The organism is Paenibacillus turicensis (assembly GCF_017873435.1).
GTDB lineage: Bacteria > Bacillota > Bacilli > Paenibacillales > Paenibacillaceae > Fontibacillus > Fontibacillus turicensis.
Map to the genome: position 1 here is coordinate 1 of NZ_JAGGKG010000021.1, position 57,671 is coordinate 57,671.

The window sequence follows — 57,671 nt, forward strand, 5'->3', positions numbered from 1 at the left end:
AACTAAATAACCAGTCGCCAGTGAATTACCGGCGTCTGGCTGCTTAAACTTGTAAGGTGTTTTGATCCCTGTCTCACATAAAGGGGTCAGTCCCAAACTAATTTTAGCTTTCTCTATTGGAGTTATACGTAATCTCCATTCACCTTTATATTGTATGAAAATAAACGTATGTACTAGTTAGTGAAAATCTTTTTCTACTGATTTTGGCAATAGCTTAAATTTGCTTCTATGAAAGTCAATCAGTCCGTCCCGCTTCATCCATGCAAGCTCTCTGGATAAAGCACTTCGATCTACATCTAAATACTCGGCCATCGCTTCTCGATCAAAAGGAATAATAAAAGTTTCTTTTCCAGTTTCACCCATAGCTCTTGTTAAATAAGTTAGGACCTTATCACGAATAGTCGGCATAATCAGACAATCATTTCGGTCATGTAGCTCCAACGCTCGTTCTGCAATACTATCAAAAAGATTGCCAAGTAATTGCTCGTGTGACTTACATAAATTTGTACAAGGGCTCAATATGCTTTTGATAGGAATAAACAAAACTTCAAGTGGTTCTATTGCCTGTACTGACATTGGGCATCTTCGTCCACGGCTAGCCGCTGTTAAAACCGCGGTATACCCACCCGGATAATGGAGAGATACAATAATTTTCTTCCCCGTGATGCTCAATTTTGTACTTTGAGCGCTACCCTTCAATATAATGCCGACATCATCCACTAAATCGCCCTCACGGACAACCATCTCATCTTTTTCATATTCTTTCCATGTGGCTGACAGACATTCAAGCATTTGGGGAATATCATTTGGGGAAATCCCTGAAAATAAACGTGATTGACATAGGGAATTTAAGTCGCTCATGTAAGTTCTCCTCGTTGCACATGCAACATACATTTTCTTTTCACCATACTATATTAATTGTAATTAAACAAGAAGTTAGTCGCCTCTTCTAACATCAGAATGGAGGAAGAACAATGCAAGAGAAAGAAATTTCAATCAAAAGGAGAAATCGACTTTTAGCAACAAAGGTCATTAAAAATCTGCAAAGCAGAAAGTTTGAGGCCTATTACTGTGATAACGCCAAAGAAGCTGTTCAAAAGGCACTTTCCTTTATTCCAGAACATACTTCGGTATCTTGGGGTGGGTCAGTTACGCTTGAGGAAATCGGGCTTCTTAATAAAGTACGTCAGGGTAGCTATACAATCATTGATCGTGATCAGGCCCAAACAATAGAGGAACGTTATGAACTTATGCGCCAAGCTCTTTTATGCGACACCTATTTAACGAGCTTTAATGCCGTTAGCGAAGATGGCATATTGGTCAATATAGATAGTGTGGGCAATCGAACAGCGGCCATAACCTTTGGGCCAAGAAGTGTAGTTGCTATCGTTGGGATGAATAAGGTTTGCAAAACCGCTGAGGACGCAGTTATTAGAGCTAGAACATACGCTGCCCCCATTAATGTACACCGCTGTTCGTGTTCATCCAGCCCATTTTTACATTCGCCGCAAAAAACGCCCTGCCTAATCAATGGTGCTTGTGGAGATTGTAAAACTGATGATTGCACCTGTTCTTATATCGTCCAAACAAGAATGTGTAAAACGGCGGGGAGAATAAAGGTTATTCTTGTTAATGAATCCTTGGGATTTTGAAATAAATTTAATCTGGATCTTTTATAAAAGATGAGCATGCTCAATCTTAGCAACTGGGAAAACAATTTCAAACGGTTCCACTTTAAGAGTAAATATTGGCTTCACATGTGAGAGATCCGGAAACAAATTTTTGTTAATCTCTAGGTTCTCTAATTTAGCTAATCTTCCCTTCCCTTTACCTGAAAATTTAGTATAAAAATATTGATTATTGTGCAGCTGTACTAATGGAAATGGCATCAGACTTGTACTGATCGGAAAAGAAGGACCAAATGTACTTAAAGTTAAATCCGCGATATTTTCGTTTTCTTTAGATACAGTAACCCTTTCCTTTTTGGAGCTAAGCTGTTGAAATTCAAAATTAGCAAGCTCTTTCGGGATCGCCCAGTTTTCTATTCCATTCACTACGCTAGCCATTGTGGATACATAGATTTGACTGATCGTATTTAACTTTCGCCCTTGATGATGAAACTTTCCAGGTATAAAAAGCAATTCACCATAAGGTCCAGCATTTGAGGAAGTATAATCCACCAGCATCACACTTCCAAATCCTCCTGCAAATTGTTTCTGTAAAAAAGGAGGTATTCGTCCCTCATTTTCTACAAATTGACGTGTAAAGCGATAAATTAAAATATAACCTTTTCCTTGCAGACTCCAGGGGGCAGGTATGTTATTCATAAGATCAACTTCCTTTCTTGTCTAACCAGCCTTGGAATTTTTTTCGCTCAACTTCGTTATAGATTTTAAGTACAAAGGGCAGAAAACGATTTAATATTATAATTGCTGAAAATGTTTTAGAAGGATAAATGCATCTTTTTCTACGCTTAATTCCTTTTATAATTGAGGAAGCCACCGCTTCAGCTGACTGGGAAGGCCAAGGCACAGGACTATCTCCTGCCTCTTTAAAAAATGCGGTTCGTGTTGCAATTGGATAAACGACCTGAAAATATTGTTCTTTTTCAAGCTCGTATCGATAAGCGTGAGCAAAGGAATGTACCGCCGCTTTTGTAGCACTATATAAAGCATATCCTGGTAGTGGCAACACTGCCATAGCACTTGCAGTACCGATAAATTGAAATGGGCGTTGTCCATTTATTTGCTTTAGCTTCTGTGCTGTATAAAAAGTGTGATAGCTATTCGTCTCAAAAATAGTTGAAATATGCTGCCAATCCTTATCCTTGAACTGCTCATAATATGCAAAACCTGCATTTGCAAAAAAAATATCTATATTTCCTAGCTTCTTTATAGCACTCGTAAATAATGCATCTAAATCTTCAGGAACGGATACATCACATTGTTGTATAAAAAGTTTGTGATGAGTAATCGGCATTTTGTCATTTGGTTTAATTGCGGCGAGAATAACGCAATCTTCTTCTAGCAAACGTTTTACGGTTTCTAACCCAATTCCAGATGAAGCTCCTGTAACAACAACCTTTTTGTTTACAAGGTGTGTCCGTTTTAACATTATTTTTCTTCATCCATATTTTCGACATTAAGTAAAACACTAAGCTGTGAAACCGCCTCCAGTAATGATCGTAACGTTTGCTCTGGCATTTTATTAAATTGGGCTGACACAATGTCATAATTGTATTTCTCTATTAATTTAATTTGTGTAGCTCCCTCATCTGTAATGTAAAGTGTTACTGCTCTTTTGTCACTTTCATCTAGCATTTTATATAAAAACCCAGCCTTTTCAAGCCTAGATACCATTCGACTAGTAGAAAAAATAGCTTGGTTCATTTGCTTAGACAGAGAAGATATACGAATGCCAGGATGACGAATAAGTAAATGTAATAAATAAACTTCACTCCAGTTAATTCCAAACATAACCGTTTCTCGATGCTCAAACAAATAAATGCTACGCAAAAACTCAAATAATGCGGCGTCTACCTCTTTTTGATCAATCGTATACGACATGGAAATACCTCACCTTTATGCTATATTTAACAATATTTTAGCATTTTATTTGCAATGTGCAACTAAATTCAAGGTGGATTTTGTTTTATTTTTTTCTGAAAAGAAGTTGAAAAATCTCTTAAATGTATATTGGATCAGTATGTATTCACACTAGCTAGTATTTTTGATATTATTGTAAAAAAAGGTAGACTTAAATAAACGCAAGTGCGAACCCCAAGCTCACATGAAATCCCCGGGTCCTCCGCACCTCGCGTCCCACAAGGGTTTGTGGCTTTTCGGGCGTTTTTTTGCTATAATTAAAGCGCTTTAAAAGTTCCTTCGCACTTTTGCACCTGAAATCCCTTGTCCCATAAGGGCTGAAAATGGGCGCTGTCGCACTCTGTGTGAGTGCGTGGATTGAAATTTAAAAATAGGTTACGATAAATGGTCGGCAATCTAGTCGCACTCTGTGTGAGTGCGTGGATTGAAATAATTGAAACGGCTAAAGAGATTGGTTATGAAAACCGTCGCACTCTGTGTGAGTGCGTGGATTGAAATTAGTGATATTCGTAAAAGTTCTCTGTCTCTTTCGTGTCGCACTCTGTGTGAGTGCGTGGATTGAAATAGTAGTAAATCTGTTGCTTTCAAGCAATAAGGAGGTCGCACTCTGTGTGGGTGCGTGGATTGAAATCAGAAAGTTTCTAATGGGTAATTAAACACGTCTCATTTGCACTTAGTATAAGTATGTTTTCTACCTTCCAGCTTCGCCCCTTATTTTCCAACCTTACTTCCCTTTTTCAATCACAAATAAAACTACACCCCATTGTTCGATCCTATCCAACAATAAGGTGTAGTTTACTTATAGGGTAGCCTATCGATTTATCAAACATGGTTGTTAATAAATAATTCTTTACCAAAATAGAATAAAAAATGGTCTGTCCATTCATTTTGCCAATAAAGCTCTTGCTTAAAAACAGCTTCCTTGGTCATTCCGATATTGTCCATCAATTTTACAGAACTCATTGCATGCTCCAACAACTTTATGTGCTTTCGATTTTTCAAATGCAAATTTTAAAATTGATATTTTCGAAAGCAATACTCTTTCCCAAAAAATATCCAATCTAAAAAGATCCCCTTACTTTTCTAATCCAATAATTATCTACATTACGATTAAGTTAATAGTTTTTTCCTTGCTTAGGGTTCTCGATATTCCTGACATAATATACACTTCAGTCCATATCAGTCCAAACTATCTTCAGGTACAAGGGCTGATAATGCACTAGCTATGTCACTTTTAAAATAAACGGATTTCCCTTTGTTACATTCATAAATAAAATCCTTTAAGCTTTTGCTTGAAAAACTAGAATAGTCACCTACTATTGCAAGCTTCATCTTATAATTTGTGAACTTCTGTATTATTTCTCCAGCTAATCCTGTTTTGAGATCAAAGAAGCTTTCCTCTAAGCTTGCTTTATAAATAACTACACCGATACAATCAGCGTGGTAATTAGCCGAAGCCAATAGATCAAGCGCATCTTGAGTATTCGTAATTTTAGTGTCTGTATCAATAATAGCAATATTTTGATTTCTAATTGTTTTAATATTCATTTTTATCCCTGCTTTCTTGTGCAATACTTGCTGTTAATGTGGCAACTAAATTAACTATTGCCTGTGCAAACTGAATATTCCCCCATATCGTTATGCGCACCTTATTTTCAGCTTCTATGAAATGAGCGTGTAAATTACAAGAGTCTTGCTGCGTATGATCTGTGTATTTCGTATTTGCTAATGCCATAACAGCATTAATGATACGGGAGGCAATCTCATTGTCATCAACATCTATATCAATTACAGAAGATATTTTCGTTTTCAAAATAGATCGTTTGTTTTCACTTGTGCCTTCAGCTTTGAGCTGTGTTTTGCTGTTTTCAATAAAAATACTTAAATCATGTCCAGTTATTCGCCAACTCTTTCCGATTTTGCTTGCAAACAGCTTTCCTTCCCGAATATAACGTTGGATTGTCTTCGGATGAATCTTTAGCATTTCTGATATTTGTTCTACAGAATAATATCTATTTCCCATTCCTCATCATTCCCTATATAATCTTTTTAGGTTATTATAGGTTATAATAAGTAATAAGTAAAGTTATGAAAAAAGGCACTGCAAGCGCAGCACCTTCAATTTACCTTATCTCCAACTTTATCGTTTCACACATTTCGCTCAACACTTTGCGTAGTTTTCCCTGAACTGCTTCGTCGCATAAAATTACGATCTTATCTCCCGCCAAAAAGGTAGTATCGCCTCTTGGAACAAATTCTGCTTCGCCCCTAAGCAAAGAGACAAGTAAGCACGTTTTGGGCCAATCAATCTCAGACACTTTTAGCCCCTCTGCATGACTCCCATGAAACACAATTCCTTCAACTAGCACCTTTTCACCACTCAAGGAGGTTTGCTTTTTAAGCTTTAGCTTAACTAAAAGTCGATGAAGAAGCTGATCATATACAGGTGGCATATTTAGCATATCGGGAATGATATAAGCAATCAAGGAGACTAGTGATAAGGTAAGCAAATGAGAGAAGCCACCTGTCATCTCACTAATTAAGATCACGCCCGTTATCGGCGCACGCACAATCGCAGCAAAATACCCAGCCATACCAAGAATAATAAAATTGTCCAGCAGTCCATTTAATGAGCCTGTCATCAAACCCACTGTATGATAATAAATGCTGCCAATCACTGCACCGATCACCAACAGGGGAAGAAAAATACCACCTGGCGCACCAGATCCGAAGCTAATCATCGAGTATCCAAATTTAATAACTAGCAGCACAATCAACGCCCCCACTGCCATATGATTAGCAGTCAACGTTTCTACTAGAGAATGTCCGCCACCTAAAGCATAAGGATAAATGAATCCCAAAATCCCTGCCAGCAAAAATGGGACCAGCAACCTTCCAAGCTGAGAGGATATTTTGTCATATAAATCCTGAGTCTTGGAGATTGCTTTAAGATAAAGAACACCCATAACCCCAATAATAAGTCCAAAGATAATGACATGACCATATGTAGTTAAAGGCATCATATTATGAATCTGAAAATCAAAAACAGGCTGTAAACCAAATACATTTCGAGAGATGAAATCAGCCGTAATCGAAGATGCCATCGTTGACAAAAGCAGTTCGGGAGAGAAATGCTTGTGTACCTCTTCTAGCGAAAACAAAACCCCAGCAATCGGGGCGTTAAACGCAGCGGACAAACCCGCACTTGCTCCACAAGTAATTAATAGCTTCTCTTCCGTTCTCGTCCGTTGAGTTAAGCTCGCCACGCCTTTACCAGCCATTGCACCAAGCTGAATACTAGGGCCTTCTCTTCCCAAAGATAAACCACTGCCAATTGCGATTAGCCCCCCTGCCATCTTCGCAATAATCACTCTCCACCAGCAAGGGCGGATCTCCCCCATCATTTCCCCTTCCACTTGAGGAATCCCACTTCCAGATATGAATGGCTCCCATTTTAACAGCATCAACACAGCAAACGCCGCACCAATCAAAAAAACAAACCACACGGGAATCATCCACATGTGATTGCTACCATAACTTAGAATCAAACTCAACAATTTCTCTGCATACATCAGTAAATAACGAAAAAACACAACAATCGCACCCGAAACCGCACCCACCGCAATCCCTTGCAATATTAAAGCATACCTAAAATTCCGATATCGATGAATGGTTTGCTTTACTGTATGACCTTCTCCTTGCATAGCCCGCCTATCCTTTCTGTACTTTCCACTCATTTGCAAGCAACTAAAAATTATAGACCTTATCATTTTTCTATGCAAGAAAAAATGGCACAATCGTAAGTAAACCGTACATCCACATGGCCTTGGCATTGTATGCTCAAAAGCATGAAGTTTTAAATGCTTAAGTTTTTAGTTTCTCCTACTTATATATGTGCAATGACACGTAATCTCCGATAATCAGCAGTCCAATATGAGCCATTCCACAATTTCGCTCGTACCTCATCCGTCATATCTTTTAAAACCATATCCTGCTCTTTTTCTGAGAGCTTGCCCAGATCAGTATCAAAAAATTGCTTTGCCCAATGATACAAACCTTTCTCCTCGTCCTTTAAAGGGGTTGGGCGATCATAATCATATAATTTTTCGATCGTAAAGCCATGCTTTTCTAATAATGAACCAAATGTTTCTACAGTCGGAAAGTTAAATTTTGTGCTAATTGAAAGTCCCTTTTTCTCCAAAGCGTTTTTCATCCCGTTTTCGATCGTCTGAATATTTCCATAAGCTCCAAATTCACAAATAAGCTTTCCAGATGGCTTTAATGAATCTTTGATTTTCTTAATTAATAAGTCATGATCTAAAATCCAATGAAACACAGCATTTGAAAAAACTAAATCCCATTGCTGCAAATAAGGCATTTCTAACGCATTCATAACCTCAAAATCTAAGCTTGGATAGGCCTGCTTCGCCTTTTTAATCATTTCGGAGGAACCATCAATGCCTAAGACGTAATCCCCTAGTTGTGCTAGTTCCGCAGTTAGTATCCCTGTACCACAACCTAGATCTAAAATCTTTTGCGTTTTATCCTCTGGAATAAATTCCAAAAGGCCCTTCCCATACTCTGCTACAAAATCATGATTATGATCATAAAGCTTAGAATTCCACTTCATAATATCCCTCCATTTCCCTTCTTATCCCTTTGGATAAAAAACCATATTGTAAATAATACAAGGCTCTTCAAAAGGGTTGTTATAAGCATGATGAACATTAGCATGAAACCGAAGCGCTTGCTTTTCTTTCAAAATCAATTTTTGTGTGCTAACGACCATCTCTAAGCTTCCTTTCACTACAAATACATATTCCTCTACGCCATCAAGGTGTTTTTTAGATGTATGCTGACATTGCGGCTCTAATTCAATATAATAAATTTCCACATTACGCGTAGGGTCAAAAGAAAAAATAGGAAATGCTCTCATTCGCCCATCATTTTCAATAATCGGCTCTTGGGATGGTACATCAACAATATGATATTCTTCTTCTTTTTCCTCAAATAATGAGGATAGAGGTATCTTTAAACCCACTGCAATTTTCCATAACGTTGTAATCGTTGGAGATGACTGCCCCCTTTCAATTTGCCCCAGCATAGGTTTACTAACATCTGTAAGCTTAGAAACCTCATCTAGTGTAAGATTTCTCATCGTCCTAATTTCCTTTAATCGTTCGCCGATCGTTAACATTGGCGGTTGCATTTCCACACCTCCTTATATGTTATATTACTTTTTTATATAATATAACATACAAAAATACATAAAAAAAGACAAGACCACCACAAGTGATCTTGCCAATATAAGAGCTAATAAAAGGACAAACAATTGTTCCAAATCTAAGGAACGTGCTTACTAATTAAAGATAAAAGATTAGCTTGTTAAGCTTTTTACAACTCAGCTTCTTCAGCTTAGCGAGCGATAACGTGAATTGGGTGACCTTCAACCAATTCAGCAGTTTCCATAACAATTTCACCAAGTGTTGGGTGAGCATGTACGGTTAAGGCAACATCTTCAAGCGTAGCACCCATTTCAACTGCAAGGCCAAGCTCTGCAATTAAGTTGGAAGCTTCGATACCTACAATTTGCGCACCGATTACAACATCATTGTCTGCATTCGCAACAATTTTGATGAAGCCATCTGGTTGGTTCAAGGATGTTGCACGTCCGTTACCCGCAAATGGGAATTTACCGGATTTAACTTTGATGCCTTTTTCTTTTGCTTCTTTTTCAGTGTAACCTACGCTTGCACACTCTGGATCAGTGAAGCATACTGCAGGCATACCCTTGTAATCTACAACGGAAGGCAATCCAGAAATTGCTTCTGCTGCTACTTTACCTTCGTAAGAAGCTTTGTGTGCAAGAGCAAGACCTGGCACGATATCGCCAATTGCGAAGATTTGAGGGTTGCTTGTGCGACCTTGGTGGTCAACTTTAACCAAACCACGATCAGTTAATTCAACGTTAGCAAGCTCAAGACCAAGATCACCATCTGTGTTAGGACGACGACCTACAGTAACTAACAAGTAGTCTGCTGTTACTTCTTTAGCTTCACCATTTACAGTATATTTTACAGTTACGTTTTTATCAGTTTGCTCAGAGCTTTCAGCTTTAGCGTTAGTGATAATTTCGATTCCTGTTTTCTCCATGTTTTTCGCAACTAAACGAGTCATATCCTTGTCGAAACCAGGAAGAACTGCGTCTGCACCTTCAATGATGGTTACTTTTGTACCAAATTTAGAGTACATTTGACCAAGCTCAGCACCGATGTATCCACCACCGATAACAATCAAGCTAGAAGGAATTTCTTGCAAATCTAATGCTTCAGTGGAAGACAAGATACGTCCGCCAAATGGGAATGGTTTTAGCTCAATTGGACGAGAACCAGTTGCAAGGATACAATTTTTGAAGCGGTAACGTGGTGACTCATGATCGTTAAATGCACGAGCTTCAGTGTTGTTAATAAACATCACTTCACCATTAAAAACTTCAATCTTGTTGCCTTTAAGCAAGCCAGTAACACCTTGAGTCATTTTTTTAACGACACCGTTTTTGAACTCTTGAGTTTTACCAAAATCCACTTTTACATTTTCAGCTGTAATCCCGAAAGCTTCACCATGAGAAGCATTTTCGAATTGATGTGCTGCTGCGATCAAAGCTTTGGAAGGAATACATCCACGATTCAAACATACACCGCCAAGCTCAGATTTATCTACGATAACTACTTTTTGTCCAAGTTGTGCTGCACGAATAGCTGCTACATAACCACCAGGACCAGCACCTACGACCAATGTATCAATATCAAGAGAAGCGTCTCCTACTACCATTACATTACACCTCCATTACAAGCAACTCTGGATTAGCAAGGAGTTGTTTGATATAGTTCATAAAGTTTTGAGCAGTTGCACCATCAATTAGACGGTGGTCAAAGCTTAGGGACAATGCCATTACTGGAGCCACTACAACTTCACCATCACGAACAACTGGTTTTTCACTGATACGTCCAGTTCCAAGAATCGCTACCTCAGGGTAGTTAATGATTGGAGTAAAGAACATACCGCCAGCAGAACCGATGTTAGAGATTGAGATTGTGCTGCCTTTCATTTCGTTCGCGCTTAGTTTACCTTCACGGCCACGAAGTGCCAAGTCAGAAATGGACTCAGCGATCATCCAAATGCTCTTACGGTCAGCATCCTTGATTACAGGAACGATCAAGCCGTTATCTGTATCTGTTGCAATACCGATATCATAGTGTTTTTTGTATACAATTTCATTGTTTACTTCATCGATAGAAGCATTCAATGCTGGGAATTTACGAGAAGCTGCAACTAATGCCTTCACGATGAATGGCAAGTAAGTTACTTTAATACCTTTTTTCTCAGCAACTGGTTTCATACGAGTACGGAAAGCAACCAATTCAGTTACATCTACTTCGTCCATGATTGTAACGTGTGGTGCTGTGTATGCGGATTTAACCATTGCATTAGAAATTGCTTTACGGATTCCTTTGAATGGAACACGTTCTTCATCACTACCTGCAGGAATTGCAGTTGGTGCTGAAGTTTGTGGAGCTGTAGGAGCTGCTTCACTAGCTTGTGCCGCTGCTGCTGGAGCAGGAGCGCCGCCGCCATTTTTAAAGCTTTCCACATCTTCACGAGTTACTTTACCTGCTTTGCCAGTACCCGTTACTTGTGCAATATCAACACCTTGCTCACGAGCAAATTTACGCACGCTAGGAGTGGCTAACACTTCATGATTAGGTGCTGCTGGTGCATCAGCAGATGCTGCCGCAGGTGCACTTGCTGCTTCAGGAGCTTTTGCTTCTTCAGCTTGTGGCTCTTCAGCGTGATCTCCTCCACCTAACAATTGCTCAGGAATTTCACCTTCTGCATCAATCACTGCAACGACTTGACCTACACGGAAAATTGCACCGTCAGTACCAAGTACTTCTAGCACAGTACCATTTACAGGACAAGGTACTTCTACTACTGCTTTATCATTTTGTACTTCCATAATAATATCTTCGTCAGTTACTTTATCGCCTTGCTTGATATGCATTTTAATAATTTCGCCTTCATGCAAACCTTCACCAAGCTCAGGGAAACGATATTCAAATTTTGCCACTTGAAAGACCTCCTATTGTCTTATTTTTAGAATTCAAGAACTTGGTTCACTGCAGCAATTACACGTGCTGGTGAAGGAAGCCATTGATCTTCAATTTGAGCGAATGGATATACAGTATCAGGACCTGCAACACGAAGCACTGGAGCTTCAAGGTGAAGAATTGCTTTTTCGTTAATTTGAGCAATAACCTCTGCTGCGATACCTGCTGATTTTTGTGCTTCTTGAACCACAATGACGCGGTTTGTTTTCTTAACGGAATTAACGATTGTATCAATATCTAAAGGTACAAGTGTACGAAGGTCGATAACCTCTGCTTTGACACCTTTTGTTTTTTCTAATTCTTCTGCTGCTTTAACCGCAGTATGCACCATCATACCGTAGGCAAGGATAGTAACATCAGAACCTTCACGAACTACGTTTGCTTTACCAAGCTCAACCGTATATTCGCCTTCTGGAACTTCAGCACGGAATGCATGATATAAGTTCAAATGCTCCATGAAAAATACAGGGTCATTATCACGAATTGCAGAGATCAACAAGCCTTTTGCATCATAAGGGTTAGATGGGATAACCAATTTAATCCCTGGAGTTTGAGCGATAATACCTTCAAGTGAATCTGTATGAAGTTCGGCTGCTTTAACACCGCCACCAAATGGAGTACGGAATACAACTGGCGCGTTATAACGTCCACCAGAACGGAAACGCAAACGAGCTGCTTGCACTAAAATTTGGTCTAATGCTTCAAAAATAAACCCTACGAACTGGATTTCAGCAATTGGACGGAAACCTTGAATTCCTAAACCAAAAGCTAAACCACCGATTGCAGATTCAGCAAGTGGTGTATCAAATACACGCTCTTCACCAAAATCTTTTTGAAGACCCTCAGTTACACGGAATACACCGCCAACATGACCTACGTCTTCACCAAATATAACTACGTTTTGATCACGTTCCAACTCTACACGCATTGCATCGCGAATTGCTTCTTTCATATTCATTTGTGCCATTGCTTCATTTCCTCCTCTATTCTCAAGAACAATCAGATTGTTTAATTTTTATTGAAAATCTGCTTTTTGCTCTTCAAGATGTTTAGGTGTATGTTCAAACATGCTATCGATCAGTCCAGAAATTGTCATTTTTTCTGTTTGCTCTGCTTTTTTAATTTGCTCATTTACTTTTGCTTTTGCTTCTTCTTTTACGCGAGCCGTATCTTCTTCGCTCCAAAGTCCTTTTTTCTCCATGTATTTAACAAGACGGTTAATTGGGTCCTTTTCGCTCCATTCGCCTTCTTCTTCTTTAGTACGGTACTTAGAAGTATCATCAGAAAGGGAATGTGGACGATAACGATAAGTAACTGCTTCGATTAATGTAGCACCTTCACCATTACGACCGCGTTCAGCAGCTTCTTGTACAGCACTAATTACAGCAAATACGTCCATACCATCAATTTTAACGCCACGAATACCAGCAGCTACCGCTTTATGCGCAACTGACAATGCAGCTGTCTGTTTTGAGAATGGAGTTGTAATTGCATAACCATTATTTTGTACAAAGAAAATAACTGGTAATTTATAAACACCTGCGTAGTTAAGTGCTTCATAGAAGTCACCTTCTGAAGAACCACCATCACCTGTGTAAGTAATTGCAACATGTTTTTGTTTTTTCAACTTGTAGCCCATTGCAATTCCCATTGCGTGAAGCACTTGCGCACCGATAATGATCTGTGGCATAAGCACGTTAACACCTTCTGGAATTTCGCCACCATGTTGATGACCACGAGAATATAAGAAAGCTTGGTAAAGCGGAAGGCCATGCCATACTAATTGAGGCATATCGCGATATCCTGGGCAAATAAAATCTTCTTTATCTAAAGCGAACTCACTACCTACCATTGTTGCTTCTTGTCCAGAAACTGGTGCGTAAAAACCAAGACGTCCTTGACGACCTAAGTTAATTGCACGTTCGTCCCAAGTACGGGTAAAAATCATACGATAAATAAGTTCTTTTAATTGATCATCGGAAAGATTAGGTACTTTATCTTTGTTCACAATTTCGCCATCTGGCGAAAGTACGGTTAATGCTTCAACTTCCTCCGTATATACTTCATAAGGAATTTTGCTCATTATATTCACCTCGACAAAATATTTGATAATTCAATGTCTCTGTTATAGAATTATTATACAACTGTTTCACCGAATAAGTCAAAGGAAATAGCAATATTCCCCTAACATTTTTTATTTTGTATATGTAACAGCAACACTTAAATTATATAACAGTTTTATTGCAGTTACATGAATAGATACTGTATGATTGACATATACAGGCTTAATATCAACACTAAAAAGCGAATGGTTGTAAATTATAATATTTCTATAAGGGAGTTTTAACTATGACAGAGCAGCGTTATTTAAAACGAACAATTATAAAAGAAATCATTGACAGCGAAAATTTAGGCGAAAAACGAGCATTAAGAATCTATCTCCCCCCCGGCTATAATGAAATTCTCAGCTATCCCGTCATCTATTGTCAGGATGGCGAAGAATTTTTCAACTTTGGTCGTATTGCAACTATTGCAAATCACCTCATATTAGATGAAGACATTGAACCCTTTATTATTGTAGGTGTTGAAGTAGATACCAAAGTTCGCACCTCAGAATATGCTCCATTTGGAGAACGCTTTGAGGCATATACGTCTTGTTTTGTTGATGAAATTATACCCTTTGTAGAACGTAATTATCCTGTAAGACGAGAAGCTTCTGAGCGAATACTTGCTGGCGATTCATTAGGTGCAACAGTATCTTTGCATTTAGCAATGAAATATCCTCACACCTTTTCAAAAATTATTAGCTTGTCTGGTGCTTACTACGGTGCTTCTCTTGAGCTTTTAGCAGCAGAAAAGAACCTTTCTCACCTTTCTTTATTTATGATTGTAGGATTACAAGAAGACAATTACACGACAGATACAGGTACCTATAATTTTGTAGAGCTAAATCGACAAGCAAAATCATTATTAGAAGAACGTGGTGCAAAGGTTCATTATTACGAAAAAGACGGTAAGCACTTATGGGGATTTTGGCAACTAGAGCTTCCTGATGCAATAAAACATTTCCTTATGTAGTAATTAGGTCTAATTAACCGATGGTGAATTTTTTCAAAAAAATAGGCTGCTCCTTAATTGATTACTATTCTCTTTGATCACGCTTACATTTTCCGTCTTTTGCAGTCCTATTCTTTTATTCTTTTCACTTAAATCTATTGTATTATCCCAGAATCAAATTGTGCAACTAGAATTTCTGAATTATACTTGGGTAAGCTAATATAAACAAATAGCTTTTAGGTATCCCTACTGAAAGGAAGTAAAGCTATGTCAACTAAACGTGTTTTTATTTTTGCAGGTGGTAATATTGATGAGCATTTATTAGAAGAAATTTGTGAAGAGGATTTTATTATTGGTGCAGACCGTGGTGCCTTGTTTCTAGTAGAGCATAATATAGAGCCTAATCTAGCCATTGGAGATTTTGACTCAGTGACAGAGCAGGAATTGCAAAAAATTAAAGCACATAGCATAGAGATGATGGCATGTGACGCTATTAATAAGGATTTAACAGATACTGAATTAGCTTACGAGCTTGCGGTGGAAAAACAGCCAAAGGAAATCATTTTAGTTGGTGCAACTGGAACAAGACTTGATCAGACTTTCGCAAACATTCAAATGATGTCAAAAGGGTTACAGCATCAAATCAAAACCTATATTATAGATAAAAATAATTATATTACTTTAATCGGCTCCTCTTGTACAGTTGAGGCACGTGGATTCAGCTACGTCTCACTACTTCCACTAACGCCACAGGTAACTGGTATAACATTAGAGGGATTTATGTATCCTTTAAATCAAGCAACCTTAAAAATGGGACATTCTTTAGGTGTTAGCAACAAGCTTATCGGACAATCAGGTACAGTACATATAGATAGCGGATTACTACTCATTATTCAAAGTAAAGATTAAAATTAGTTACAACATTGTAACCAAGATCAAAATAGTTACTTTATTAAAAAACCTTATTCCAATAAGGTTTTTTTCTATTTCTCCTTTTAAAACCACCCCATATTATTAATTTTCTGTAAACTTTAATCGTTTTTTAATAAAAGGCCTCAAAACCAAGCCCTGTAAGTAATACAGCATTACTTCCAAAATATAGGTTGTCTCAAACCTGTTATACTTTTGTTCGAACCTATCAAACAAACTAGTATTTTGGAGGTAACAACATGAAAAAGCATAACATATTCCAAAAGGTATTAACGGTAGGCATTGTGTCAACCATCGGATTCAGCACGCTACTTGCAACTGGAGCATCTGCTGCCGAAGTTTCCCCAACACCAAGCAACATTAACGCTAATATCACTACTGACATTACTGCTGATATCACAGCATCATCTAAAGCTTCTCAAATCATTAGCTATGGTAAGAAATTCATGGGGACACCATATCAATTTGGTGCTTCAACATCAACAACTAGAGTATTTGATTGCTCTTCCTTTACAAAGTATATTTTCCAAAAATACGGGATTACATTACCACGTACATCTGTCGCACAATCCAAAGTAGGAAAAGCTGTTTCTAAAGCAAACCTTCAAGTGGGAGACCTATTATTTTTCTCAAGTGGTAGTAGAGCAAATGGCAAAAATGTTACTCATGTTGGTGTGTATGCGGGTAATGGTAAAGTTCTTCATACCTATGGATCACCTGGTGTAACATTGTCTGATCTTAACTCTGGAAATTGGAAAAAAACATATTTAAAAGCTCGTCGTGTATTATAGTATTTGAATTTTAAATTAAATGATAGAGAGGCGCCCATAAATGATTTTCATTTATTGTGGCGTCTTTTTATTGCAGCATATACCCTACCCCTCTTACGGTATGAATCAGTTTTCTTTTTCTGCCGCTATCTATTTTTTTTCTTAAATGCCGGATGTAAACATCAACGACGTTAGTATCAATTAAAAATTCGTGTCCCCAGATATCCTTTAAAATCACATCACGCTCACATACCGTATTTATCCTCTGTGCCATATATAATAACAACTCAAATTCCTTTGGGGTTAGTCTGATCATCTCTCCATTTCGATAAACACGATGACTATGGATCTGAACCAATAAATCTTCATACCTAATTTCATTTACATTTTTCTGGGATAGCTCAAACAACGTAATAAGATTATGCATTCGAGCAATCATTTCATCAATAGGGATCTCGTTTCCTACTACATCATTTGCACCATGCTCAAATAACAATACGTTTTCCTGACTGCCACCGTAGGCGTTAATGGCAATGAGTGGAAACATTCTGCTTGAGCGAACATATTTTACCCAATCTAATGTTTTGTCATCTACGACAGTTGCTCGGAAAATAACAAGCTTAGGATATAAGTGGTCTTGTAGCATGTAAATAAGCTCTTCGTAAGAATAGTAATTTAAGTCAAAACCTGCTTCCTTTAACCTTTGTCGCCATTCCCCTTGCTCCTGTTTTTCTTCCTCTACCCACCAAACAATCTGCTTTTCCATGGATAATCCCCCTGTAATCTGAACAATCGTATGTTTAGAATTCTCCATATATAGAAAAACCATTCTCCTTCCATTTATATTTATGGATGAAGAATGGTTTTATTAGATCATTGAGCCGACCAAGCCTCAACATCCCAAACCTTGGTTACCCAATCCTCATAAAAATCAGGTTCATGTGATACCAGTAATACAGTACCTTTGAATTCTTTTAGGGCACGCTTAAGCTCTTCTTTTGCATGCACATCTAAGTGATTTGTAGGCTCATCAAATAAAATCCAGTTTGTTTCCCTCATCATTAGCTTACACAATCTAACCTTAGCTTGTTCGCCACCACTTAACGCTCGTAACTGTCTAGTAATGTGTTCATTTTTGAGTCCACAACGTGCAAGATGGGCACGGACCTCATGTTGGTTTAAATGAGGAAATTCATTCCACACGCTATCAATTGGTGTACCATTACCCGCAGCTACCTCTTGTTCAAAATAGGCTGGCTCTAAAAAGTCACCTTGATATGTTTTGCCACTAAACGGACTTATCTTACCTAAAATTGTTTTCAGCAACGTTGATTTACCAACACCGTTACAACCAACAATAGCAATTTTTTCGCCACGTTCAATCGTAACACTCATCTTAGGCAATAAAGCATAATCATACCCAATCTCAAAATCAATACCTTCAAAAACCGTTTTACCACTAGCTCTCGCTTCTTTAAAACCAAATACCGGTTTTGCTGCTTCTTCTGGGCGATCGATACGTTCTAGACGATCCAACTGCTTCTCACGGCTTTTTGCTCGTCCTGATGTAGAATAACGCGCTTTATTTCGCGCGATAAAGTCCTCTTGCTTTTTAATAAATTCCTGTTGCTTTTCATAAGCATCAATATGCTGGTTTTTATTCATATCAGCCATTTCAAGGAATTTGTTATAATTTGCTGAATAACGAGTTAGCTTTGCAAACTCTAAATGATAAATTACATTAACAACTTGATTCATAAACTCCGTATCGTGAGAAATCAAAATAAATGCATACGGGTAGTTTTGCAAATAGTTAGTTAACCATTGAATATGCTCTACATCCAAATAGTTGGTAGGCTCATCTAATAGTAATACCGTTGGCTTCTCAAGCAACAGCTTGGCTAGCAATACTTTAGTACGTTGTCCCCCACTTAAGGAAGCTACATCACGTTCTAAACCAATCGCTGACAAGCCTAGCCCATTTGCCATTTCCTCTACCTTAACATCAATTAAATAAAAATCTCCGATGTCTAGCTGCTCCTGAATATCACCCATTTGGTTCAGCAGTTCCTCTAACTCCTCGGGTGATGCATCAGCCATTTTATTCGTAATTTCCATCATTTCCTTTTCAAGCTCTAACAAGGGCAAGAAAGCATCTTTAAGAACATCACGAACCGTTTTGCCTGGTGTTAACTTCGTATGCTGATCCAAATACCCATATCTAATTCTTGGTGTCCATTCTACTTTACCTTGATCCTTTAGCAACTGACCTGTGAGAATATTCATAAGAGTAGACTTACCTACCCCATTTGCCCCAACTAGTCCAACATGTTCGCCATCCAATAGACGAAAAGAAACATTTTTAAATAATGTACGATCCCCAAAATTGTGGGAGACATTTTCTACACTTAGTAAGCTCATATCCTTTACAAAAACCCTCTCTTAGTCGAAATAAGTCATTTACGTGTATTCAACAACCTATTTTAGCATAATATGAAGGGTTTTTTGAACCTCTCCAAAATAAATCTTTGACACGTGATTTCAAATTTCTAAGAAATAGCATTGTTTTTGACTTATTTATGCTTCTTTTCTTTCCGCTACACGTAAAACTCTTCTAGTTGCCCTTGTATTCCAACCCACTAGATACTCTATTATGGACACTAATGACCTTTTATAAGCACGAGTGATCGGTTGCATTTTTAAATGATGGGTATGTGCATTTTCAAGCTGAAGCGCTATATTTGCCTCATTCCACGGGACAATAATAGGCTCAGAATCCCAACAGATCGGAATATCCTTCATCAAGTTCATCATATATTCATGACTTAAATGGCTATCAACGGCTTGAATATAAACAGGTTTTACAGTTATTCCCTTTAGTTCAGGCCATTTTTTAAATAGCTGCTGGAACCATTGCTTACTTTGCTCAATATCATAACGATCAAACGTTGACATCCAAACAACGGCATCCGCCGAATACCAAGCATCGTAACAACCACAGTGGAAATCATTAATATCTATTAATAAATAATCATAAGCACCAGCTAAACCACCTAATTCAAATATCTCCTTATTAAGTTCATGCTCATCCTTAAAGCCTGCCGCTACATCAAAGCCATAAAATGGTGTTAATCTTAGCTTGGACTCAGTACTACCAATACAATAGCCGTATTTACCAGAAGCAGTAGCATCTACTAGCAATACCTTTTTATTAGCTGAGGATAATATTTTACTCAAATAGAGCAGAAATTCATGCTTATCACTTATACCTGCAAAAATATAACGTTTCAACTTAGTCGTCTCCTTTTGTCCTTTTCATTTTCCACCACAAAGCAATTGACGCAATTAACCTACGTTTAGGGATTAGCCATTGCTGAAGTAAATCTAAGATTACTGTCTTCATTTCCTCTCCAGGCTCAAATGGATCTAAATCTAAAGGTAGATGATGTATTAAACTTTTACTTTGTCGCCTCATCTCCTTGATTTCCTGTACTGGAGCAAAGGGGACAACACATATCCAATCTCGCTTCAGCATCACTGAATGTGTCTCCATAAATCTCATTATGTCAGCTCTACGCCACTCTGCCGCAGCCGCAACAATAAACGCGATATCTGCACGCATAAACTCTTCTTGCAAATATGGATTATTAGTTGTACCAAGATCACAAACGACATAATCATAATTTTGTGCCAATAGTCCAATATACTGTGCTCTAGTTGGTTGTTTAAAATAAAAGACACGATTGATCTGTATTTCTAAAGCATTGCTGAATTCAGGAAATTCAAATCCTTCTACAATTGAAAATATACGTTCAAACGCTGTTGAAGCCGGGTCAAGCTCGATAATAGCAACTCGATAACTCATTTTTGCAAGTGAATGTGCAATAGTAATCGCAGTGTGTGTAACACCAACTCCTTGTGAAACACCACTTACAGCAATAAGATTAGTTTTCCCTTCCTTTAATATTTCTTCTTTTTGCAACACTAGCTTCTGTAATACCCGAATAAACATATCTGCCGATGAATAACGATCCTCTGGGTTAGGCTGCATCAAAGATTGAACCACAGGCAATAACAGACTATAGCCTCGTTTGGAAAACAACTCCTCCGCTTCCTGTGTTAGTTCACTATATTTACAGCCTGTACCTAAAAATAGCAATACCGCACCTAAAGAGTATAGATCAGCTCTACCATCACTTTGAGTTCCTACAAATTGTTCTGGAGCGGCAAAACCAATTGTCCCTAGCTTCACCGTATCACTGACTTGATCTTGTTTATAGCTGCGAGCAATTCCAAAGTCTACAAAACGGACCTCCTCATCTTCGTCTATTAACAAATTAGATGGTTTAATGTCTCGGTGTATAATGGGGGGATCCTGACTATGCAAATAATGCAACCCTTCCCCTATTTTTAATCCAATATGACCTAATTGCTTTACAGATATAGGTTTATTTTTTTCTTTTATATACTGATCTAAATGTATGCCCTGAATGTAGTCCATCACTAAATAACAGTACTGTCTATCATTAGACCACAAAAAATCAACGATTCTTGGCAATCTAGGATGACTTAGTTTAATTAACAACGAAGCCTCCTCTTCAAGTGCCCTGCCTGTGTCATCACTTACACCACTTTCCTTAATCGCCCATTGTTTACCTAATAGCTTCATATCATCAGCTAAATACACTCTGCTCATTCCACCTACACCAATAACCTGCAAAATCTGATATCTACCTCCTACAACGTCTCCTGAAGTAAGCTGTGGCATAAACTTCAACGATTCACCCCCTATGTAAGACAACAAAAAAGGGAAAGCTCCACATCCAACTATCCATCTGGTTCATTACCAAATAAATAATTGCATGGGATGCTTTCCCAGCTAAGTTATTTTTGTGCTTTAATTTGAAATTAGTATATGTTAATATAATCCAACTGTCAACATGCTTTTCAAACACAGATTTAATTAACGATGTTAATATTTAATCATATATAAAGTAATTTCATCCCGATTGTGTGCTAGTTGTTTGGCACGCTGGACTTGGAGTCTTGCATCCTGAAACATGCTTATAATTTCACTTATAAGTGCCATTGGCTTTTTATGCAGTAGCTTAACCGTTACAATTGCTGTACCTCCAGGCTGAAGTGCATCCAATAGGTTAATGACTAGTTTTGCTGTCCCTTTTGGACTCCAACTCATATCACACACTAGCAAATCAAACTGTCCTTCGTTAAACTTTACACTATCTGCGTTCTTTTTCAGATAAGTTAGGTTTGGTGAAGCAAGTACAGAAGGTGCCATTTTAGCTGGATCAACCGCTGTAACCTTTAATCCACGTTCTAGTAAAAAAGAAGTCCAGCCCCCAGGAGCAGCACCAATATCAAGTGCATTGTGGAAGGAGGAGAATGGAATACCAAAGCTAACCTCAGCCTCTAACAGCTTAAATTTAGCTCGGGATACTTGCCCTTCTTCCTTTTGAAAACGAATCGCTCCACCATTCCAGTCAGACAACTGATGCCCTACTGCTTCAACACCAGCGTACACCCCATTTTGCGCAGCAAATATTGAAATGACATAATCTGCATCTTTGACTACAAATTGTGCACCCAAATCACCTAAACCATCCTGAATGATTGTTTTAAGCTCTGCAGGGCTATCCTGCCATACAGACTGTGTAGACTTACGAACCTGAACTACTATATTTGATTCTTTTAAAAAGCTATGCGAAGCAATAAATTGATTTAGCTCACTTAACCACGACCAAGCATCACCTGACACTTCATCATACTCATATTCCCAGCTTACAGCAAACATATGACGCAAAAAGATCGGCTCTTGTCGTTCCATAACGGCGTAGATCTCTTTAAGTTCATGCTGTAGGCTGACTAACATGACTTCCCCAGGAACAAGCATTTTTGATTTGACAGAACCAAATAAACGATGTAGTTCTTCCTGAGCATATGGAGCAAAGCCATGGTTAGATGTGCATATTAATTTTGAAAATGCTGGTTCATCTATGACTTCATTTTCTAGTTGATTCAAAATTTAACCCCCAACTTCTATTTTGCTTCTTTTGCTATATCGTCCAAACGAGAAAAAGGAATTGGACCGTCATGCAAGGTAACATGCTCTGGCTTATTTTGATATAACATCTCATACATCTTTCTTTTGCCATACATGCTGGACGTGTGCAGAAAAATTTCATTTGCATAAAGTCCCTCTCGTATCATGCCTGATACTACTTCACTTCCTGTTGGCTCTCCTGGTCCCATATCATAGTCTAAAGATAATATATCAACCTCAACCTCACGAAGTACCTGCAAGCATTCCTCTACCGATCTAACTAAAGTAAAGCCTTTAGGACATCGTCGTAAATCATCCATATACAAATGAATCAATTAAGATCTTCCCTTCCGCGGTATTAACAGTTTTGTCGCTCTCCCCAGCGTCTAACCTTTTCAATATCTTCTCTATATGTTCCATCTCTTCCAGTTCTACTCTCGATAATCATTGGCTTAGTTCGTACCTCAGGAATGGATAAAAAGTATTCAAAGCCTTTCTGACCAATAAACCCCTCTCCTGGTCTTGCATGTCGATCCTTACGGGACAGAGCAGGGTATTGCGAATCGTTAAAATGAATACACTTAACATCCGCCCAAAAATTATACTCTTGAGCCTTTTGGACAAAGTTATTATCCTGATCCCCAACCCACATTCCTGAAGCAAATGCATGACATGTATCCAGGCAAAACCCAACATATTCGGGTTTCTCACATAAACTACGAATTTTAGTTAATTCTTCAATGGTGATTCCCATGTCTCCATGATCACCTGCTTGATTTTCCAGCAAAAGCATAGACTTGCCCTGCCAGTGTGAAAGCACTTTATTTATACATTGTATAATATTTTGGTATCCTTGCAAGAGATTAATTCCCTTATAAATACCAAAATGAACAATTATTCCAATTGACCCACACGCCTCACTAATTTCCAAATCATTTTTTAATGAAGCAGTGGTACGATTAAACTGGTCATCCGAAGCATTTGTCTCTACCGCTAAATTACTTGGATATGGGGTATGAATAACAGAGAGAATGTCATTCTCTCTACAAATTTTTTTACATTTTGTGGCCTCAGCCTTGTCAAAATCTTTTACAGTAAGGCTTCGTGGATTTTTTGAAAAAAACTGATAGCAGTTCCCTCCCTGCTTCATCGCAGTTAATGCTGCACCTGCGAATCCAGTCCGAATACTGTGATGACCTCCTACATACAGAGGTACATTATTTTTCATGCTGGCAGCCAGGACTATAAAACATTTTTTTACCGTTAATTTCTCCCTTTACAATAGTATCTCCACAACGTGGACATACACTGCCCTCCTCATCGTAAACAACACACAAATCATTAGAGCCACCTGTTAAAGTATCGCCTTGCATAAGCGGAGACTCCATGTATCCTCCTGCTTGTGTTGCTGTAATCAACACTTTTCGCATTGCATGGTATAGCTCGCGTAAATCTTGCTCATTTAAATTTTGAATTTTTACACTTGGTCTAAGCTTTGCCTCATAAGCTATCTCATCAACATAGCAATTACCAATCCCGGCGATGACGTCTTGATTCGTTAACGTCGTTTTAATGCTTCCTTTTCGTGATGAAATTAGCTCAATAAATTTAGATTCTGTCATTTTTGAATGTAGTGGCTCGGGCCCTAAATGACCAAACTTTTCATCAATTTCCTTCGCCGTTAACAAATGCAAATAACCAAGTCGTAGCCCAATAAAGAATAACACTTTGTCACCAAAGGAAATTTCAATTTGTGTGGTCCGATCAAGGCGATCCTCGTCAGAACCTAAATATAGCAATCCACCTAACATAAGATGAAGCACTAAACGTCTACCGTTATCTAGGTGAAAAATTAAATGCTTTGCACGTCGTTCTACAAAAATGACATGTCTATCCTGAAGCTCCGCCTCAAATTGCTCTACACTTGTATTTATAGATTTTGGTCTATTTACAACTACTTTTGTTATCTTTTTATCTAAAATGTGCTGAGAAAGCTGTATTTTGTAATTTTCCATTTCTGGTAGTTCCGGCATGTTTATCTATCCTTTCACTCACTGTCTAATTAAATCAATCACTTCTATAAGATCATTGCATATCACATCTGCTTTTAAATTTGTCCTTTGTTCAAAGGATTCCAAATTTTTGGCATTTGTAACCCCTGTTAAAGTTAATATAGTGCCACATCCTACATTAGCACCCGCTGAAATATCTGTTAGCATATTGTCACCAATCACAGCAATTTGTTCATTTGGGAGCTGTAACTTATGAATTGCATATTCCATTAATATGCGAGAGGGTTTTCCTATTATTGTTGGTTTTTTCCCTGTAGCCGCTTCAATAGCTGCTCCAAGTGTACCCGCGCCAGGCGCAAAACCTTCCTTCGTAGGCAACATCAGGTCGGGATTTGTCAAAATAAACTCAGCTCCGTTGGCGATCCAGTTCATTGCTTTGCTTAATGTTTCATATGTAAAAGAACGATCAATGCCTTGAACAACTATATCTGGCTTTTCCCATTCTATCGATACATTAGCCTCATGCAAGGCGGTCAATAATCCATGCTCACCTATAGGCGCAACTGTAGCAGCGGGCTTCGTACGCTTAATATAATCCGCAGCGGCTACTGCAGAGGTACAAACCTGTTCCTGTAAGGCAGGGATACCCATTTCACGCAAATGTAATGCTACTTCCTCTGGTGTACGTGAGGAGTTATTTGTAACAAACAAATAAGGCTTACCACAATGATTAAGCTCATGAATCAATTGCTCCGCATGAGGTATAATACGACTCCCATGATATAAAGTTCCATCTAAATCAATTAAAAAGGCATTCCAGCTTGCCAAGACAATCCCCCCTTATGTAGCCTATAACAATACTATTTGATTTTGTCTATTTTGCGTCGAACACCATCGAAGCATGTACAAGAACAGTGTCATTTCCTGCGCTTTCCCGGAAAATAATTTGGGTAATAATTATAGCTCAAAATCAAGAAAATAGTGGTTGCCAAGATGTTGATGGTTGCTACGAAACAGAGGGTTCTTCCGATCGTTGTTAAAACCAGATTCCTTCTTTTATTATAATTTATCGTTGAAATCTGGTTTTAAATACGAACGTTGCACTTCTCCAGAATCCCTCTGTCCCTTCGCTAATTCAGGTGTTTGTCAACCACTATTTACAGCAACAATGAGCTATAATTATTAGATAGCTTCAGTAGTTAGGTGCGTTCTATTGGGTACAAGACATGTTCTTGTGCCAATTGAGAAGCAGGGAAGGTGTGCTGCGCCTCTGTTGCTAAAGCTTCTAATTGCTCTTCAGATTTGTATCTTGAGCTGAAATGCGTCATGTATAAAGTTTTAACGCCTGCCTCTTTTGCAGCTTCTGCCGCCTGAGTGGCAGTACTGTGATAATAAGTATGAGCAGTTGAAGCAAGCTCGTGTAAAAATGTAGCTTCATGCACTAATACATTTGCACCCTTCGCTAATATCGCTACACCAGCACAAGGTCTTGTATCCCCTAATACCGTTACAATACGTCCCTTTTTAGGTTCACCTAAAACATCACTTGGCATAACAATAGTTCCATCTATCGCAGTCACACATTCCCCACGTTTTAACTGACCATACTGGGGCCCAGGCTTAATCCCTAAGGAATCTAAATATGTCATATTTAACTTACCTGGTTGATCCTTTTCTACAAAACGATAACCATAACTAGCAATTCGATGATCAAGCAGGGCTGATTCAACATAAAAACGGTCATCCTCAAATATAGCCCCACCCTCATGCTCAATAATTTCAAGCTCATAGTTAATATGAGACTGACTAATCTCTAGTGCACTTTCAATAAAAGCTTTTAATCCGTGTGGGCCATATATTTGTAAAGGCGTATCTCCGCCCTGATAGGCACGACTTGAAATAAGTCCAGGTAAACCAAAAATGTGATCTCCATGCAAATGAGTTACAAATATTTTTTCAAGCTTACTCAGCTTTAATGGCGAACGTAAAATTTGATGCTGCGTCGCTTCCCCACAATCAATTAACCAAAATGAGCGTCTTTCTTCAAGCAAACGTAGCGCCACAGAAGTAACATTACGTTCAAGTGAAGGGACTCCTGCATTTGTACCTAAAAAATAAAGTTCCATGAACTATCATCCTTTTTAGTCAACATTCTGTAACAAATAATTTACCATTGATGATCTAGACTTCAAAACGTTCACGCTTTAGTTTATCAGAATGGAGACCAATATAAAAGCGCAGCAAAACAATCAAGCTCCTTTCAATCCATTTAAGGATCAAAAGGAGCTTTCTTTTGTTATTGCATCAGCTTAGACTTAAGCATTTTCTGCAATAATATCATGCAACTCTGATAAATGTTTAATTTCGTAATTTGGCACAATTTCATCATTACGGATATGTCCAGTACGGTTCACCCACACTGCATGCATTCCAACGCTAAGAGAACCTTTTACATCAGTCGTTAATTTGTCACCAACCATAAGCGCTTCTTCTGGTTTTACATCTAACAGCTCAAGTGCGTGATGGAAGATGGAGGAGTCTGGTTTTCCTTTTCCGAATGTACCCGAAATAATAATGTGATTAAAATAAGGTGTTAATTCAGGCACACCATCTATTTTTTCTTGTTGCAATGAAGGACAACCATTTGTTAAAAGCAATAATTTATATTTACCTTTTAATTCATCTAGAACTTTAAACGTTTCATTATCATATACGTAAGGGCGCTTGCGACGTTCAATACCAAATCGATCTGCAAGCTTACGAGCTAGCTCTCTATTATCCACACCACAAGCTTTAAGACCACGATGCCAAGACTCCTCACGATAAATTGGGGCTAACTGCTCCAATTGACGAAATTCAGGCTGCTCTCCTGCTGAGAAATTTCCCCATAAAGCTTCAAAAGGATTAATACCAATCATCTTTGTAAAAGCAAAGGGTTCATATGTAGCATATAGCGCTCTAGCTTCTTTACGAACTTCGGCTTCTAGCTGCGCTTCATCAACGTTTGCTTCCTGGTGTGCAACTTGACATGTTGCTTCAAAGGCTTCCGTTACACTTTTATCGTCCCATAATAAAGTATCATCTAAGTCAAAACATACAGCCTTAATTGTCACAACACATCTTCCTCCCCAAATTATCCTATACAAAACTATTCTTTTATAACTTTAACCTGATGAGTGTATCCAAATTTCTCTAAACTATCTCCCATTGCTGCAACATCAAAACGATTACGGATGCGGTTAAACGTCCATTTTGATCCTCTGCCCTTAGGAACAACAACAATCTGGTCTTTTCTAATGATAATTTTATCAATATTAGCGGCATCCACCATTAAGTCACGATTAAAACGTGAAGTATATAAGAAGTTTTTGTGAATACGAAGATATGGTTTTCTTAAAAAGATAACGAGCGACAAAAGCAAATACAAAACAATTGTAATCCAGAAAATTGCAGTGTCTGCCCCTGTTGCTTTTGTAGCTATCCCTAAGCCTCCATATAAAATCGCAATTAAACTTAAAGTGACGGGTAGCACAATTTTTCTTCCTTTAAAAACCTCACCATCACCACGCGACCCTATCATCGCGCCTCCACCGCCGCCCGAGCCACGATTTGTATTTACATTGATTCCTTTTTTCTTCAAACGAACTTGATTCCGTTCTACCTTCCTATCAAATGACCCCATTCATTTTCCTCCTACAAAACTTTGTATTATTTATCAACTACCTCAATGGATTCAAGCTGCTGTCTGAAATTTTTACGAATATTTTGTAAATAAATTTCACGTAATTTAGCTCTTTCCAATAGTTCCTCTTCATTTAATCCCGATTCTTTTTGCTTACGAGCAAGCTGATTAATTCGTTCTACCAAAGCATCAATATCCATAATTTCCTCCTGTAACTTATCTTTAGCACTTCACAACAATTTAAGACGCTCATCCTTTACTTTGACACGACTAAAAGAGCTTGTCAAGGCAACTTCACCTATACTGCCCAAGCTCATTAAACTTCATTATTTTTTATGCATTTCATAACATTAAATACATTTCTTAGATTTACTTATACTGTAAAACTATAAATTTCAATCCAATATTGGTATGGCAATAACCTCGCCTGCATGTATAACGCTATTTTTCATATTATTTGCCTTTTGAATGACCTGAATAAATGCTCTTGTATCCCATTTCTCTGGCTTGTATTGTGTCGCAAGCTGCCATAAGGTGTCACCCGCTTGTATAATCACCATTTCTTTTTCTATATTATTAGCTCTATCAGGTGACTCGAATGCCTTCACTGCTACAGTACAAATTAACATAAATAGGATTGTTATCCCCAAAACCCGCCACACTTTTTTAAATCCCTTGATTCCACTTATCTTTGTAGCATAGTTTGAAATTTTAGTTGACGAATTGTCCTGTGAAGCAGGTAGAGTATAAATGCTTTGATATGAACTATATTTTAACATGATCGCACCTCTTTTTTTCGAACGAATCGAACGAACGTTCTTGTTTTTCTATACTATATCACGAACACTTGTTTGCTTCAATATATTTTACGAACAAATATTCTTATTTTTTTACACACTTTTTCACGTATAGAATAACTAGTTTTGCTCTTCTCTGTACTCAAAAAACCAAAAAAGCCTATAACAACAGTATTTTTATATAGAACTTATGTTTGTGCGAACGAGGGTTCCATGTTATAATTTTACTAATACGTTAATTAGATGGGGTTGATTATTGTGTCAAAGGTTTCTAGCCGTCAACAGGCTATTCTTGAATTTATACGTAGTGAAGTTCGGTTAAAGGGTTATCCTCCCTCTGTTCGAGAAATTGGGGAAGCTGTAGGTTTGGCTTCTAGTTCAACTGTTCATGGTCATTTGGATCGCCTAGAGAAAAAAGGTTTTATTCGTCGGGACCCAACTAAACCAAGAGCGATTGAGCTACTTGCTCAAGAAGATGGGGATCATGATGTTAGTTTATTTGCACATACTGTGACGCGTGTACCAGTCATTGGTAAGGTTACTGCTGGTGTTCCTATTTTAGCTACTGAAAATATCGAAGATTATTTTCCTTTGCCTCAGCATTATAGTGGAGAAGGACAAGTTTTCATGTTGTCTGTAATGGGAAATAGTATGATTGAAGCTGGAATTCATAATGGGGATTACGTCATTGTTAGACAGCAGCATACTGCTGAAAATGGTGACATTGTTGTTGCGATGACAGAAGAAGATGAAGCTACAGTAAAAACATTTTATAAAGAACGTGATCATATTAGATTACAGCCAGAAAATCCTGATATGAGCCCAATTTTATTGAAAAATGTAAGTATTTTAGGTAAGGTTATTGGTTTGTTCCGCGACTTGCACTAATTTTAGTTAAGATTAGTTATTAGTAATATATTCATTTTGTCATATTTTCTTATCCTTTTGGTCATGATAGCTATAAGAATTATCTTTTACTTAGATATTCAATCCAATGCTAAGGATATGATCAAAATGGACGAAATCAAGGAGATATTACACAAAATTGAGGAGCTTCGCCAACAGCTGAATGCTTTTCAAGCAAAGCAATTAACCGATCCTGAGGTAATTAAAATTAGTACAGAGCTGGATCAAGTTTTAAATGAATATCAACGTATGCTCAATCAGAAAAAATTTAATTCTACTGATTAAGCTTTTAGTGATATAGTATTGATATACTTTACATCACTTCATTAAACTACATGTTTTTCAACAGGAGGTTTTACTATGGATATTGCTGCACTTTCTACACAGTTATCACAAGCTAATTTAAAACAGGACGTTGGTATTTCCTTGATGAAAATGGTGAAAGATCAGACATCCGTTCAAACTCAGGCTTTAACTAAGCTTATGGAAACTAGTGCGCAACCTCATCTTGGTGGAAATGTAGATATTAAGATTTAATACTATTAGCTATATAATGGCTAGTTATTTACATAAGGAGAAAAAAAGAAGGGATATCCCTTCTTTTTTTCTTTTTCAGAATTACTATAGGCGTCTCTGCTTTTAATTACTTAACTAAACATTGTGAATGGAATTACATTGTGGGATAATTTAGGGGAATGGAGGCGGACATAATGTTATATATATGGTTTAAAGATTTGAACCCACTATTACCCACCCTAGTAATAGGTCCATTAGGTTCAATTCTTGTTGGTTACTTATGTAAAAAGTTTAACAAAAATATTTATTTAGGCTTAATAATTCCTGTACTCCTTCCTCTCTTATTTACTGCACAAAGTTTTGCAAAGATGATATTTTATATTGATGATTGGATGCTTTATGCTTGCTTCTACATCATCATTGCTTTAATTACTTATCGATTAACTTCACGAAAAAAAATAAGTCATATCTAAATAAAGAAGGGCTAAGCTAGATAATCACAGCGCCCTTCATCTTCTTATTATTAACCTATCATTCGAATGACTACTCTCCATTAGCAACCTCTACTCTAAACTGGTACTTCTTGCGCGAAAATTCTTTTCCTGAAATTCTAACGATGTCTGAGGTAATTAACTGTACTGTGCCCCCAAAATCCTCAAAATTAACACGGTACTCCTCATCAATAGACACGACATAAACATGTGCTTCACATATCGCCGCCGCAAATAATTCCAAATTAGTTTTAACTACTTTGTATGTGTGATTCAATGACTTCCACCTCTTTACTTGAGCAATACTATATGTGATTGAACAGTGCTTAAATTTTACCTCAGTTCAATATGAGTTCAATTCATTATATATATTTCTAGACATTAAGTCAGTACCCTTCTTCATTTTTCTTTTTAGTTGGTTTTTCATATAGTCTAAATTAATATTATTAATATTTCGTCCAGTAATCTAAATTACTGTCCTGATATTGTTTGGGTTTAGTGTGATTAGAGGTCATGCCTCCACTATTTGTGCCCGCCACTTTATCCCGATCCTCAACTTCCAAAACCACAATCGTACTTAAATCAGGATTATCTGGCCAAAAAATGTATTGTTGCTCAACTAAATGTCGCAATCCAACAATAATTTGTGATTTATTTAATCCCATCTTATATTCTAGCTCTACCCACATGGGCATTCTATGCTTCTGGCGACTAAAATTAAACAATAAACGTAACAGCTTCCGATCCAAATCTTGAAGCACAATCATCACTCCAATTCAAAAATAAATACAAAACAGAACATACATTCTTATTCTAGACTTATCTTACTTCTTCTGCAATAAAAATATAAAAGTGAACCACTTGACAGTGAATAGGAACTAGATTTAATTTGGCACAATTTTAAGCTATTTAAGCTTCATTTACTTCATCATCTATAATTGCAAAAATGATCTGCTCCATCCTTACCCATTTCCACTCTCCAATCGCTATTGCGAGTTTAATCTCTTTTTTTACAGTTTGAATCGTAGCTACCATCCCCTCTAGCTCTACTTGTTCACACTTAACAGGATTAAATATATGAAGGGTCACCTTCCTCCGCTCACGAAAGGACCGAATTAATGCACGTTCAATTTGCTCTAGCGCTTGCTCATCTAGTATGGGGCAGACCTGCTGCTCGTGTCGCATGTAATCTTGAATAATAGCTTCCTTATGCTGTGGCAACATCATCCGACTAGATTCCCACAAGCCATTGCCTTCAAGCTTTTTACTCATTTATAATGCCCCCCAACCTTATCTGCACGATCAATCGCTTGTGCCGCAGGCATTAAACAGTTTGCTCGCAATATTGAAATTTCTCCAAAGCGATCCTTAATTTGATCCATCACCTGATCTACGGCACGCCAATGCTCTTTATCGCCAAACAATGTAAGTTGACCTATTTTGTCACAACTGAGTCCTGACAAGCTAACCGCAACGCCCCGTACAGGCTGGCGATCCCAGTGAAGATGAAACAATTTGCAAGCCGCTTCATACACCTCCTGTGTAACATTGCTTGGATCACAAAGCTTCATTTGTCGGTGAAAGCCAGTTCGCACATTAAAATCAGCCCCACTCACACTTAGTGCAACAGTCCCTCCTGCAACTCCCTTTTTCCTTGCTCTTCGGCAAACCTCTGTACATAAATCATGAATGACAATTTCAATATCTTTGGCATGAATATAATCTCTAGGCAACGTCATCGCATTGCCGATATCCTTTTGGATATGATGACTTAACCTGCTTACAGGTGAATCATCGATCCCATTTGCCACACGCCAAATGACCTCCCCATTTACACCCCAACGTCTACGCAATGTGCCTAATGAAGCTGAGGCGAGCTGCTCAATTGTTTCAATCCCCATATTTTGCAAATGTTTCTCCATACGGGAGCCAATCCCCCACATGCCTCTAATCGGCTTATTACCAATATGCTGGTGCATTTCCTCCTTATTTAAAATGAAAATACCGTCCGCTGTTTTTTTAGCAACGAGATCGCAAGCCAGCTTACTAACTACTTTGTTTTCACCGATTCCAAGCCGGGCAAATATTTGAGTATCCTGTAAAATATGTGCTTGAATTTTTTTAGCTAAGGCATACGCCTCCCCATCATAAAAATGGAGTGATCCCGTCACATCTGCAAATACCTCATCAATACTGTAAGGCTCAACCAAATCGGTATAGGACTCAATAATATGCTTAATTTCCATCGACTTCGCAATGTATTGCTCCATATGAGGGCGAACAATAACAAGGTCTGGGCATTTCTGTAGCGCTTGCCATAACGGCTCCGCGGTCGTTACCCCATAGGCTTTGGCTAAAGGACAAGCTGCCAAAATAATACCCGATCTACGTGCAGGATCCCCTGCTACAACAAGAGGTAAGTCTCGATATTGTGGGTATTTCGCCTTCTCCACACTGGCATAAAAGCTTTGCATATCAATCAGCATGATCGTACGTTTCTTTGTTGTCATATCTACCCTCCAGTTCAAATATACGAACATCTATTTGTATTATATGCGAACATTTGTTCTTTATTCAATGGAAGAATCGACCACTTAGTTTAGGCTTGAATATCTTGAACCTGTAGACCATGATCATCATTGACAACAAAAAAATCCAGCCACATTAGAAGCAACATGGCCGGATTCTTGCTAAATTCTACATTCTACAGTTTATATATTGTAAACTTACAACCCTATTCTTTTTCTATCCACTTATTCCTGAAGCTGATTATAGGAAATTAATCGATGAATATGCACGGCAAGATAAGTAAGCTCCTCATTTGGAATCATTACCTCGTTAAGCTGGTGGATATACCCTTTTACTTTAAACGCAATATCCATCGCTTCAGGATAAAGATTCGCAATTTGCTTAAATAAGATATCATCCTTTGCATCTAACAATTTATGAGCATAAAAGCGTTCCACAAAAAACTTCACATGCGTAATAAAACGTGTGTAATGAATGTTGTCGTGATCCAAATCAAGGTTCAGTGAATATCTCACCAAATTAACGATGCTCCCAATCATTTTGGCTACCTTCATCGCATCCTGTGACTCTTTTTTTTCGCTCTGAGCATTAATTAAATGGAAGGCGATATTGGCTGCCTCTTCTTTGGGCAAGTTAATCTCTAATTTTTCATTCATTAGCTTCAAGGCAAATTGTCCAATTGCAAATTCCTCAGCGTAATAATTTTTAATTTCCCAATACACTTTATTTGTAATATTAATTTGTTTATTGAAGCGTTCTACTGCAAAGCTAAGATGATCCATCAGTGTAAAATAGATCCCTGTATTTAGCTTCGTTTGAAGCTGCTCCTCTGCATAGACAACAATTTGCTGGGTTAGCTCTACATAGACGGGGGCAATGGCATTTAGCAAGCCAAGATATTGCTTAATTTGAATATGCTCGACTGGAACAAACATTTGATCCGCCTGATGCTCTAGCACAATATCTCCACTTTTTTGCCCATACCCAATGCCTTTGCCAAACAAAATATATTCCTTTTGATCCTGATCCTCCACAAGTACCACACTAGAATTGAGAACCTTTTTTATTTTGATCACCGCAATCACCTTCCTTTAAGAAAGAACTTGCACTAATCTAAATCTTGTCCATTGCTTTCAATTACTTTTTTATACCAATAAAAGGAATCCTTACGGCTACGTGCCAATGTTCCATTCCCCTCATCATCTTGATCAACGTAAATAAAACCATACCGTTTAGACATCTGTGAGGTTGAGGCACTAATGAGGTCGATACAGCCCCAGCTTGTGTAGCCAAACAAATCAACGCCCGCCTCTACCGCTTCCTTCATTTGCTGTAAATGTGCTCTAAAATAGTCAATCCGATAATGATCATGAATAGAACCATCCGGCTCCACCTGATCCACTGCGCCCATCCCATTTTCCACGATAATTAACGGCTTCTTATAGCGATCATATAATTCAATCAATGAAATTTTTAAGCCAACAGGGTCGATTTGCCAGCCCCATTCCGTAGAAGGCAAGTAAGGATTTTTAACCCCCATAATGGTGTTACCAGATGTGCGTTCTAACCCTTCCTTTGCCGATTCTGTCAACGACATATAGTAGCTAAATGAAACATAATCCACCGTGTGCTGTTTTAAGATTTCCCGATCATTAGGCTCCATATGAATGTGAATGTTTTTTTGCTCTAGCATACGTTCAATTAAGACGGGATACTCTCCAAATACCTGTACATCAGCGTAAAAATAGTTATGAAGATTTCTTTGCAGGGTGACTGCAACGTCTTCTGGGTTACAGGTGTTAGGATACGTAGTTAACTTGGTCAACATACAACCCACTTGGCTGCCTGGTATAATTTCATGGCAATCCTTCGTAACTAATGCTGAGGCTACAAATTGATGATGAAGTGCTTGATAGACAACCGCTTCCTCTTTGCCCTCTGGACAACGATCAGGCACAATCCCCGCCGTCGTAAACGGATGACGATGAATGCTATCAATCTCGTTAAAGGTAAGCCAATATTTCACTAGCTCCTTATAGCGTAAAAAGCATGCCTTGCTAAATTTCACGAAGCAATCAACAACTTTTCGTTCTACCCAGCCATTATATTTCGCACTTAATGCTAACGGCATTTCATAGTGAGATAAGGTAACAATCGGTTCAATATTAAGTCTCTTCATTTCAGTAAATAAGTCAAAATAAAACTGTAAGCCTTTCTCATTGGGCTCCGCTTCCTCCCCTGTTGGGAAAATGCGACTCCATGCAATCGATACACGTAATGCCTTAAAGCCCATTTCCGCAAATAACGCCAAATCCTCCTTGTAACGATGGTAGAAATCAATCCCTCTACGCTTAGGGTAGTTTTTATCACTTCTGTCCTGCATTGCAACTTCAATCGCTTTAGACGAGATTGCTTGATGACCTTCATAATCCTCTACATCTACATTTGGCTTGTACAAACCAACATCAGCGACAGAGAGTCCTTTTCCGTCTATATTCCATGCACCTTCCGCCTGATTGGCGGCAATAGCGCCACCCCACAAAAATGTTTCTGAAAATCCTTTACTCATTTTATTCTCCCCCTTTAGTCGTTATCGTCATCACAGTATCTGTATTGCCTACTTCACGTTTAGAGAGGTGTAGTGGCTCCACCTGTGCGTCATAATCATCTTTACTTGAAACAACCATAATAGTAACAGGATCATATCCCGCTTCTATAATTTTGTCTATTTCAAACTTTAACAGTAAATCACCTGCTTTGACCATATCTCCCGCTTTGACGACAGGTTCAAAATATTTCCCCTGAAGTCTAACCGTATCAATCCCAACATGAAACAGCAATTCGCAACCATTTTCCATTTTCATCGCAATCGCATGACTTCGGTTGTAGACCACCGCGATCTGTCCATCAACAGGTGCATACAATTCGCCTTTGGACGGAATAATCGCAACACCCTCACCCATTGCCTTACTTGAAAATACCTCATCATTTACATCAGCTATTAAAATTTGTTGACCGATGACTGGACTTTTAATTTCTTGTACTTCTTGTGATTTTTGTGTCTTTTGTTGCACGGTATTTGTAGCCATCTGTTGGTTTTGATTTTTATCCTTGCGATCCTTACCAAAAATAAGCAAGATAATAAATGGAGCAACGAAGGAAATAATGAGTCCAATAAAAGCATTAATAATATTTTGAGGCAAGCTTTCTGATACAAACATCGACATGCTTGCTAGGCCTGGCCCTACTAATACATACACTTCTACTCCAACAATTCCAATAAACGCTCCGCCAATTAAAGAGCCAATCATGACGCTGCCCAGCACTTTTTTATTTTGTAAGGTGACCCCGTACAAGGCTGGCTCTGTAATCCCAAACAAGGCAGAGATACCTGCGGATATGGCTGTGGAACGAAGTTCCTTATCCCTTGTACGAATCGCAACGGCAAAACAAGCGCCACTCTCTGCAATATTATGAGCTAAGGAAGCGGGTAAATATAATAATTCTTTTCCAGTTGTCGTTACAGATGTAATCGCATAAGGCAGTAATGCTTTGTGCATCCCAACTGAGACCATAAACGGTAACACAGCAGCTAAAAGTGCAGTCGCTACCCATCCCACCTTACTAAACAGCATTACAATCACAGATGAAAAGCCTTCGCCTAGCGTATAGCCAAGTGGTCCTAATAACAACAAAGAAATCGGCACTGTAATGACTAATGACATCATCGGTACAAAGAAAATCCGAATCGCTTTAGGTGAAATACGAGTAAACAACTTTTCTAACTGAGCATATAAAAGAATCGTTAGAATTGCCGGAAAAACCTGATAAGCATAAGAAATGTTTTTAATTGGGAAGCCAAACAACATTGCGCCCTCTGTTATCATGGCTGTTACCTTCGGCAACATTAATGCCCCTACCGCAGATAAGGCAACAAGCTGATTCACCTTTAACTTTTTAGCAGTTGTAACCGCTACCAACAATGGAATGTAGTATAGTGGCGCATCCCCAATTTGGAATAAAAGCTGATAGGTTTGTCCGCTCGGATCCATCCATTTCATTAATCCTAAAAGTAACAAAACCGATTTTAAAATCCCTCCACCCGCAATCGCTGGAATAAGCGGAGAAAAGATACTCGTAATAAAATCTAATAAAACACTTCCGATATTTTTTTTAGAGCTCGTTGAGCTGGATGTACTTGTTGAGGCCCCAGCCCCAGACAAATGCCCCATGCCCCCTAACAATTCAATAATTTCATCGTATACTTCTACGACATCGTTACCGATAACAACCTGACATTGACCTATCATTTTTACAGCAATTACACCTGGAACACGTTGTAAATGGTCTACATCCACTTTGCTATAATCATGCAGAGAAAATCTTAATCGCGTAGAACAATGCTCAAGCTGCGAGATATTGTCTTTTCCACCTACATGCTTCAACACTTCAGATGCAGTCAGCTTATAATCCATTTGTCATTCTCCTTTGCTGTATGCATATGCTGGAAAATGGGTACAAAAAAAGGACCTAAAACGACAAAATAAGCTTTTGTCCATTTTAGATCCTGCCTGCTTTACCAGTCACATGTCTAAGTTATTTAATTAAGGTTAGTATAGTTTATAATTATGAAAGCGTCAACATTTGTATAAAAATAAATTTGTGATTATTTAAAAGCGAGAAGATTAAACGTTACAGAACTATTGAGTAATGGGTATTTTCCTTTAAAATATGATATATTAAATTTGGCTCAATCATAGAGCCTTTATTTTAAATAAAAATTTTAAATCTAGCAAAAAGGAGTCTAACATGAACATACTAAAAGATTACATTGCGGCAACCAATACACACGATTTTGAAGAAGTAAGGAAAATACTCCACCCTAATGCGAAGTATTTTTTTACGAGTCAAACCTGTACAAATCACGAGGAGATTAAAGCCTTTTTTGAAAATGCATGGGAAACTGTAAAAGAGGAAAATTACGAAGCTAGAGATGTAGAATGGCTACACCAAGACAGCGAATCTGCTACCTGCACCTATACATATTTTTATGAGGGCTATATTAATGGGAATTATGCCAGTGGATATGGTAGAGCAACCAATGTATTTGTGAAGGAAGGAGACAACTGGCTACTGATTCATGAGCATTTAAGTCCAATACCTAAACAAAATTAGATGAAGTGCACTATTAAATTAAGAAAAATATAATGTTCTACAATGAAATTATACTAAATAAGTATTGCCAGCATTTAGCAGTCATCATATAATGAAAAAAATTGATGAGGCTTACTATGGATCGGTAGAATCGTTGAAGCAGTAAGCAAAAGAATGAGGCTCCCCTCTTCCCGTCAACTTATAGCGTCTACCCACTAGTGAAAGGAAGAGGTCATTTGTTCAAATTTTTTAAGAGAAGGTTAGTTGCACGTATTGTTGCCATTGTTACACTCGTTATATTAGTTCTTTCATCTGGAAGTCTACTTTTACAGCTAGCTAATATCAAGATGGCTACTCAGGAAACGATTTCGGGCTACAATGTTAAAATTGCACAAAATTATGTAAAGCATCTCGATTCTGCTACCTATGCTCAATTTGCACAAGATCCGAAAAAAAACGAGCAGTTTCTATCTATTAGAGAGGAACTAAACGCATTTCGTGAGCGCATCGGAGCCATGTATGTGTATTTTGTGAAAATCGATGCTACGGGTACACCACTTATGATGGTAGATGGAATTATGGATGAGCAAAAGGCCTCAGATATTAATGAATTAACTGATATTCCAGCAGAAGCAGTACAGCAGTTACAAAAAGGAGAGGCTGCTAGCTCTTCTATCATTCATAATGAGGAGTATGGTAGCTATATTTCATCCTACGCCCCTATTTTAGATCAAAATGGCTCTTTACTTGGCGTGGTAGGTATTGATACCTCTGTGGGTGTATTGGATATTATTCAAGCTGATATTTTAAAATCAAGTATCCCGCTATATGCCATACTTCTGTTACTTACATTCGTCGGTATTATTATTGTGACTTGGTTTATCATTAGAGGCCTACGTCCCTTATATCCACTTAAAGCAAGCGTCAATAAAATAGCAAATGGAGAACTAGCCGAAGCCAGCCAAATTCTTCAAGGCTATCGTTTGCGAAGCGAAGATGAAATTGGCAGTACATATCAAATCATGACCCATATGTCTAACAATCTTAATCAAATGGTAAGTGAAATGGTTGCGGGCGTTACTGCTACAACTACATTGCTCACTGCTACAACCGATAAATTTGAACAAGATGCCACAGAAATGAAGTCTATGAATAAAACGATAGATACCTCGGTAGAACAAATTAGACAAGGTGCACATACACAAAAGCAAAGTGCAAGTGACAGTGTTCATGCCATGGAAGAAATAGCAAAAGGCATTATTGAAATATCAGATTCCTCCGCTGATGTGTTAGATACAGCAGAAGGCGCCATATTTACAGCACAGTCTGGTAAAGAAAATATGTCAGGCATGAAAAATCAAATCGAACATATTTCGCTGGTTGCTAGCGAGGTGGTATCAAAGGTAAGCCTATTAAATGGCTACTCCAAAGAAATTGGGGGAGCTTTATATACATTACAAAATTTTGCCTCACAGACAAAGCTACTTGCCCTTAATGCCTCGATTGAAGCTGCAAGAGCAGGTGAACATGGCAAAGGATTTTCTGTTGTTGCAAACGAGGTTAGTAAACTAGCGGAGGCATCTAGTGAATCTGTACAGGTCATTTCAAAGTTACTTTTAGGCATCCAGCAGGAATCACAGCAAATTAGTGAGCAAATGGATATGACTGCACAGGAGATTAGTGAGGGTGTCAACCTATCTAGTAAGGCTGAGCAGGATTTTAAACAGGTGGTAGAAGCTTTCAAGATTGTTGCAGGGCGTATCGAGGAGGTTTCCTCCGCTGCACAACAAATCTCCGCAGGCACTGAAGAGGCCACTGCATCAGCTCAGACAATATCGCAAATTTCTTCACATGCAGCTGATCAATCGGAGCAAATTTATTGTCTAATTCAGAGTCAAACCAAAATGTTTAATGCAATTATAGATATATCTGCTCAATTTAAAGAACAAACAGCTGCGATGACGATCGCCGTTGAAAAGGTTAAAGTCTAATTTTTTTCAACCCTCTAGCCTAAGGCTAGGGGGTTTTTGCTTCGATAATTAATCCGCCTATAGTTTCAATTCATTCTTAGTGTTTTGGTCTGCACCAAAATTATGTTTTTCGCATCTATTTGCTGGGAATAGTACTAGTAACTAACTTATAAATTTTATTGACATATAAAACTGTTATACGATAAAATAACTATACCGTCTGGACGGTTTACTTAAATATTATGTGCAAAGGAGATTGTTAATGAGTTCAACTTATAAATGGATCATGCTATCTATTGTTTCAGTTGCATTATTACTTATTTCTTTAGATATGGCGATCCTGTACACAGCATTGCCAACATTGACCCATGATCTTGCTGCTACTGCTTCCGAAAAATTGTGGATTATTAATGTCTACCCACTTGTTATGTCGGGTCTCTTGTTAGGCATTGGCGCGTTAGGAGATCGAATTGGTCATAAACGTATTTTTATGAATGGTCTGCTGGTATTTGGTGCAGCTTCCCTTGCAGCAGCTCTTTCCTCCAGCCCGGAAATGTTAATAGTAGGTAGAATATTTTTAGCAGTTGGCGCTGCTATGATGATGCCTGCCACACTTTCAATTATTCGTATTAATTTCAAGGATGAAAAAGAGAGAAACTTTGCAATTGGAGTATGGGGTTCTGTTTTCTCTGGTGGTGCAGGTTTGGGCCCGATTGTCGGGGGCGCTTTGCTTGAACACTTTCATTGGGGTGCCGTTTTCTTAATAAATGTACCAATTGTAGTCATTGCCTTTTTCTTGTCGTTTAAATTTGTCCCTAAAGATGAAGGCCATTCAAACAAGAAGTGGGATTGGTTTGGATCTATTCAAATTATGATAGGTCTTATCGGCGTGATCTTCGCAATTAAAGAAGCTACAATGAGAAATGGGCATATTGGAGTCGCTATTTTATCGGTGGTTATTGGGACAACTGCAATGTTGTTATTTTACAGAAGACAAAAACGAATGGGCAGCCCGCTAATTGATTTTAAATTATTCAGAAACGAGCGTTTCTTAGGAGGGATGTTAGGGGCAATATTTCTAACATTTGCATTGGTTGGGACTCAACTGATTTTTACTCAGCGATATCAGTTAGTTTTAGGTTATTCTCCGCTCAAATCTGCACTGTTCATGCTTGCGATCCCTGTGTCATCCTTTATTTCTGGGCTTGCAATAGGCTACTTTCTACACAAGTTTTCAGTATTACGTACTCTGCTTATCACAATATCCCTTTCTGCCGTGGGCATGGTATGCTACTTAGCTTCACTAAATCAAGGCACTTTATTTGAAGTCTTCTCTTTGGCCTTGCTAGGTGCTGGTTTAGGAGCTTCAGGAGTTGTATCTTCTAATGCAATAATGAACAATGTGCCGGTAGATAAAGCAGGTATGGCGGCATCCACTGAAGAAGTATCGTATGAAATAGGTGGCGTATTAGGTGTAGGTATTCTTGGAAGTCTATTGGCATTCTTCTACACACGCGGCTTTGTTCCAGTGAATGGACTCTCTCCGACAATGGGAGTGGACAGTTTGGATGAAGCGCTAATAGCTGCTGAAAAGCTTCCGACTCAACAAGCAGCTTTACTAGTCGATCATGCTAAAGAGGCTTTTAATTATGCTTTTAATTCGGTGAGTATGATCTCGACGGGAGTGATAATTGTTGGAGGATTCAGTATCGCTTATTTAATGATTAAGGAGCATAAAAAAGAAAAAGTTGGACTAAAAAGCTAAATATCAGATAATAGATTTAGAGGTGATAGAATGCGGAGTACTTCCAGAAGAGAGTTAATACTGATTGCAACAGCAAAAGTTATTCGGGATTTAGGAACAAACAACTTAACTATTGAGCTTGTTGCAAAAGAGGCAGGGGTAAGCAAAGGAGGGGTATTACATCATTTCCCCAGTAAACAGGCGCTCATTCATGCTTTGGCTGAAGAGTCCACCGCACAGTTTTTAGAAGATCTCCGTCAAAGAGTATCAAATGAAACTCAAGATGCTGGAAAGTGGTCACGGGCATACCTCGGGACAACATTAAATCACGACAGAGACAATGTAGGAATGAATGAATCAATGATAGCAACGTTAACGATGAATCCTAAATTTAGGTCTATATATCAGAAAGAGTTTGAAGTCATACAAAAAAATATTGAAAACGATGGAATTAACCCGGTAAACGCAACAATTATTCGATTAGCTATGGATGGTTTATGGTTCTCCGAGATTATGGGGATTGGCAAGCTCGATGAGCATCTGCGCACTCAAGTATTTGATTACTTGATTAATATGACTAATAAGAATGAATAGACTAAAGATAGTTTAACGACGCGACACAGATCATGTGTCGTGTTTGCTATATAAGTTAGTTGTTAGAAAACATATTGAATACCTGAAGCTGTTTTGCAGAATAGCCTCAGGTTTTTTAGAACTTAATTTATGGCTTAAGCTTTCCTAAAAACTGCGTGACCTCCTCCATATACCCCTCTGCCGTTATGCTTCTTGGCGCAAATAAAAAGGTTAATGTCGTTTTCCACTCAGAGCCAGCAATCGAGGTTGGCAACATCGAATGCTCTGTGTTAGGAAATACTTTTACATGAAGCAACGATTCAGGGGAAATTTTTGCACGATATACCTGTTCCGTTTCTTTAATATCTACGTTCACATCATCCTCCCCAAGCAATAATAGCACTGGTGTTTTAAAATTAGCTAAATCTGCTGTAGCATCAGCATTAAAGTTTTTAACTACGAAGTTCCACCGTTCCTTAGACATCACATCATCCTTACGCGCAAGCTTCATATATTCTTCATATGAACCTTTTTTATCTAACAAACCTTTAATCTCATTTTCATACGTGACTTGCTTCTTAATTTCTTCTGAGCTAAAGCCGTCCTTTTTCATTTGACTGCGTGTATTATATTCTCCTTGTGTACGCCAATTAATTGCAGGTGAAACTAAAATGCTAAAAGCTAATTTTTCCTTGCCTGCAAGCTTAGGAATAACCCAACCCGCTTGGCTAGCGCCCCATACCCCCATTTTGGTATCATCGATCATAGGCTGTTTTTTTGCCCATGCCAATGCTTGCTGCGCTTCGACAACCCGATCATCAATACTTTGATCTAACCAATTTCCTTCTGAGCCGTTAATACCTCGTTTATTTAATGACAACGAAGCATAACCTTGCTTAGCTAGCGCTTCCCATAACGGTTTGTAGCCTTCACTATGCGCCGCATCAATAGCACCGTCGCCATGAATAAATAAAACCAAACCTAACTTCCCCGTATACTGTCTAGGCAAAGCAAGTGTACCTGTCAACTTGCCTTGTGGAGCATCAATTTCTATTGACTGTTCTACAATATTAAACGTACTTTGCTGTAAAATATAAAGGCCTGTCCCCGTAAATAATAACAATGTAATGAGAATTGAAATCCATAGTTTTTTTCTTTTAAGCATAAAGTTCTCCTTTGCGGGTCATGTAGTTCCATCTCTTTTCACCTAGCAATAATGCTGTGAGCAAGCTGTTATCACAGTTTTGTTGACTAAATTGATACCGTTCATATAGCTGAATCGCTTTATGATTATGGCTTGCAACATGTAGACTAAGATAAGTCATTCCAGCAGATTGCCGCATGAATTGGTGTGCCCATTGCAGGAGCTGTTTCCCGATCCCTTTACCTTGATGCTGAGGGTGAACCACTAAATCCTCAATGTAGCATTCCTCTAGTTTAGGGCTGTGCTGAAGCAGGTACAATCCTGTGATCAATTTAAATAATTTCCAATTGCCAATGCTATTACATTTATTCCACCAGCTAAAATCAATAGATTTATTACGTTCATCAAATCCATGAGATCCATTAGATTCATTAAATTTTATCAACTTCCATTTTATACACATAGTGCCTACCACCACTCCCTGCTGCCTAGCTACAATACGTAAGTTGTTAGGCTCCTGAGGTAAATAATGAAGTAATTTTGTAAAAGTAAAGCCTAATTCCTCTATAGAAAGGGAGGTTAAATTTTCAAATTTGTATCCAAAGCCATATGCCATTAATTGACCTACAGATGGATAAAGCTCAGGCTGAACTGGCTCTATAGTAATAAATAGGGTCACTATAATTCCTCCCATATTATATAAACAATTGACGATTAAAATCCAAGCCCCTAAGCTAGCTTAAACCTTATTGTTTTCCTTCAATTTGAGTAATAGTTCATAATGAATTTGCTGAGGTGTAAACAGCGACAAATATGATTTTTCAACGATAATAAGCGGTACATCCTCATCATAACCTTGATGTGTAACTAGAGCATAGAATTGAGAGATATGCTCATCTAGCTCCATCTCATTTGTGACTGACAACTGACGGGACAAGTAAGTACCCACTGGTAATACCAGATCACCACTTGCTATATTGTCACTTTCTTGATTGTAATTTGCTTGATTACTAGGTGTATAAATCCCGACACTCCCCGACTGATCGTATACATAATGAATATCTGCTTCAAACAAATTAGGTACTTTTCCTTGCTGCTGAGTAAGTAGCTTGGCATTTAACGTAGCTGGCTCCTGCATCCGAAACCATAACGATAAGGCCATCTCTTCACGATGAACAATGGAATACAAAGTCTCATTCTCAGCTTCATTCTTCTTATCATCAAGCGACTCTTGTTCTTGTAAAAGTCTTGTAATAAAGGACTTTGTATCTATTAGCTGTGCTATTGCGGCTTCTGTATCACTTAAAGCTTGGCTAAATAGCGATCTCATTTGAACCGAAGATAAGCCCCTGAAGCATTCCTTAATGACCTGAACCGATAACCCCATCTTCCGTAACAGCAAAATGTGTGCAAGCTGATAAATTTCATCGATCCCATACATACGATATTGATTGTCAGCAATATAAGCAGGCATCAAAATTCCCTTTTCCTCAAAATAACGAATTTGATGTACAGACACTTGCATCAGCTTTGCTAGCTCACTAATTGTAATTTCATCCTTCATGTATGCTCACACTCCTTTTGCTCTTTTATCCTTCTGTCTCGGCTACACTTAAGTTATCCCAAGTATAAACCTTAGGTCTGAGCTAAGGTCAAGCGCTTAATCCAAAAAAAATCAGCTTCTAAACAAAAAACAACAGCCTGTTTTAAACAAACCTGACTGCTGTACCTTACTTCATTCAATTTATTTCATTCATCTATTTCATTAGTTTATCCACCCAACCAAAGGTGAGCTTAATGACCTGCGTTGGCCCTGGTAGATTAGGTTGAAAAACAAGGGTAATGGCTAAGATCATCGTCCCAAGCGTGATGGAATACATGATAATTTTAGCCCTTTTTTGTTGACAGTTATTGCTTTCTCCCACCATAATAATACCCGATATCAATAAAATCCCGATGATCCACCACCCTTTCATAGGCGCCTCCATTTCTCATATCTGTCTTATATAAGTCTTATATAAGTCTGAATTAATTAGTCTTCCCTTCGCCTTGTGGTTCCGTTGACTTACCTGTATGGGTAATGACAACCTTGTTTACTACAGTAATGTCCATCTCCGTATATATTTTTTCCCAGTTATTTTTTTGCGCTTGCCATTGCTTCGGATAATATCTACGAAATTGAACTGATGTTTTAAATAAATCAGCTTTAAACTCGTTTTGTGAGAATACAATTGCCTGTTCTGCGTATTCCTTTAACCGATCACTCCAAGCTTGTCTAACCTCTGATATCGCTTTTTGATCCGCCAAATCAACATTTGTTGTATTCAATACAACATCTCCTTTTGCATTAACCAGCATTTTTACACTCCACTTTTGATTTTTGATGTGCGGTTGAATACTTACCGTTGCTTTATCTAAGCGAATGGCGATAACGCCTTTACTGCTTTTAATGCTAATCGGGATAATAAAGTTATTAAGTTCATTTGAAAGTAATAATACGCCTCCACTAAGCGGTTCCTCCACAGTACGTACATACTTTCCTTCCTTAAACAAACTAATCCCTTTAAAAAAAGGCGTAGTTGCCAGGTTTTCTTGCCCAATTTCTAGAGGTGAAATTAACAAACGAGATAACAGCGCCGTTTTGCTAGGTCCATCTATTGAACGTACTAGCTCTAATAACGTCACTTTTGCACCAAGTCCTAAGTTTGCCATTTCACGTAATGATTCTGCTGAGCTTCTTTCCAAAGGATCAAGCAAAGCCAATATTTCCTCCGCACGTGCCTTACTTGAAAAAACATAAGCATGCTCACGAAATTCAGGATAGCGAAGAAAAAAATCAATATATTCACGCAAGCCTTGTTTGCTCGCCTCCTCATTAAAAACAATCACTTCGCAATGTCCCCAAAACATCTCCCTAGATACTTTTCTTTGTAGCCGGTTTAAAGCCTCTGCAATTGTGGAGCCTTCCGCTTTATGAATCATCGTAAGCCCACTCGGGCTACCTCCTGTGCTACCTACACTTTCAGTCCCTCCGCCTTTACGGGGAACAAAGATTTGCGCCGTTAACTGTACCTTTTCATTTTTATAATCAAGCCCTGTAGCAAGAACAATCGCTAAATCATTAATTTCTTTCCGCCCCCAACAGCCTGTCAATAATAAACTAAATGACAACAAAATAAAGAAGAGAAGATGACCAAGCTTTTGCTTACATTTCATGATGGTTCACTTCCCTTATTCCGTCCTTGAAATAGCCGTTTTAAAAGGGCTACGGCATACAGCATAGCGGGTATAAACAGCAAAAAGGCTAACGTATATATATTTGCAGCTGCGCCTAACAAGCTAGCTGCACTGGATTGATCTGAAACGACCCAATAGGCAAAAACCAGACATAAAAAGGACAATGGAAAAACAACTGGCTTATAATCCTCCATACCTAACCACTCCGCTACTGAAGTCGCAAAAATGTAAAGAAACACAGATATTTTTACGAATATACCAAAAATCCAAATCGCAATGACAACCGCCTCAATATGCTGTAGGAAATCAGCGATCGTAATATAGCGTGTCGCGATCATAAATGGATAAGCAAAGCTATCTGTCAAATCTCCCATCAAAAACAAACAAAATAAATTACTAGCAATCATAGCGATGGTTGTAACTAGCAGTGAGATCAGCATGGAGCGTGTAAGTCCTTGCTTCTGATTTACATTTGGAATTAAAAACGCAATAATGATGTATTCACTAAACCAAGCTGCTGGTGCAATCGCCCCTTTCATGCTAGGTAAAATTCCACGCTCCATAAATGGAAGTATTTCGGCGGGATCCAGCTCCCCAATTAAGAGCAAACAAATACCGCAAAATAATATTACAACTAACGTTACAAAAACTTGACTTGTCCGGCCAACGACTTCAATTCCAAATCTTACATTTATCGCACACACAATAACCATTGTTCCCATAACAACATATAGCGGTGTAGCAGGTAATGCTGTACTAGTAATAAATTCACCATACTGACGAATGACAAGCCCCGTTAAATGTGGAAAAAACCATAAGAAGAGAAAGCTCACTATTTTTCCAATCCACTTGCCACATATGTAAGGACTGGCCTGAATAAGGGTTTTTCCAGGATAGAGACGATGAAGACCGATAGACAAACCAATGGTTGCTAAGCCAAATATTGAGCCAATAATCGGTGAAATCCACATATCATGCCCGGCATAACGCATCGTGATACTCGGAACTGATAATATTGCAGTAGCAATTATAGTTGGAAAAACTAGAAAAGCTAATTGATTGGCTGAAATTTTACCTTGGTCTGTAAGCATATCGTTTAACTCCCTTTTTTCCAAGACGTGGACCGCCACCACACATCCCTTAACCTAGATTTTGAGGTTGGGGCAATTGGCGATAAATAAGGGGTACCAAATGAGCGTAAGCTGCTTAAATGGATCACAAGCAATATAATCCCTAACATAATACCGGGTAAACCTAATGTGCCTGCTAATATCATCATCGGAAACCTCATAATCCGCGTAGCTATACTTGCTGTATACCGTGGAATCATAAATGAAGCAATCCCCGTCATTGCAACAATAATAATCATTGGAGCCGATACAATCCCAGCCGAGGTCGCAGCTTGTCCAATAATAAGTGCACCTACGATACTTACGGCTGAACCGATCTGCTTCGGTAATCTAATCCCCGCTTCACGAAGCGCCTCAAATGAAATCTCCATAATCAGCGCTTCGATTAATGCAGGAAAAGGAATCTCCTCACGCGCTCTTGCAATACTCAGCATCAATACAGTAGGAATCATCTCTTGATGATAAGTGGTAATGGCAACATAAAATGAGGGTAGCAGCAAAGCGATGATATAAAAGAAATATCTCAACCAGCGAATAAAAATTGTAATATAAATATTTTGATAATAATCCTCTGGCGATTGCAGCATCGCAGACAATGTAACTGGTGCCACCAAGCAAAACGGCGTTCCATCTACAAAAATAGCAAAACGTCCCTCAAGCAGGTTGGATACAACCACGTCTGGACGTTCAGTTGCAATCATTTGAGGAAATGGTGAATAGGGCTGGTCGCTAATGGGTTCTTCAATGCATTGGCTCTCTAACACATCAGTTAGCTTTATTTTATTAAGACGGGCTTCCACCTCTTTGACCAAGTCGTCCGTAATTATCCCTTCCATATAGACAAGTGTTACTTTTGTACTTGTATATTTTCCCATTACTTGTGATTTTATTTTTAGTGAAGGGTTTTTAATACGCAAACGGATTAACGATAAATTCATACTTTGAGATTCTGTAAATCCGTCACGCGCTCCACGAACTGTAGATTCTGCAACAGGCTCCTCTGGCGTGCGTGAATGATCCTGAACAAAAGGATATACCGTCCCACCCGCTTTTCCAGCAACAAGAACTAAGGTTTCCCCTTCTAAAATTGCTTCCACTGCTTCCCCCACAGTGCTTACCACTTGAGCTGAGGAAACAGGAATATCCTGTTTCAAATCCTGTTGTGTTTCCTTTGCTCTGTACGGTTCAATATGATGTGTCATTGTGGTATCTTGTTCGGTATATCGCAACTCAATCTCTTCATCTTGACATTGTAGTGGTGCTAATACTTGACGCTCCAATCGCTCCACATTACAAAGACCTGCACAATATACGCACAAAGCGGCAGTACCATTATGAGTCTCAAAGGAATGAAATATAATATCAGAACAGTGCAAAAAAACAGCACGTAATTGCTGTTCATCCAGTCCAATATCCCCGGTCAATTCAACCTGTTCTTTTTGCTTTGCACCCTTTGCTTGTGTACTCATTTTATGCATCCTTTTTATAATTAAAATAAGATCATTTTTTACGCTCATAGCGTGTGCAGTAAAAGGAAAAATTATTCTTTCATTCCATCCCTCGGATACAATAAAAAAGAACCCCATCTATTTATATAAAAATAAAAGGAGTTCTTAAATACTAATTGAGGTTTTAGCTTTTGCAATGCAACATATTGCCTATTTTACTTTAAACTTAGAGGTTTGCTCCTGAAGCCCTTCACCTAAATGCGCAAGACTAATCGAAGACGAGGCAACTTCCTCCATCGAGGCAAGCTGCTCTTCAGAGGATGCGGCTACAGTTTGCGCGTGGCCCGCGGTTTCCTTAGCAATATGTGCTAATTGATCCACCGTTGAATTAATTTGCTCCGCACCTGCCATCAATTGTTGAGACGATGATGAAATTTCATGACTTTGCACTGTAATATTAGCCAAACCTTCAATTATTAATTGAAAAATATGCTCTGCTTCCGCCGCTCTCGCCGCACCTTCACCAATTTGCTCACTACTATCAGTCATTGCCTTCGATGCTGCTTCATTGCCTTTTTGAATATCATCAATTAATGCAATAATGCCATTTGTAGCTTCCTTAGATCGTTCTGCCAATTTTTTAACTTCATCTGCTACAACTGCAAAACCTTTACCATGCTCGCCAGCACGAGCCGCTTCAATCGAAGCATTTAAAGCTAACAAATTCGTTTGTGTACTAATTTCTGATATTAGGTGACTGATTTTCCCAACCTCTTGGGAATGCTCATTTAACTTTTGAATAAGTCCTAAAGTAAGAATAGACTCTTCTTCCATTTTCTTCAGCAATGCAGCAGTTTCTATCATTTGTTGCCCACCCTGCTGTGCTTGTTCACTCAGATCTCCTGTTGTTTGCGAAGCAGCTAATGAACTATCTACAATCCGCTGAACCCCGCTAGCCATTTCTTCCATCGCACGCGCTGCTTCTTCTGTTGATTGCATTTGGGTCTCTGAGCCGGAGGCTACCTCTTGGATTGCCAATACCACATTTTGCGTGACCTTGCTACACTCCTCAGAACTTGTGCTCAGCTCTTCCGAGGAGGCTGCCATCTGAAGCGAGCTTTCGTTGATATTATCCAACAAATCTCTCATATTTAACGTCATCTCATTGAGATGATGTGCCATTTGTGCGAATTCATCTTCACCAGGTATAGAAAGATGTGCTGTAAAGTCGCCATCTGACAAGCTTTTAGCTAAAGTGCTAACTTTGCCAAGGTTCTTAGAAATTCTAGAGCTATATCCTAAAACAACTGCAATTGAAACGACAATACCAATAACACTAATAATCGCAATCCACATTAATAATGTATATAACGGACTAAACAATTGTCCTTCAGGAACAGTAATCGTTAAAACCCAACCTACCCCAGCCCCAACCTTTTCATGATAGACGCGATAGGTTTCACCATCCTCTGTATATTTAACCATCCCTCTTGTATTACTAAGTATTTCTTTTGCTGAAGCTGCTAATTCAGAATTGCTTTCCTTTTCCAGTTGCACCTTTTGTAATTTATTTTCATCAGGTCCTGCTAGATACAATCCTGTTTCATCATATAAAGTAACCCAACCTCCAGAGCCAACCTTAGTCTCTTGTACATAACTTTGAATGGTGCTTAAATTTAAGTCCCCAGTTACAACACCTAGTAAAGATTTATTCTTATCAAAAAAAGGTACAGTGACAGTAGCTACACTTAAATTAAGCGTCTGATCGAAATAGGGTGGTGTCATACTTTTTTCTTTGGTACCGTTTGTATACCAAGGCTGCTGTACATAATTATAAGAAGGGTCACTATATTTCTCAGTAGTCTCAATTTTATCCCCTTCATGATAAGCGTATGTAGAAAAGAATTGGGTATCTGACTTATAACGATTAGGCTCAAAATAAATCCCCATTCCAAGTGTATCTTTATTAGAGCTTAAAGCATTTTTTAAAATCGTCTGGTATTGCTCCAATGTATAGGTATCGGCTTGACTTTGTACTGTATTTGCAACCACCTCTGGTAGCTTACTATGTGCTTGGATGCTAGACGTAATTTGTGCAGATACTTCACCTAGCTGTACATCCATTTTCTCTTCGATGATACTTGTAATAATTCCTTTTGCATACTGATAAGACACGCTGGATATTGCAATTAAAGTAACTAAAAATGCTGGTAGCAACACCAATAAGGTTTTTGCTTTTACAGTTTTAAAACTGTTTCTTCCCCACTTAAACTTAAGCTGTTTCACAATTATTCCTCCTAGTATGGTAGTATCTAGACAGTGGAAAAGTAATCAAATGTTTAAGTTATATCTTGTTCTGTTTATGTAATGGATATAGTTTAAAACTGATTCCCGTCCCCACAGTACTATCCTATCACGACAAAACTGTCCTTAAAAGACCTTTTTTCGACAGCAAGTAGTTGTTATATGTACCTCCACCCGCTTACAGCCATTGTCTACACTTTTCATATAGGAGTTATGGAGGTTATTAAATGAATGAAAAAAACACGGTTCACATGATTGGTGAACGAATCCGTTACTATCGTACTATGCGAAATTTAACTCAGGAAGAAATCGCTGAGCGTATAGGCAGCACCGGGTCATACATAGGGCGAATTGAACGCGGAGAAAAAAATGTTAAAATTGAAACTTTGGAGAAAATTGCAGACGCTCTCAAAATTAACGTTCTGCTCTTATTCCAGCAAGATACGCTAGAGCCACTTCACGACTATCCATGGATTATAAAAAGTGTTTCACTTTTATTGGAGCAGCCGGAGCGTAATCAACACAAAGCATACCGAATTTTAAAGGAGATCTTTCAGAACGATTAACAAACCTTAATACAATTAAGATAAAAATGTCGCTTTTTTACAATCTCCCTTCAAATACTAGGCATATAATAAAAGTTAAATTGTGGTATTTGAAGCAACTAAAATTACGAATGGATGTGGAATCTTATTATGATCGAACCCTATTTAAGTTTTAATGGAGATTGTGAAGAAGCATTTTTATGGTATGAAGCTATTTTTAACGGGGAAATTCAATATATGTCGAAGTTCATGCTCCAACACGGAGACATACCCGAGCATTCCATTACACCTACAAGTAGCGAGTATCAAACGAAGGTGATGCACGCTCAGCTAAAGTTAACTGATAATGGTACTATTAGTGGGGCTGACGTTACATATCCAATTGAAACGGGAAACAGAGTGTCAATCCATGTTTATTTGCCAAATGAACAATTTGCACAAAAAGTAATTTCTGCTCTTTCAGAGGATGGTATCATATTAAGCGAGTTGTCTACAAATCCCCCTCCAGATGAAGACGGAAAAAGTGGTAGTGTTATAGATAAATACGGATTTACTTGGATCATAACAACGATGAAATCAACGGTGTAATTCAATCCAAATTCTAAGCTGTGTGCAATTAATTCAGCATGCTTCCAAACAAAACACCTCTCTACGCATTTAGGGTCAGTCCCACTGAACCTTCGACGTAAAGAGGTGTTCTTTAATATAATGACTAGTGATAATTTTAGTACAACGTCATGTATTGATCTCTTTCCCAAGGGTGAACTTGAGTTCTAAAGATATTTCTACTATAAATAATGTAATTACTGACGATTATGTCTGTGTTATTTCATAAAGATAATTGTTTTCTGTAGTTGTCAGTATTATCATATATTAAAACGTTGGGCATTTGTTGGGTGATTGGTTGGGCAATCATCTGCAGATGCCTTTTATTTATAAATGGATAGAGCTACGTTGAAAGATTCCTCAAAAGCTTGATGATAAATTTCTGAAATTAATTCTTCTTGATGTTGGTTGAATAATTCTTCTAACTCTAAAAGTATAATAGAAATATCATTATCTACAGTCTTCATCTTTATAAGTTCTAACTTACTAATAAAAACATTATAAACATCTACTTTTTTTTCTTCATAATCAGCGATTACTTCCTCGGTACGATTTTTAATCCAAGGCTCCAAATAATTAATAATCACACTATCCTCTCCAGTCGTTAGCGATGTAGTATAATAGAAGAAAAATATTGAAAGGAGCGTCCCCCTTGCCATTTACCGAGGGGAGATGCTTATTGCGTGTTAGACTCAAAGAGCGTGATATAACCCAATCAGAGCTAGCAAGGAGAACGGGATACTCTCGTCAAGTGATCTCACACTATGCGAATAACAGACTACAGATGTCCCCAGCCGTCATGAAAACTATATCTTATGTATTGGGTTGTACCATGGAAGACCTGTACCAGTGGGAATGGGAGTCTCTCAAGAAGCGATAAGCTTCTCCCATCGGATTGTATACAAAATAGATACAACATAGATGATTGATTAAAGTTTCGTACAACCCACCCCAAAATGTTTAAAAATTTAAAGTTTTTAATTAGTTAAAACCCTTCCAACACCTCCCTCTTTTGATTATTTTCAACCAACTATTAACTATATTAAATAACATTATTAACCCCTTGTAAACAACGGCTTGTCCGACAACTCGTCTACAAAATTCGACATTTGATTAATGGGAATTTTATCCTCAAAGAAAGTAAATATTATCGTTGCAAATAGTTAATTTTTCACAAACTTCTTCGTATCTATCTCGAGATATTTGTATCTCGATTGCACTGTCTTCAAAGATAACTTTTTTGTATAATTTACTAACAGCAATCACGTTTGCAGCATTAATTGCTACACCCTTAGATGCAGTTATAAAGCAAAATCCCGTATTGTTAAGAACATACTCCCAATACGCCACAGTGCCAGTTACATAACAGACACCACACGCTAAATGTATTGCAACCCTTCTTTTGTTTTTGGCAAATGAGATATACAAAACATCCTCAATGGATATCAATGTTAGCCCCCTTGATCCAGTGATATCTTTTGATACAGCTAAAAACATGTTGACAACCCCTTATGTTGATCTAAGTTGTAAGTGTCCAATTAAATTATTGTATCAATATGGGGTAAGGAGCATCAACGCGTAAATATATCCAATTATCTCATTGCAAAATCAAGTTTATCTACTTATAAGGTAACACTAATTATGTGCGTACAATCAGACATTAAGAGGACAATAGGAGGACAAGCAGAGGACAAATAAAACCTCTTGCATATTATACCTTGTATTGCGTAAAATAGGAACATACATTCGCATTATGGAGGTATTAAAATGTACGCATCAATGGAAGATAAACATAATGTAAAACTATATTTATTATTGCCTTTGGTATTGTCTGCTTTTGATCGTGATATCAGGCTTGCTGAGCAGGCTTTTAAGACGTCTGAGCCTTATGTAAAGCTAATTAGTCAAGCTATGGATAAAGTACATCAGGAGCTTAAAGAGGTGCGCCAGTACATGCGTACCAACGGAATCAAGGTATACGAGGAATTAAAGACGGATAAAGCCATACAAGCTAAATATATGTGCAAGGGTTATCACAGTGAAATGCACTTGCTTTGGAGTACAGCGACCGCAAGCTGCAGAATATTGATGGAGAAATACTTGGGGTTAGATGTTAGCAAATACAAAAATCCCGCCGTACCAATGGAGCTACAGCAGTTTTATATATAGCCGACACCTTCTTAATTTTATAGGCATCGGCTCGCAAAAATAATACTTGAATCTAAAATCATTTCTGGTTATATTATAAAAGTTGCACTAAAGTATTGAAATTACTTTTTTTTATAGTTATAATTAAAGCATAAATGAGCTTGATCGTTACCGAAGGCTTACGTTCCACGTGGGCTACTTAGTAGGTGAGATGGGGCTCATTTGTTTTTTGGTCTATATTGATTATTTTCTTTGGAATGCTTTGGTTCAAATTTCCAATGCCTATACGGATGATCCCATCTATCAGATTGGTTTTTGCATCCAGTAGAGGCGCCTATGTTAAAATTGGGGTATATCTCTCTAATTCTCTTATTAATTACCTTGTATAGTGTTTCTTTAGCTCTAGTTCTTTTACCTCTAATTCTCTCGCCTTCTGGAATGATTTTATCCTTCCCGTTAAGCTTGAATTCTATTGACCCCAAAACAACATCTAAACACTGTAAAATAACATGCTCATGTGATGTAGCTTCTCCGATGTCATCCATACTTTTGAAATGTAAGTTTGAATCAACAAAGATTTCTTGATATTGTAGTCCATAAATAAACTTCTTGAATTCATCATTTTTTTCTTTTTTATCAGGAAGCTGATCCATTAATATATATAATGATGCAGGCTTCATTCCAGGGTTAGAATATTGAAATCCAAATATATGTTTAAAGAATTGATAATATAGTAAAAAATACTCATTATCTTTATGTTTTTCGTTTAAACCTGTTGCTTGATACATATTGTGAGTAAACATAATTCTTATCTTTATTTTATCCGCGGCTATATAATCAAAAAATAGGTTTATCATTTGAATATACTTATCTAAATAATTCCCAGTTACTTTTTGCCACTTTATTTCACCTGATAGATTTAATTCTTCTTTTTTTGAATTTAGACTAGTATTTATTTCTGCAAAATCAGTTCCTCTTACCAACGCACCTCCATAAAAGTTTCCAAAGTATTTCCCCTTTTTTTCTGACTCATCTGTATATATAATATACTGCATTGAATTATCCCCCATTTTTTTCTTTGCTAGGTAATTATATCATATCCATTCGAGGGTTTTTTATAGTTAATATCTGATTATTATTACAGGTATATATTCTCTTATTTTTGTTTAACAACAATTGATATTATTTGAATAATATCTATAAATACTTAAGAATATTAAATAAAAAAATCCCCAACCACAAGGTAAGGGATATATAGACCACATTAGCTATTATGCTTCTGTGGTTTTTTATTGCTCAATATTTATGGTTGCGTAACGCAACCTTTTATGTTATAGTTATATCAACAGCAAGAGATACGGAAAATAAAATTTAAAGGGGATATGGCAATGGCAACTTATAACGAATTAAACGAAACAAATTCAACAATCATCACATGGGAAGACAAAGAACTACGCACTACACAAGACCCTTATGTTAATGATAATGGAGATATGTACACCGCTCCTGCTCTTGATGCACAAGGAAATGAATATATCATTGCATGGTCTGTAATCGACTACGAAACAACTGACGAATCAACTTCATGTGATTGGGATAATCCAGCAGGCGTTACTCGTTTAAAGTAACACCGCCCCTTGAATATGTTGGTGCTACATGGCTTGCAGAGTGGCTTGGTACAACACGTCAAAACGTTACTAAGTCAGCTTTAGCAAGTCTCAAACCCACCTATAGAGGTAGTTGGGAGTATGTACCCGATGGGATGTTCGAGGGGCGTCCGATTTGGCTGAAAAGCAGATTTGAAGTTGATCAAGATGCCTAAGCGTTTTGATTTAACTGGTCAGATATTTGGAGAACTTACAGCTATAAGATTAGCTGATGATCTCCATGGTTTTAAATCACTTCCATGGGAATGTAAATGTACATGTGGTAAAACCACCTACGTTCTCACTGGTAGCCTTAGAGCGGGAATGTATAAAAGCTGTGGTTGCAAGAGGATTGCCAAAAGAGACAAAGGAGTAAAAAAACACATAGTATCCGATCAAATAGACGGTACTCGTAAGTCTGCACTTATTGCCAAGGCTCACAAAGATAGCAAGAGTGGCGTAAAAGGCGTGATGTGGATGGAGTCACGCAAAAAGTGG

Annotated in this window: 63 protein-coding genes and 1 CRISPR repeat array (1 of these 64 running past the window's edge); of the genes, 17 read left to right on the forward strand and 46 right to left on the reverse strand. The window is 38.0% G+C overall.

Features of this window, described 5'->3' with window-relative positions:
- Positions 1-177: 177 nt before the first annotated feature.
- Entirely contained in the window at positions 178-861 is a 684-nt protein-coding gene (locus tag J2Z32_RS18000) for a Crp/Fnr family transcriptional regulator (protein WP_210090584.1), read from the reverse strand.
- 113 nt (positions 862-974) lie between these two features.
- On the opposite strand from J2Z32_RS18000, the gene J2Z32_RS18005 reads away from it, so the two are divergent.
- A complete protein-coding gene (locus tag J2Z32_RS18005) occupies positions 975-1,652 on the forward strand; it encodes a lactate utilization protein (RefSeq protein ID WP_210090585.1) in 678 nt (225 codons plus the stop codon).
- A 21-nt stretch (positions 1,653-1,673) separates the two neighbouring features.
- Here J2Z32_RS18005 and J2Z32_RS18010 read toward each other — a convergent pair whose 3' ends face one another.
- The 13 genes from J2Z32_RS18010 to pdhA form a co-directional block, all read right to left on the reverse strand.
- Complete coding sequence (locus J2Z32_RS18010) at positions 1,674-2,327, reverse strand: acetoacetate decarboxylase family protein (RefSeq protein WP_210090586.1); 654 nt, start codon at positions 2,325-2,327, stop codon at positions 1,674-1,676.
- A gap of 4 nt (positions 2,328-2,331) precedes the next feature.
- Positions 2,332-3,114 carry an SDR family NAD(P)-dependent oxidoreductase gene (locus J2Z32_RS18015; RefSeq protein ID WP_210090587.1) on the reverse strand — a complete coding sequence of 261 codons (783 nt, stop codon included), beginning with the start codon at positions 3,112-3,114 and terminating at the stop codon, positions 2,332-2,334.
- Positions 3,114-3,566: a MarR family winged helix-turn-helix transcriptional regulator gene (locus J2Z32_RS18020; protein ID WP_210090588.1), complete on the reverse strand. Its 453-nt coding sequence runs from the start codon at positions 3,564-3,566 to the stop codon at positions 3,114-3,116. Before J2Z32_RS18020 ends, J2Z32_RS18015 begins: the two co-directional genes overlap by 1 nt.
- Positions 3,567-3,937: 371 nt before the next feature.
- Positions 3,938-4,236: a CRISPR direct-repeat array (repeat unit 32 nt; unit sequence GTCGCACTCTGTGTGAGTGCGTGGATTGAAAT).
- Between the two features lie 191 nt (positions 4,237-4,427).
- Complete coding sequence (locus J2Z32_RS18025; RefSeq protein WP_210090589.1) at positions 4,428-4,568, reverse strand: hypothetical protein; 141 nt, start codon at positions 4,566-4,568, stop codon at positions 4,428-4,430.
- Between the two features lie 216 nt (positions 4,569-4,784).
- Positions 4,785-5,153, reverse strand: coding sequence for a DUF4180 domain-containing protein (locus tag J2Z32_RS18030; protein ID WP_210090590.1), 369 nt, complete (start codon positions 5,151-5,153; stop codon positions 4,785-4,787).
- Entirely contained in the window at positions 5,143-5,628 is a 486-nt protein-coding gene (locus J2Z32_RS18035; protein WP_210090591.1) for a helix-turn-helix domain-containing protein, read from the reverse strand. Before J2Z32_RS18035 ends, J2Z32_RS18030 begins: the two co-directional genes overlap by 11 nt.
- 100 nt (positions 5,629-5,728) lie before the next feature.
- Entirely contained in the window at positions 5,729-7,309 is a 1,581-nt protein-coding gene (locus J2Z32_RS18040) for a ClC family H(+)/Cl(-) exchange transporter (RefSeq protein ID WP_210090592.1), read from the reverse strand.
- A 182-nt stretch (positions 7,310-7,491) separates the two neighbouring features.
- The gene (locus J2Z32_RS18045) at positions 7,492-8,235 is read right to left on the reverse strand and encodes a class I SAM-dependent methyltransferase (RefSeq protein WP_210090593.1); all 744 of its coding nucleotides are present in this window, start codon (positions 8,233-8,235) and stop codon (positions 7,492-7,494) included.
- A 21-nt stretch (positions 8,236-8,256) separates the two neighbouring features.
- Positions 8,257-8,814 carry a helix-turn-helix domain-containing protein gene (locus J2Z32_RS18050; protein ID WP_210090594.1) on the reverse strand — a complete coding sequence of 186 codons (558 nt, stop codon included), beginning with the start codon at positions 8,812-8,814 and terminating at the stop codon, positions 8,257-8,259.
- Between the two features lie 206 nt (positions 8,815-9,020).
- The gene (gene lpdA, locus J2Z32_RS18055) at positions 9,021-10,436 is read right to left on the reverse strand and encodes a dihydrolipoyl dehydrogenase (RefSeq protein WP_210090595.1); all 1,416 of its coding nucleotides are present in this window, start codon (positions 10,434-10,436) and stop codon (positions 9,021-9,023) included.
- 4 nt (positions 10,437-10,440) lie between these two features.
- On the reverse strand, positions 10,441-11,733 hold the full coding sequence (locus tag J2Z32_RS18060; RefSeq protein ID WP_210090596.1) for a dihydrolipoamide acetyltransferase family protein: 1,293 nt from the start codon (positions 11,731-11,733) through the stop codon (positions 10,441-10,443).
- A gap of 26 nt (positions 11,734-11,759) precedes the next feature.
- A complete protein-coding gene (locus tag J2Z32_RS18065) occupies positions 11,760-12,740 on the reverse strand; it encodes an alpha-ketoacid dehydrogenase subunit beta (RefSeq protein WP_210090597.1) in 981 nt (326 codons plus the stop codon).
- Positions 12,741-12,788: 48 nt separating this feature from the next.
- Complete coding sequence (gene pdhA / locus J2Z32_RS18070; RefSeq protein ID WP_210090598.1) at positions 12,789-13,856, reverse strand: pyruvate dehydrogenase (acetyl-transferring) E1 component subunit alpha; 1,068 nt, start codon at positions 13,854-13,856, stop codon at positions 12,789-12,791.
- A gap of 266 nt (positions 13,857-14,122) precedes the next feature.
- Between pdhA and J2Z32_RS18075 the strand changes: the two genes are divergently transcribed.
- The 3 genes from J2Z32_RS18075 (at position 14,123) to J2Z32_RS18085 (ending at position 16,551) form a co-directional block, all read left to right on the forward strand.
- Positions 14,123-14,851 (forward strand): alpha/beta hydrolase, encoded by a 729-nt coding sequence (locus J2Z32_RS18075; protein WP_210090599.1) that lies wholly within the window; start codon positions 14,123-14,125, stop codon positions 14,849-14,851.
- A 246-nt stretch (positions 14,852-15,097) separates the two neighbouring features.
- Positions 15,098-15,739, forward strand: coding sequence for a thiamine diphosphokinase (locus J2Z32_RS18080; protein WP_210090600.1), 642 nt, complete (start codon positions 15,098-15,100; stop codon positions 15,737-15,739).
- 260 nt (positions 15,740-15,999) lie between these two features.
- Positions 16,000-16,551 (forward strand): C40 family peptidase, encoded by a 552-nt coding sequence (locus J2Z32_RS18085; protein WP_210090601.1) that lies wholly within the window; start codon positions 16,000-16,002, stop codon positions 16,549-16,551.
- 67 nt (positions 16,552-16,618) lie between these two features.
- Here the strand turns inward: J2Z32_RS18085 and J2Z32_RS18090 are convergent, their stop codons facing one another.
- The 14 genes from J2Z32_RS18090 to yneA form a co-directional block, all read right to left on the reverse strand.
- A complete protein-coding gene (locus J2Z32_RS18090) occupies positions 16,619-17,296 on the reverse strand; it encodes a response regulator transcription factor (RefSeq protein WP_210090602.1) in 678 nt (225 codons plus the stop codon).
- A gap of 107 nt (positions 17,297-17,403) precedes the next feature.
- Complete coding sequence (locus J2Z32_RS18095) at positions 17,404-18,951, reverse strand: ABC-F family ATP-binding cassette domain-containing protein (protein ID WP_210090603.1); 1,548 nt, start codon at positions 18,949-18,951, stop codon at positions 17,404-17,406.
- Positions 18,952-19,107: 156 nt separating this feature from the next.
- Complete coding sequence (locus tag J2Z32_RS18100) at positions 19,108-19,821, reverse strand: hypothetical protein (protein WP_210090604.1); 714 nt, start codon at positions 19,819-19,821, stop codon at positions 19,108-19,110.
- A gap of 1 nt (position 19,822) precedes the next feature.
- The gene (locus J2Z32_RS18105; protein ID WP_245251598.1) at positions 19,823-21,298 is read right to left on the reverse strand and encodes a serine/threonine protein kinase; all 1,476 of its coding nucleotides are present in this window, start codon (positions 21,296-21,298) and stop codon (positions 19,823-19,825) included.
- Positions 21,299-21,502: 204 nt separating this feature from the next.
- A complete protein-coding gene (locus tag J2Z32_RS18110; protein WP_245251590.1) occupies positions 21,503-22,570 on the reverse strand; it encodes an SAM-dependent methyltransferase in 1,068 nt (355 codons plus the stop codon).
- Positions 22,571-22,587: 17 nt separating this feature from the next.
- Complete coding sequence (locus J2Z32_RS18115; protein ID WP_245251591.1) at positions 22,588-22,911, reverse strand: cyclic-phosphate processing receiver domain-containing protein; 324 nt, start codon at positions 22,909-22,911, stop codon at positions 22,588-22,590.
- A gap of 38 nt (positions 22,912-22,949) precedes the next feature.
- The gene (locus tag J2Z32_RS18120) at positions 22,950-23,819 is read right to left on the reverse strand and encodes a deoxyribonuclease IV (protein WP_210090607.1); all 870 of its coding nucleotides are present in this window, start codon (positions 23,817-23,819) and stop codon (positions 22,950-22,952) included.
- Positions 23,809-24,624 carry an Fpg/Nei family DNA glycosylase gene (locus J2Z32_RS18125; RefSeq protein WP_210090608.1) on the reverse strand — a complete coding sequence of 272 codons (816 nt, stop codon included), beginning with the start codon at positions 24,622-24,624 and terminating at the stop codon, positions 23,809-23,811. Before J2Z32_RS18125 ends, J2Z32_RS18120 begins: the two co-directional genes overlap by 11 nt.
- An 18-nt stretch (positions 24,625-24,642) precedes the next feature.
- Positions 24,643-25,431 carry a TIGR01457 family HAD-type hydrolase gene (locus J2Z32_RS18130; protein ID WP_210090609.1) on the reverse strand — a complete coding sequence of 263 codons (789 nt, stop codon included), beginning with the start codon at positions 25,429-25,431 and terminating at the stop codon, positions 24,643-24,645.
- A 371-nt stretch (positions 25,432-25,802) separates the two neighbouring features.
- Entirely contained in the window at positions 25,803-26,729 is a 927-nt protein-coding gene (gene rnz / locus J2Z32_RS18135; RefSeq protein ID WP_210090610.1) for a ribonuclease Z, read from the reverse strand.
- Between the two features lie 189 nt (positions 26,730-26,918).
- Positions 26,919-27,716 (reverse strand): HAD family hydrolase, encoded by a 798-nt coding sequence (locus J2Z32_RS18140; RefSeq protein WP_210090611.1) that lies wholly within the window; start codon positions 27,714-27,716, stop codon positions 26,919-26,921.
- A 35-nt stretch (positions 27,717-27,751) separates the two neighbouring features.
- Positions 27,752-28,285: a hypothetical protein gene (locus J2Z32_RS18145; RefSeq protein ID WP_210090612.1), complete on the reverse strand. Its 534-nt coding sequence runs from the start codon at positions 28,283-28,285 to the stop codon at positions 27,752-27,754.
- Positions 28,286-28,311: 26 nt separating this feature from the next.
- Complete coding sequence (locus J2Z32_RS18150) at positions 28,312-28,485, reverse strand: DUF896 domain-containing protein (protein ID WP_210090613.1); 174 nt, start codon at positions 28,483-28,485, stop codon at positions 28,312-28,314.
- Between the two features lie 195 nt (positions 28,486-28,680).
- Positions 28,681-29,064, reverse strand: coding sequence for a cell division suppressor protein YneA (gene yneA, locus J2Z32_RS18155; protein ID WP_210090614.1), 384 nt, complete (start codon positions 29,062-29,064; stop codon positions 28,681-28,683).
- A 276-nt stretch (positions 29,065-29,340) separates the two neighbouring features.
- On the opposite strand from yneA, the gene lexA reads away from it, so the two are divergent.
- The 3 genes from lexA (at position 29,341) to J2Z32_RS18170 (ending at position 30,525) form a co-directional block, all read left to right on the forward strand.
- Positions 29,341-29,970 (forward strand): transcriptional repressor LexA, encoded by a 630-nt coding sequence (lexA, locus tag J2Z32_RS18160; RefSeq protein WP_210090615.1) that lies wholly within the window; start codon positions 29,341-29,343, stop codon positions 29,968-29,970.
- A 126-nt stretch (positions 29,971-30,096) separates the two neighbouring features.
- Entirely contained in the window at positions 30,097-30,273 is a 177-nt protein-coding gene (locus J2Z32_RS18165) for an aspartyl-phosphate phosphatase Spo0E family protein (RefSeq protein ID WP_210090616.1), read from the forward strand.
- 75 nt (positions 30,274-30,348) lie between these two features.
- Entirely contained in the window at positions 30,349-30,525 is a 177-nt protein-coding gene (locus J2Z32_RS18170; RefSeq protein WP_210090617.1) for a YjfB family protein, read from the forward strand.
- A gap of 522 nt (positions 30,526-31,047) precedes the next feature.
- Here J2Z32_RS18170 and J2Z32_RS18175 read toward each other — a convergent pair.
- The 7 genes from J2Z32_RS18175 to J2Z32_RS18205 all read right to left on the reverse strand — a co-directional run bounded on the left by J2Z32_RS18175 (position 31,048) and on the right by J2Z32_RS18205 (position 37,999).
- Complete coding sequence (locus J2Z32_RS18175; RefSeq protein ID WP_210090618.1) at positions 31,048-31,272, reverse strand: hypothetical protein; 225 nt, start codon at positions 31,270-31,272, stop codon at positions 31,048-31,050.
- Positions 31,273-31,441: 169 nt separating this feature from the next.
- A complete protein-coding gene (locus J2Z32_RS18180) occupies positions 31,442-31,756 on the reverse strand; it encodes a hypothetical protein (protein WP_210090619.1) in 315 nt (104 codons plus the stop codon).
- 148 nt (positions 31,757-31,904) lie between these two features.
- Positions 31,905-32,267: a YolD-like family protein gene (locus J2Z32_RS18185; protein ID WP_210090620.1), complete on the reverse strand. Its 363-nt coding sequence runs from the start codon at positions 32,265-32,267 to the stop codon at positions 31,905-31,907.
- On the reverse strand, positions 32,264-33,505 hold the full coding sequence (locus J2Z32_RS18190; protein WP_210090621.1) for a DNA polymerase IV: 1,242 nt from the start codon (positions 33,503-33,505) through the stop codon (positions 32,264-32,266). Before J2Z32_RS18190 ends, J2Z32_RS18185 begins: the two co-directional genes overlap by 4 nt.
- 243 nt (positions 33,506-33,748) lie before the next feature.
- Positions 33,749-34,600, reverse strand: coding sequence for a PRD domain-containing protein (locus tag J2Z32_RS18195; protein ID WP_210090622.1), 852 nt, complete (start codon positions 34,598-34,600; stop codon positions 33,749-33,751).
- Positions 34,601-34,632: 32 nt separating this feature from the next.
- Entirely contained in the window at positions 34,633-36,093 is a 1,461-nt protein-coding gene (locus J2Z32_RS18200; protein ID WP_210090623.1) for a glycoside hydrolase family 1 protein, read from the reverse strand.
- A 1-nt stretch (position 36,094) separates the two neighbouring features.
- A complete protein-coding gene (locus J2Z32_RS18205; protein WP_210090624.1) occupies positions 36,095-37,999 on the reverse strand; it encodes a beta-glucoside-specific PTS transporter subunit IIABC in 1,905 nt (634 codons plus the stop codon).
- 334 nt (positions 38,000-38,333) lie between these two features.
- Here J2Z32_RS18205 and J2Z32_RS18210 point away from each other — a divergent pair, with 334 nt between their 5' ends.
- The 4 genes from J2Z32_RS18210 to J2Z32_RS18225 all read left to right on the forward strand — a co-directional run bounded on the left by J2Z32_RS18210 (position 38,334) and on the right by J2Z32_RS18225 (position 42,986).
- On the forward strand, positions 38,334-38,699 hold the full coding sequence (locus J2Z32_RS18210; protein ID WP_210090625.1) for a YybH family protein: 366 nt from the start codon (positions 38,334-38,336) through the stop codon (positions 38,697-38,699).
- Positions 38,700-38,914: 215 nt separating this feature from the next.
- On the forward strand, positions 38,915-40,669 hold the full coding sequence (locus tag J2Z32_RS18215) for a methyl-accepting chemotaxis protein (RefSeq protein ID WP_210090626.1): 1,755 nt from the start codon (positions 38,915-38,917) through the stop codon (positions 40,667-40,669).
- 241 nt (positions 40,670-40,910) lie between these two features.
- Positions 40,911-42,413, forward strand: a complete 1,503-nt coding sequence (locus tag J2Z32_RS18220; RefSeq protein WP_210090627.1) for an MFS transporter — start codon at positions 40,911-40,913, stop codon at positions 42,411-42,413.
- Between the two features lie 30 nt (positions 42,414-42,443).
- Positions 42,444-42,986, forward strand: coding sequence for a TetR/AcrR family transcriptional regulator (locus J2Z32_RS18225; protein WP_210090628.1), 543 nt, complete (start codon positions 42,444-42,446; stop codon positions 42,984-42,986).
- Between the two features lie 127 nt (positions 42,987-43,113).
- Here J2Z32_RS18225 and J2Z32_RS18230 read toward each other — a convergent pair whose 3' ends face one another.
- The 8 genes from J2Z32_RS18230 to J2Z32_RS18265 all read right to left on the reverse strand — a co-directional run bounded on the left by J2Z32_RS18230 (position 43,114) and on the right by J2Z32_RS18265 (position 52,210).
- Positions 43,114-44,130: an alpha/beta hydrolase family protein gene (locus tag J2Z32_RS18230; protein WP_210090629.1), complete on the reverse strand. Its 1,017-nt coding sequence runs from the start codon at positions 44,128-44,130 to the stop codon at positions 43,114-43,116.
- Positions 44,123-44,788, reverse strand: coding sequence for a GNAT family N-acetyltransferase (locus tag J2Z32_RS18235; protein ID WP_210090630.1), 666 nt, complete (start codon positions 44,786-44,788; stop codon positions 44,123-44,125). The genes J2Z32_RS18230 and J2Z32_RS18235 overlap by 8 nt, the downstream gene beginning before the upstream one ends.
- Positions 44,789-44,848: 60 nt before the next feature.
- Positions 44,849-45,673 (reverse strand): helix-turn-helix domain-containing protein, encoded by an 825-nt coding sequence (locus J2Z32_RS18240; RefSeq protein WP_210090631.1) that lies wholly within the window; start codon positions 45,671-45,673, stop codon positions 44,849-44,851.
- Positions 45,674-45,866: 193 nt separating this feature from the next.
- Positions 45,867-46,085 carry a hypothetical protein gene (locus J2Z32_RS18245; protein WP_210090632.1) on the reverse strand — a complete coding sequence of 73 codons (219 nt, stop codon included), beginning with the start codon at positions 46,083-46,085 and terminating at the stop codon, positions 45,867-45,869.
- A 52-nt stretch (positions 46,086-46,137) separates the two neighbouring features.
- The gene (locus J2Z32_RS18250) at positions 46,138-47,325 is read right to left on the reverse strand and encodes a Ger(x)C family spore germination protein (protein ID WP_210090633.1); all 1,188 of its coding nucleotides are present in this window, start codon (positions 47,323-47,325) and stop codon (positions 46,138-46,140) included.
- Positions 47,322-48,437, reverse strand: coding sequence for a GerAB/ArcD/ProY family transporter (locus tag J2Z32_RS18255; RefSeq protein WP_210090634.1), 1,116 nt, complete (start codon positions 48,435-48,437; stop codon positions 47,322-47,324). Before J2Z32_RS18255 ends, J2Z32_RS18250 begins: the two co-directional genes overlap by 4 nt.
- A gap of 5 nt (positions 48,438-48,442) precedes the next feature.
- Entirely contained in the window at positions 48,443-49,945 is a 1,503-nt protein-coding gene (locus J2Z32_RS18260) for a spore germination protein (RefSeq protein ID WP_210090635.1), read from the reverse strand.
- Between the two features lie 189 nt (positions 49,946-50,134).
- Positions 50,135-52,210 (reverse strand): methyl-accepting chemotaxis protein, encoded by a 2,076-nt coding sequence (locus J2Z32_RS18265; protein WP_342453978.1) that lies wholly within the window; start codon positions 52,208-52,210, stop codon positions 50,135-50,137.
- Between the two features lie 245 nt (positions 52,211-52,455).
- Here J2Z32_RS18265 and J2Z32_RS18270 point away from each other — a divergent pair, with 245 nt between their 5' ends.
- Positions 52,456-52,794: a helix-turn-helix domain-containing protein gene (locus J2Z32_RS18270; RefSeq protein WP_210090636.1), complete on the forward strand. Its 339-nt coding sequence runs from the start codon at positions 52,456-52,458 to the stop codon at positions 52,792-52,794.
- Between the two features lie 129 nt (positions 52,795-52,923).
- Positions 52,924-53,361, forward strand: a complete 438-nt coding sequence (locus J2Z32_RS18275; RefSeq protein WP_210090637.1) for a VOC family protein — start codon at positions 52,924-52,926, stop codon at positions 53,359-53,361.
- Positions 53,362-53,702: 341 nt separating this feature from the next.
- On the opposite strand, the gene J2Z32_RS18280 is transcribed toward J2Z32_RS18275, so the two are convergent.
- The gene (locus tag J2Z32_RS18280; protein WP_210090638.1) at positions 53,703-53,966 is read right to left on the reverse strand and encodes a hypothetical protein; all 264 of its coding nucleotides are present in this window, start codon (positions 53,964-53,966) and stop codon (positions 53,703-53,705) included.
- Positions 53,967-54,058: 92 nt separating this feature from the next.
- Here J2Z32_RS18280 and J2Z32_RS18285 point away from each other — a divergent pair, with 92 nt between their 5' ends.
- The gene (locus J2Z32_RS18285) at positions 54,059-54,259 is read left to right on the forward strand and encodes a helix-turn-helix transcriptional regulator (RefSeq protein WP_245251601.1); all 201 of its coding nucleotides are present in this window, start codon (positions 54,059-54,061) and stop codon (positions 54,257-54,259) included.
- A gap of 251 nt (positions 54,260-54,510) precedes the next feature.
- Here the strand turns inward: J2Z32_RS18285 and J2Z32_RS18290 are convergent, their stop codons facing one another.
- Positions 54,511-54,876 (reverse strand): LytTR family transcriptional regulator DNA-binding domain-containing protein, encoded by a 366-nt coding sequence (locus J2Z32_RS18290; protein ID WP_210090640.1) that lies wholly within the window; start codon positions 54,874-54,876, stop codon positions 54,511-54,513.
- A gap of 270 nt (positions 54,877-55,146) precedes the next feature.
- Here J2Z32_RS18290 and J2Z32_RS18295 point away from each other — a divergent pair, with 270 nt between their 5' ends.
- On the forward strand, positions 55,147-55,548 hold the full coding sequence (locus J2Z32_RS18295) for a YhjD family protein (RefSeq protein ID WP_210090641.1): 402 nt from the start codon (positions 55,147-55,149) through the stop codon (positions 55,546-55,548).
- Positions 55,549-55,745: 197 nt separating this feature from the next.
- Here J2Z32_RS18295 and J2Z32_RS18300 read toward each other — a convergent pair whose 3' ends face one another.
- Entirely contained in the window at positions 55,746-56,582 is an 837-nt protein-coding gene (locus J2Z32_RS18300; protein WP_210090642.1) for a DUF3800 domain-containing protein, read from the reverse strand.
- A gap of 333 nt (positions 56,583-56,915) precedes the next feature.
- Here J2Z32_RS18300 and J2Z32_RS18305 point away from each other — a divergent pair, with 333 nt between their 5' ends.
- A complete protein-coding gene (locus J2Z32_RS18305) occupies positions 56,916-57,155 on the forward strand; it encodes a hypothetical protein (RefSeq protein ID WP_210090643.1) in 240 nt (79 codons plus the stop codon).
- A 186-nt stretch (positions 57,156-57,341) separates the two neighbouring features.
- Positions 57,342-57,671: the 5' portion of an HNH endonuclease gene (locus tag J2Z32_RS18310; protein WP_210090644.1), read on the forward strand. 120 nt of this gene lie beyond the right edge of the window; 330 of the gene's 450 nt are visible here — the first part of the coding sequence; the start codon lies at positions 57,342-57,344; its stop codon lies off the right edge, out of view.

Coding starts and splice junctions, on each gene's coding strand:
- J2Z32_RS18145 (WP_210090612.1), bottom strand. CDS start 28,285: ATGGGGTCATTTGATAGGAAGGTAGAACGGAATCAAGTTCGTTTGAAG.
- J2Z32_RS18015 (WP_210090587.1), bottom strand. CDS start 3,114: ATGTTAAAACGGACACACCTTGTAAACAAAAAGGTTGTTGTTACAGGA.
- J2Z32_RS18125 (WP_210090608.1), bottom strand. CDS start 24,624: ATGCCGGAACTACCAGAAATGGAAAATTACAAAATACAGCTTTCTCAG.
- J2Z32_RS18085 (WP_210090601.1), top strand. CDS start 16,000: ATGAAAAAGCATAACATATTCCAAAAGGTATTAACGGTAGGCATTGTG.
- lpdA (WP_210090595.1), bottom strand. CDS start 10,436: ATGGTAGTAGGAGACGCTTCTCTTGATATTGATACATTGGTCGTAGGT.
- J2Z32_RS18150 (WP_210090613.1), bottom strand. CDS start 28,485: ATGGATATTGATGCTTTGGTAGAACGAATTAATCAGCTTGCTCGTAAG.
- J2Z32_RS18305 (WP_210090643.1), top strand. CDS start 56,916: ATGGCAACTTATAACGAATTAAACGAAACAAATTCAACAATCATCACA.
- J2Z32_RS18300 (WP_210090642.1), bottom strand. CDS start 56,582: ATGCAGTATATTATATATACAGATGAGTCAGAAAAAAAGGGGAAATAC.
- J2Z32_RS18000 (WP_210090584.1), bottom strand. CDS start 861: ATGAGCGACTTAAATTCCCTATGTCAATCACGTTTATTTTCAGGGATT.
- J2Z32_RS18010 (WP_210090586.1), bottom strand. CDS start 2,327: ATGAATAACATACCTGCCCCCTGGAGTCTGCAAGGAAAAGGTTATATT.
- J2Z32_RS18025 (WP_210090589.1), bottom strand. CDS start 4,568: ATGAGTTCTGTAAAATTGATGGACAATATCGGAATGACCAAGGAAGCT.
- J2Z32_RS18205 (WP_210090624.1), bottom strand. CDS start 37,999: ATGGATTATAAGCTGACTGCATCTGAAGTGTTGAAGCATGTAGGTGGA.
- J2Z32_RS18290 (WP_210090640.1), bottom strand. CDS start 54,876: ATGTTTTTAGCTGTATCAAAAGATATCACTGGATCAAGGGGGCTAACA.
- J2Z32_RS18220 (WP_210090627.1), top strand. CDS start 40,911: ATGAGTTCAACTTATAAATGGATCATGCTATCTATTGTTTCAGTTGCA.
- J2Z32_RS18185 (WP_210090620.1), bottom strand. CDS start 32,267: ATGAGTAAAAAGCTTGAAGGCAATGGCTTGTGGGAATCTAGTCGGATG.
- J2Z32_RS18090 (WP_210090602.1), bottom strand. CDS start 17,296: ATGGAAAAGCAGATTGTTTGGTGGGTAGAGGAAGAAAAACAGGAGCAA.
- J2Z32_RS18095 (WP_210090603.1), bottom strand. CDS start 18,951: ATGAGCTTACTAAGTGTAGAAAATGTCTCCCACAATTTTGGGGATCGT.
- J2Z32_RS18045 (WP_210090593.1), bottom strand. CDS start 8,235: ATGAAGTGGAATTCTAAGCTTTATGATCATAATCATGATTTTGTAGCA.
- rnz (WP_210090610.1), bottom strand. CDS start 26,729: ATGGAACTTTATTTTTTAGGTACAAATGCAGGAGTCCCTTCACTTGAA.
- J2Z32_RS18260 (WP_210090635.1), bottom strand. CDS start 49,945: ATGAGTACACAAGCAAAGGGTGCAAAGCAAAAAGAACAGGTTGAATTG.
- J2Z32_RS18230 (WP_210090629.1), bottom strand. CDS start 44,130: ATGCTTAAAAGAAAAAAACTATGGATTTCAATTCTCATTACATTGTTA.
- J2Z32_RS18105 (WP_245251598.1), bottom strand. CDS start 21,298: ATGCCACAGCTTACTTCAGGAGACGTTGTAGGAGGTAGATATCAGATT.
- J2Z32_RS18165 (WP_210090616.1), top strand. CDS start 30,097: ATGGACGAAATCAAGGAGATATTACACAAAATTGAGGAGCTTCGCCAA.
- J2Z32_RS18170 (WP_210090617.1), top strand. CDS start 30,349: ATGGATATTGCTGCACTTTCTACACAGTTATCACAAGCTAATTTAAAA.
- J2Z32_RS18275 (WP_210090637.1), top strand. CDS start 52,924: ATGATCGAACCCTATTTAAGTTTTAATGGAGATTGTGAAGAAGCATTT.
- J2Z32_RS18005 (WP_210090585.1), top strand. CDS start 975: ATGCAAGAGAAAGAAATTTCAATCAAAAGGAGAAATCGACTTTTAGCA.
- J2Z32_RS18255 (WP_210090634.1), bottom strand. CDS start 48,437: ATGCTTACAGACCAAGGTAAAATTTCAGCCAATCAATTAGCTTTTCTA.
- J2Z32_RS18295 (WP_210090641.1), top strand. CDS start 55,147: ATGTACGCATCAATGGAAGATAAACATAATGTAAAACTATATTTATTA.
- J2Z32_RS18115 (WP_245251591.1), bottom strand. CDS start 22,911: ATGGATGATTTACGACGATGTCCTAAAGGCTTTACTTTAGTTAGATCG.
- J2Z32_RS18040 (WP_210090592.1), bottom strand. CDS start 7,309: ATGCAAGGAGAAGGTCATACAGTAAAGCAAACCATTCATCGATATCGG.
- J2Z32_RS18190 (WP_210090621.1), bottom strand. CDS start 33,505: ATGACAACAAAGAAACGTACGATCATGCTGATTGATATGCAAAGCTTT.
- J2Z32_RS18270 (WP_210090636.1), top strand. CDS start 52,456: ATGAATGAAAAAAACACGGTTCACATGATTGGTGAACGAATCCGTTAC.
- pdhA (WP_210090598.1), bottom strand. CDS start 13,856: ATGAGCAAAATTCCTTATGAAGTATATACGGAGGAAGTTGAAGCATTA.
- J2Z32_RS18065 (WP_210090597.1), bottom strand. CDS start 12,740: ATGGCACAAATGAATATGAAAGAAGCAATTCGCGATGCAATGCGTGTA.
- J2Z32_RS18250 (WP_210090633.1), bottom strand. CDS start 47,325: ATGAAATGTAAGCAAAAGCTTGGTCATCTTCTCTTCTTTATTTTGTTG.
- yneA (WP_210090614.1), bottom strand. CDS start 29,064: ATGTTAAAATATAGTTCATATCAAAGCATTTATACTCTACCTGCTTCA.
- J2Z32_RS18035 (WP_210090591.1), bottom strand. CDS start 5,628: ATGGGAAATAGATATTATTCTGTAGAACAAATATCAGAAATGCTAAAG.
- J2Z32_RS18120 (WP_210090607.1), bottom strand. CDS start 23,819: ATGAAAAATAATGTACCTCTGTATGTAGGAGGTCATCACAGTATTCGG.
- J2Z32_RS18245 (WP_210090632.1), bottom strand. CDS start 46,085: ATGAAAGGGTGGTGGATCATCGGGATTTTATTGATATCGGGTATTATT.
- J2Z32_RS18050 (WP_210090594.1), bottom strand. CDS start 8,814: ATGCAACCGCCAATGTTAACGATCGGCGAACGATTAAAGGAAATTAGG.
- J2Z32_RS18030 (WP_210090590.1), bottom strand. CDS start 5,153: ATGAATATTAAAACAATTAGAAATCAAAATATTGCTATTATTGATACA.
- J2Z32_RS18075 (WP_210090599.1), top strand. CDS start 14,123: ATGACAGAGCAGCGTTATTTAAAACGAACAATTATAAAAGAAATCATT.
- J2Z32_RS18020 (WP_210090588.1), bottom strand. CDS start 3,566: ATGTCGTATACGATTGATCAAAAAGAGGTAGACGCCGCATTATTTGAG.
- J2Z32_RS18210 (WP_210090625.1), top strand. CDS start 38,334: ATGAACATACTAAAAGATTACATTGCGGCAACCAATACACACGATTTT.
- J2Z32_RS18200 (WP_210090623.1), bottom strand. CDS start 36,093: ATGAGTAAAGGATTTTCAGAAACATTTTTGTGGGGTGGCGCTATTGCC.
- J2Z32_RS18080 (WP_210090600.1), top strand. CDS start 15,098: ATGTCAACTAAACGTGTTTTTATTTTTGCAGGTGGTAATATTGATGAG.
- J2Z32_RS18225 (WP_210090628.1), top strand. CDS start 42,444: ATGCGGAGTACTTCCAGAAGAGAGTTAATACTGATTGCAACAGCAAAA.
- J2Z32_RS18240 (WP_210090631.1), bottom strand. CDS start 45,673: ATGAAGGATGAAATTACAATTAGTGAGCTAGCAAAGCTGATGCAAGTG.